The sequence below is a fragment of the Streptomyces sp. NPDC041713 genome (assembly GCF_055591085.1).
This window is the reverse complement of sequence record NZ_JBVIZY010000012.1, coordinates 57,672-112,346: the sequence shown is the minus strand read 5'-3', so window position 1 is coordinate 112,346 and position 54,675 is coordinate 57,672. Positions and strand designations below refer to the sequence as shown.

Here is a 54,675-nt window from a genome sequence, read left to right as displayed (position 1 = left end):
CGGGGCGGGGCCGCAGGCTCGTCGCCAGCCCGGTCGCCGAGCGGGCCGCGGAGGCCGGCATCGAGGTGCTGAAGCCCGCGAAGCCGCGTGACGAGGAGTTCCTGGCCCGGCTGCGCGAGATCGGGCCCGACTGCTGCCCCGTCGTGGCCTACGGCGCGCTGCTGCCCAAGGTCACCCTGGACGTCCCGGCCCGCGGCTGGGTCAACCTGCACTTCTCGCTGCTCCCGGCCTGGCGCGGCGCGGCCCCGGTGCAGCACGCGGTGATGGCGGGCGACGAGATCACCGGCGCCTCCACCTTCCTGATCGAGCAGGGGCTCGACTCCGGGCCGGTGTACGGGACGGTGACGGAGGCGGTCCGCCCCACCGACACCAGCGGCGACCTGCTCACCCGGCTCGCCTTCGCGGGCGCCGGGCTGCTCGTCGCGACCATGGACGGCATCGAGGACGGCAGCCTGCAGGCCGTGCCCCAGCCGGCCGACGGGGTCACCCTCGCGCCGAAGATCAACGTCGAGGACGCCGAGGTGGACTGGGCCGCCCCGGCCCTGCGCGTGGACCGCGTGGTGCGCGGCTGCACGCCCGCCCCCGGCGCCTGGACCGTCTTCCGCGGCGAACGCCTGAAGATCATCCAGGCCGCGCTCGTGCAGGACCGCACCGACCTCGCGCCCGGCGAGCTGTCCGCCGCCAAGAACAACGTGTACGTCGGTTCCGGATCGCACGCCGTCGAGCTGCTCTGGGTCCAGCCGCAGGGCAAGAAGCCGATGCGCGGCGCGGACTGGGCGCGCGGGGTGCGCATCGCCCCCGGCGAGCGGGTGGGCGCCGGCGTCGTAGGCTAGGCGGGTTCGACCCACACCAGCAGCGGAGCACCTTGTGAACGACCAGCCGAACCGGCGTCCCGACAAGCCGGGAGGCAAGCCGGGCAACCCCGGAGGCAAGCCGGGCAAGCCGGGAGGCAAGCCGGCGAAGTCCAAAAAGCCTTACCGCCGCCCGCAGAAGGACCCCGTCCGCTTCCTCGCCTTCGAGGCGCTGCGGGCGGTGGACGAGCGCGACGCGTACGCCAACCTCGTCCTGCCCCCGCTGCTGCGCAAGGCCCGCGAGAAGGACGAGAACTTCGACGCGCGGGACGCGGCGCTCGCCACCGAGCTGGTCTACGGCACGCTGCGCCGCCAGGGCACCTACGACGCCGTCGTCGCGGCCTGCATCGACCGGCCGCTGCGCGAGGTCGACCCGCCGGTCCTCGACGTGCTCAACCTGGGCGTGCACCAGCTGCTCGGCACCCGCATCCCCACGCACGCCGCCGTCTCCGCCTCGGTGGAGCTGGCGCGCGTGGTGCTCGGCGACGGACGGGCCAAGTTCGTCAACGCCGTGCTGCGCAAGGTCTCCCAGGACGACCTCGACACCTGGGTGGAGCGGATCGCGCCCCCGTACGACGAGGACCCCGAGGACCACCTCGCCGTCGTCCACTCGCACCCCCGCTGGGTCGTCTCGGCGCTGTGGGACTCGCTCGGCGGCGGCCGCGCCGGCATCGAGGACCTCCTCGAGGCCGACAACGAACGGCCCGAGGTGACGCTGGTGGCACGCCCCGGCCGCGCCACGGCCGACGAACTCCTCGAATCCGTGGGCGAGGACTCCGCGCTGCCGGGCCGCTGGTCGCCGTACGCGGTGCGGCTCAGCGAGGGCGGGGAGCCGGGCTCCCTGGAGGCCGTGCGCGAGGGCCGCGCGGGCGTGCAGGACGAGGGCAGCCAGCTGGTCGCGCTCGCGCTCGCCAACGCCCCGCTGGAGGGTCCCGACGAGAAGTGGCTCGACGGCTGCGCGGGCCCCGGCGGCAAGGCGGCGCTGCTCGCCGGGCTCGCCGCCCAGCGCGGCGCCACGCTGCTCGCCGCCGAGAAGCAGCCGCACCGGGCGGGACTGGTCGCGCAGGCGCTCGCCGGGAACCCCGGCCCGTATCAGGTGATCACGGCCGACGGCACCCGCCCGCCGTGGCGCCCCGGCACCTTCGACCGCGTCCTGATGGACGTGCCCTGCACGGGACTCGGCGCGTTGCGCCGCCGCCCCGAGGCCCGCTGGCGCCGCCGCCCGCAGGACCTGGAGGGTTTCGGGCCGCTGCAACGGGCGCTGCTGCGCGCGGCGTTGGAGTCGGTGCGGGTCGGCGGCGTGGTCGGCTACGCGACCTGCTCGCCGCACCTGGCCGAGACGCGGGCCGTCGTGGACGACGTCCTCAAGCAGACCGGCGGGACCGAACTCATCGACGCGCGCCCGCTGTTGGCCGGCGTCCCGGCGCTGGGCGACGGCCCCGACGTACAGCTGTGGCCGCATCTGCACGGGACGGACGCGATGTATCTGGCGCTGATCCGTCGGACCGCCTGACGGCCGTCCGACGGCCGGCGGTCAGTCTCGTCAGGGGCGGTCCGGGGCCGGCCGGTGTTCCTCGGGCCGTCGCGCCAGCGCATGCGGCCACCACACCCTCGGGCCCACGTCCAGGAACAGTGACGTGACCAGGATCGACCGTACGACGAACGTGTCGAGCAGGACGCCGAGGGCGACCGCGAAGCCGATCTCGGCGAACGCCACCATCGGGAGCGTGCCGAGCGCCGCGAAGGTGCCCGCGAGGACCAGGCCCGCCGAGGTGGTCACCGCGCCGGTCGCCGCGAGGCCCGTCAGGACGCCCGCGCGCGTGCCCTGGCGGGCCGCCTCCTCGCGGATGCGGGTCGACAGGAAGATGTTGTAGTCGATGCCGAGCGCCACCAGGAAGACGAAGACGAAGAGCGGGAAGTCGGTCGGCTCGCCCGCGTAGTCGAAGAGGTGGCGGAAGGCCAGCGCGCTGAGGCCGAGCGCCGTCGCGAAGGACAGCACCACCGTCGCGATCAGCAGGAGCGGGGCGAGGACCGCCCGCAGCAGGACGCCGAGGATCAGCAGGACCACGAGCAGCACGAGCGGGATGACCAGCTTGTTGTCGTGGGCCGTGGCGTGGTCCATGTCGAGCAGGGCCGCGGTGCCGCCGCCCACCTTTGCGTTCGCGTCGGGCACGGCGTGCACCGTCGCGCGGACCCGTTCCACCGTCCGCTTGGCGGCCGCGCTGTCCGGCGGGTCCGTGGGCGTCGCCTCCAGCAGTACCCGCCCCTCGTGCTCGGCCCTGGTCCCCGGTGGTACGCCGACGCTGCCGGGCTGCACGCCCCGGGTGTCCGCGACGGCCTCGCCGACGCGGTCGCCGCGCGCCCGGTCCGTCACGATCACCAGGGGGTCGCCGGAGCCCGCGGGGAAGTGCCGCGCGAGCACCTCCTGGCCGGTGATCGAGTCCGGCTTGTCGGTGAACGAGTCGGCGTTGCCGAGCCCCTCGGCGCGCAGCTGCAGCAGGCCCAGCGAGAGCAGGGCGAGCACCGCCGCCGTGGTGGCCCAGATCAGCCGCGGGCGGCGGGCGATGCGCCGGCCCGTACGGGCCCACAGGCCGCGCTCGGTCGGCTCGGGGGAGCCCGGGTGGGGGACCAGCGGCCAGAAGAACCACCGGCCGAAGATCACCAGGAGGGCCGGGAAGAGCGTCAGCATCGCGACGAGGCCGACGGCGACGCCGATGGCGGCGACCGGGCCGAGGCCCCGCGTCGAGTTCATCTCGGCGGCCAGCAGCACCAGCATGCTCAGGACGACGGTCGCGCCCGAGGCGAGGACCGCGGGTCCGGCCCGGTGCAGGGCACGGGCCATCGCCTCGTGGCGGTCCTCGTGACGGCGCAGCTCTTCGCGACAGCGAGCGACGAGGAGCAGGGCGTAGTCGGTCCCCGCGCCGAAGACGAGGACGGTGAGGATGCCCGCGCTCTGGCCGTTGACGGTCAGATCGGCGTGCGTGGCGTGCAGATAGACGAGGGCCTGGGCGGTGAAGAGCGCGGTGATCACCGCGAGCAGTGGGGCGAACAGCAGCGTCGGACTGCGGTAGGTGAACAGCAGGATCACCACGACGATGCCCGCCGCCGACAGGAGCAGCGTGGAGTCGATCCCCTCGAACGCCTCGGCGGAGTCGGCGGCGGTGCCGCCCGGCCCGGTGACGTGCACGGCCAGGCCCCCGCCGCCCTCACCCACCCGCTCCCGGACGGCGTCGACGGCGGGACCGATGCGCTCCCAGCCCTCGGCGTCCATGGTGATCGGGACGGACACCTGTGCCGCCTCGGCGCCGGCCTTCTCGTCGTAGAGCGGGCCGCGGGTCTCGGCGCCGCGGATCCCGTGCGCGCGCAGCGCCTTCGCCTCGCGCACGTCCTCGGCGATCCGGGCGCGGTCCGCTCCGGTGAGGCCGCCCTCGCGGGCGTACACCACGATGGCGGGGATCGCCTCGGGCCTGAACTCGGCGGAGATGTCCAGGACTTGGGTCGACTCCGCGGAGCCGGGCAGCCAGGACTCCGCGTCGTTCTCCTGGGCGTCGGCGAGCTTCTGGGCCAGCGGCGCCGCGACGATCAGCACCACCAGCCAGAACAGCACCACCAGCCACTTGGTGCGCCGCCCGCACACCAGCCATGCCACCCCGCGCCGCTTCCGCCGTCGTACGTCCGCCACATCCGCCATGGCTTCCCCCCGCTCGCCGTGCGCGGTGCCGTTGAGCCGTCCAGCATGGCACCCCGGGCGCGGCCGCGGGAGCCGCTGTGCCCAGGCGGTGGACTGCGGTCAGCAACCTGCCTCGGACATGGCAGGCTTGGGGCATGGCCGTGCAGATCAATCCCAGCATCCTGTCCGCGGACTTCGCCCGTCTTGCCGAAGAGGCACAGGCCGTCGAGGGCGCCGACTGGCTCCACGTCGACGTGATGGACAACCACTTCGTCCCGAACCTCACGCTCGGGGTGCCGATCGTAGAGTCCCTCGCCCGTGCGACGGACACGCCGCTGGACTGCCACCTGATGATCGAGGATCCCGATCGCTGGGCCCCGCAGTACGTCGAGGCGGGCGCGGGATCCGTCACCTTCCACGCGGAGGCCGCCGCCGCGCCGGTCCGGCTCGCCCGCGAGATCCGCGCCAAGGGTGCCCGCGCCTCCATGGCGCTGAAGCCGGCGACGCCCATCGAGCCGTACGAGGACCTGCTCCCCGAGCTCGACATGCTGCTGATCATGACAGTCGAGCCCGGCTTCGGCGGCCAGGCCTTCCTGGACATCATGCTGCCCAAGATCCGCCGCACCCGTGACCTGATCGGCAAGCACGGCCTGGAGATGTGGCTGCAGGTCGACGGCGGCGTCTCGGCCGAGACGATCGAACGCTGCGCCGAGGCGGGCGCCGACGTGTTCGTCGCGGGCTCCGCCGTCTACGGCGCCAAGGATCCGGCGGACGCGGTACGTTCATTGCGCACCCAAGCCGAGGCAAAGACGGCGTCAAGCGCCTGGGCGTGCGGCCACTGAGCCAAGGGAACGTGAACGCAGTCCTTCAGGACTGAGCAACAAGGCCGGATCTGCAAGGATGAACGGCGAACCCAGTTTGTGAACAGCAGTGAGGAGAGCGCCGTGTCGGCCATGTCGGCGGGTCGGTCAGCCATGCGGATGGGACCCGCGGAGCTGGTGCAGGCGGCGGCCATGGCCCGCCGCTTCTACCTCGAGGGCAAGTCCAAGATCCAGATCGCCGAGGAGTTCGGCGTCAGCCGCTTCAAGGTGGCCCGGGTCCTGGAGACCGCCCTGGAGCGGGATCTCGTGCGCATCGAGATCCGGGTGCCCGCAGAGCTGGACGCGGAGCGCTCGGACGCGCTGCGCGCCCGCTACGGGCTGCGGCACGCCGTCGTGGTGGAGTCGCCGGCGCCCGCCGACGAGATCGACGAGTCCCCCGACCCGGAGAACCTCGGCGAGGTCGCGGCGGACCTGCTCGGCGAGCTGGTCAACGAGGGCGACGTGCTCGGCCTCGCCTGGGGGCGCTCCACCATCCACATGGCGGCCGCGCTCGACCAGCTGCCGCCGTGCACCGTCGTGCAGCTCACCGGCGTGTACGACGCGGGGACCGCGGAGCGCGGCTCGGTCGAGGCGGTCCGCCGCGCCGCCCAGGTCTCCGGCGGCGAGGCCCATCCCATCTACGCGCCGATGCTGCTGCCCGACCCCGCCACGGCCGCGGCGCTGCGCAACCAGACCGGGATCGCCCGCGCCTTCGAGTACTTCGACAAGGTCACGGTCGCCTGCGTCTCCATCGGCTCCTGGGAGCCGGGCATCTCCACGGTCCACGACATGCTCAGCGACGAGGAGCGGGCGCACTACGCCTCGCTGGGAGTGGCGGCGGAGATGTCGGCCCACCTGTTCGACGCCGAGGGGCGTCGGGTGGGGCGGGACCTGGGGGAGCGGTGCATCACCGTCGAGACGGACCGGCTTCGGCGGATTCCGGAAGTCGTGGCCATCGCGGGCGGGCAGCGGAAGGCCGCGGCGATCGACGCGGTGCTGCGGTCCGGGCTCGTCACCAGTCTGGTGACGGACACGGCAGCCGCCGACCAGCTTCTTGTGGCGGGGCCCACGCCTCGTCCCGCGTTGAACCGGGCCGACCCGGACGGCAGCTGAGTCCCCGCGGGACGGTGGGGGTTGTTCGCGCAGTTCCCCGCGCCCCTTAAGGGGCGCCGTGGCAGGGTCTGAGACATGGTGAACCGGGTTGTTCCCCGCGTGCTGGGGGTGCTGCTGCTCTGTCTCGGTGTCCTGGTGGCCGGGTGCTCCTCGGGTGACACCGGACGGGACGCCCCCGGCTGGGCGCACGGCATGGCCACCGTGCAGGCCGGCCGTCTGCCCGCCGAGGCGCGGCGCACGCTCCAGCGCATCGATGACGGAGGCCCCTTCCCGTACGAGAAGGACGGCACCGTCTTCGGCAACTTCGAGCGGGAACTGCCGCGGCGCGAACGCGGTTACTACCACGAGTACACCGTCCGCACGCCGGGCGAGCGCGACCGCGGGGCCCGGCGGATCGTCACCGGGGGCGGCGGCGAGATCTACTACACCGATGACCACTACGCGTCCTTCAAGGCGGTGCTGAGGTAATGCCCGGTGGAACCGACAGCGGGCCCGGCCCGCTCGCGCCCGTGCTCGATGCCGCACGCGGCGCCGGCTGGACCACCGCGACGCTCTCCCTGGACGGCGTGACGGACAAGGCCGCCTTCATGGAGCGCTGCGCCCGCGGCCTGGGGCTCCCCGACTGGTTCGGGCGCAACTGGGACGCCCTCGCCGACTGCCTCACCGACCTGTCGTGGGCACCCCGCGCGCGGGGGCGGCTGCTCGTCGTCTCCGGGTGGCAGGAGTACGCGCGGGCGGCACCGGAGGAGTGGGGGATCGCGCAGGAGGTGTTCTCGGCGGCCGTCGAGCACTGGCGCGGGGCGGAGACGGGGCTGGAGATCGTGCTCGCGCTCGGGCCCGCCGCCCCGTAGCCGCTCGGCCCCGGCAGTCACGTGACCGCCCGACCGCGTCGACCGTCTCGCCACGGAGCGTCGCGGGCCCTGAACCGAGTGTTCCGCTTCAGTCGTCGGCTTGGACGATTCCACCACCGCCCCCGTCGCCCGCCTGGGTGATCGTCCCAGGCGGCACAACCCCGGCGGCATGGGAGAATGAAGTACGTGCTTTTCCCTCGGCCTAACTGTCCGGGGGCCACCTCTGATCGACTGGGATGAGCAGCACGTGCGCTTCCTCAATGACATCCAGCCTGCGTACGACCTGACGTACGACGACGTCTTCATGGTCCCGAGGCGCTCCGCCGTCGGCTCCCGCCAGGGCGTGGACCTCTCCTCGCCCGACGGCACCGGCACCACGATCCCGCTGGTCGTCGCCAACATGACCGCGATCGCCGGCCGGCGCATGGCCGAGACCGTCGCCCGCCGCGGCGGGATGGTCGTCATCCCCCAGGACATCCCGATCGAGGTCGTCACCGAGGTCGTCTCCTGGGTCAAGACGCGCCACCACGTCCTGGACACCCCGATCGTCCTGGCCCCCACCCAGACCGTCGCCGACGCCCTCGCGCTGCTGCCCAAGCGCGCGCACAACGCCGGCGTCGTCGTCGACGGCGACCAGAAGCCCGTGGGCGTCGTCACCGACACCGACCTGAGCGGCGTGGACCGCTTCACGCAGCTCTCCGAGGTCATGTCCCGCGACCTGCTGCTCCTGGACGCCGACATCGACCCGCGCGACGCGTTCAACAAGCTGGACCACGCCAACCGGCGGTACGCCCCCGCCGTGGACAAGGACGGCCGCCTCGCCGGCATCCTCACCCGCACCGGCGCCCTGCGCGCCACCCTCTACAGCCCCGCCGTCGACGCCAAGGGCGGCCTGCGCATCGCCGCCGCCGTCGGCATCAACGGCGACGTGGCGGGCAAGGCCAAGCAGCTCCTCGACGCGGGCGTCGACACGCTCGTCGTGGACACCGCGCACGGCCACCAGGAGTCGATGATCGCCGCGGTCAAGGCCGTGCGCGGTCTCGACCCGCAGGTCCCGATCGTCGCGGGCAACATCGTCGCCGCCGAGGGCGTGCGCGACCTCATCGAGGCCGGCGCGGACATCATCAAGGTCGGCGTGGGCCCCGGCGCCATGTGCACCACGCGCATGATGACCGGCGTCGGCCGCCCGCAGTTCTCCGCGGTGCTCGAATGCGCCGCCGAGGCCAAGAAGTTCGGCAAGCACGTCTGGGCCGACGGTGGTGTGCGCCACCCGCGCGACGTCGCCATGGCGCTGGCCGCCGGCGCGTCGAACGTCATGATCGGGTCCTGGTTCGCGGGCACGTACGAGTCCCCGGGCGACCTCCAGCAGGACGCCAGCGGCCGCCTCTACAAGGAGTCGTTCGGCATGGCGTCGGCCCGCGCGGTGCGCAACCGCACCAGCGAGGAGTCGGCGTACGACCGCGCCCGCAAGGCGCTCTTCGAGGAGGGCATCTCCACCTCCCGGATGTTCCTCGACCCGACCCGTCCGGGCGTCGAGGACCTGATCGACTCGATCATCGCGGGCGTCCGCTCGTCCTGCACGTACGCGGGCGCGGCCTCCCTGGAGGAGTTCGCCGAGAAGGCGACCGTCGGCGTGCAGAGCGCCGCGGGGTACGCCGAGGGCAAGCCGCTGCACGCCAGCTGGCAGTAATCCCGTCCGGTGGCGCGGATTTTGGCCGCCGCCGCGCAGTTCCCCACGGGGGCTGTGCGGCGGCGGCCACTGTTGTTCGGACCCGTCGTGCGCAACGGACGAAACGGACGGCGCAACGAAGTGACGTGTATGACCGAAGTGCGCAATGATCATCTGGCGTTGCGCAAGGTTGCTGCATTACGGTCGGGAAGGCGCGGACTCTAGAGTCTGCGCTGTACGTGGTGTGGCGGGGACTGCCTGCTCGGTGGTTCCCGTCTCCTAGCGCGGGTGCCATGAGTCCTCGCCGCCCTGACCGGCAGCGATGAAGGAGCCAGCGCGTGCTCGACCAAGGCGCACCCCCGCAGAACCGCCCAAGCCCGCCGGGCGCCCCCGGCCTCGGCAGCCGCCTCATGCGGCGCAAGCCGGTCGAAAGCCTGGTCGCGGAGGGTGGCCACGGCGAGGGTGGCTCACTGCGACGCACCCTCGGCATGTGGCAGCTGACCATGATCAGCATCGGTGCCACGCTCGGCACCGGCATTTTCGTCGTCCTCGGCGAAAGCGTCCCCAAGGCCGGTCCCGCCGTCACGATCTCCTTCGTGATCGCCGGACTCACCGCCCTCTTCTCGGCCCTCTCCTACGCCGAACTGGCGGGCTCCATCCCGGTCGCCGGCTCCTCCTACTCGTACGCGTACGCAACGATGGGCGAACTCATCGCCTGGGTGTGCGGCTGGTGCCTGGTCCTGGAGTACGGCGTGTCGGTCGCCGCGGTCGCGGTCGGCTGGGGCGAGTACCTCAACGAACTGCTCGACGGAACCATCGGCGTCACCATCCCCGACGCGCTCTCCGCGGCGCCCGGTGAGGCGAGCGGCGCCATCATCAACCTGCCGGGCCTCATCGTCGTACTGCTCGCCATGGTCTTCCTGCTCGGCGGCGCCAAGGAGTCGGCGCGCGCCAACACGATCATGGTCGTCGTGAAGATCGTCGCCCTGGTGCTCTTCTGCACCATCGGCTTCATGGGCTTCAAGTCCGGCAACTACTCCGACTTCATGCCGCTCGGCATGGCCGGCGTCAGCGCCGCGGGAGCGAGCCTCTTCTTCTCCTACATCGGCTTCGACGCCGCCTCCACCGCCGGTGAGGAGGCGAAGAACCCGCAGCGCGACCTGCCGCGCGCGATCATGCTCTCGCTGATCATCGTCACGGCGCTCTACGTCCTGGTCGCGGCCGTCGCCGTCGGCGCGTGGAACTGGAAGGACTTCGAGGGTTCCGAGGCCACGCTCGCCGCGATCATGAACGACGTCACCGGGCAGAGCGTGTGGGGCACGATCCTCGCCGCCGGCGCGGTCATCTCCATCGCCTCCGTCGTCCTCACCGTGCTCTACGGCCAGACCCGCGTCCTGTTCGCCATGTCCCGCGACGGCCTGGTCCCCAAGGCGTTCGGCAAGGTCAGCAAGAGCACCGGGACGCCCCGCGTGAACACGGTCATCGTCTCGCTGTTCTGCGGCGCGCTGGCCTCCGTCATCCCGCTCGGCAAGCTCGTCGACGCCACCAGCATCGGCACGCTCTTCGCCTTCGGCCTGGTCAACATCGCGGTGATCGTGCTGCGCCGGACCCGTCCGGACATGCCGCGCACCTTCCGGGTGCCGCTCGGCTTCCTCTTCCCGGTGCTCGGCTTCGGGTTCTGCGCGTACAACATGTTCAGCCTCGACTCCGTCACCTGGGTCGTGTTCGGTGTCTGGATGGCCGTCGGCCTCGTGTTCTACTTCCTGTACGGCATGAGCCGCTCCCGATTGGCCACAGCAGAGAAGTGATCCACCCCCCGTGCGACTGAACGATCTCGACGAACGCATCGTGCACGCCCTCGCCGAGGACGCCCGCCGTTCCTACGCCGACATCGGCCAGCTGGTCGGACTCTCCGCGCCCGCCGTGAAGCGGCGCGTGGACCGGCTGCGGGCCACCGGGGCCATCACCGGGTTCACCGTACGGGTGGACCCGGCGGCCCTGGGGTGGGAGACCGAGGGGTTCATCGAGATCTACTGCCGCAGGAACACCTCGCCGGAGGCGATCCAGCGGGGCCTCGAGCGGTATCCCGAGGTGTCGTCCGCGTCCACCGTCACGGGGGACGCGGACGCGATCGTCCAGGTCTTCGCCGCGGACATGCGGCATTTCGAGCGGGTGCTCGAGCGGATCGCCGGGGAGCCGTTCGTGGAGCGGACGAAGTCCGTGCTGGTGCTTTCGCCGCTCATGCGGAGGTTTTCTTCGGGGTCCCCGACGTAGGCCTTCGGCTGGGTGCGGTTTTTTGCGCCGTTCCCCGCGCCCCTTGGGTGGGTTCGCTTTCCGTTTTGGGTGCGGGGCGTCTTGGGTTTGTCGCGCAGTTCCCCGCGCCCCTGGGGTGGTGGGTTTCGCCCTCCTTTCTCGTGCGGGCCGGTTGTGGCTGGTTGCGCAGTTCCCCGCGCCCCTGGGGTGGTGGTGGGTTTCGCCCTTCCTTTTGGGTGCGGGCCGGCTTGTGGCTGGTCGCGCCGTTCCTCGCGCCCCTGGGGTTCTGGCGCGGCGCGGGTTAGGGGTGGGTCGGGTAGGGGACCTTCCACGGGATTACGTGGTAGTCGCCTGTGCCCGCGCGGACCTTTTCGAAGGGGGCCGCGCTCGCGCACTTCGCCAGGGTGTCGGGCTGGTCGGGGGTGCCGCCGTGGGCCGCCCAGCTGTAGCCGACGCGGTCCTGGCCGCCCGTGTCGTGGACCGTGAAGCCGATCCGCTTGCCCTTGATGTCCGGCATGCCGATGTCGCTGCCGCTGGCGGTGACGACGCCGGTGACCGTGGCCACCTTGCCGCCCGTCACCAGACAGTCGACTCGGCCCTCCGCCCAGGCCCCCTTGCCACCCGGCTCGTCCAGGTGGACGAAGCGGAAGGTGCCGGTCGCCTTCGTCGGGTCCTTCTTGTCCTTCGCCGCCAGGTGCGCGTCGAAGGTGAAGGTCACGTCCTCCGCGGTCTTGCGGTAGAGCTTCGCGCTTCCGGTGAGGGCGGCGGCCTCGGCCTTCGCCGTCTCACGGGGGAGCGGGGGAGTCCCCGCGTCGGCCGCCGCCACCGTCGCCCCTGCGGCTCCTGCGCAGATCAGCAGGGCCATGCCGAGGGCGATGACGCGGCGGTCGGTGATGCGGATGCGTGCGTTGCGGCTCACGGGGAGCCTCCGTCCGGGATGCCGTTCACCCGGTCCTTCCGGGCGGGATCACGGTCTCGCGAGAGGGGGCCCCGGCACGTCGGACCAGGGGAGGTTCCGCCTCCGCCGTGCGGCGGGGAACACCCCCGACCCCCTCAGCCCAGCGGTGGACGCCGCGACGGCGCCGACGCCGTGCCCGCCGCGCAACGAATCGCCGTCCCGGGCGCCGCACGCGCAACAGATCGCCCGGCAGCCCGCAACGGTCACGCCTTGTCGGGGCAAGGCCGCCGACCGTACCGTCATAGCGACCCCGCTTCCCCCTCCGTACGCCTTGAGGATCCGCCATGCCTGCGCTGCGCACCGCCCTGCTCCAGAGCTCCGGGCGGCTCGGGTCCGTCGACGAGAACCTCGCGTCGCTGGACGCAGCCGCCCGACGTGCCGCCGCGGCGGGCGCGGGCCTGCTCGTGGCGCCCGAGCTGTTCCTCACCGGGTACGCGATCGGCGACGACATCGCCCGGCTCGCCGAGCCCGTCGACGGGGCCTCCGCCGAGGCCGCCGCCGAGATCGCCGCGCGCCACGGGGTCGGCGTCGCCTACGGCTACCCGGAGCGCGAGGGCGATCGCGTCTTCAACTCCGTCCAGCTGATCGGCCCGGACGGGGCCACCCTCGCCAACTACCGCAAGACCCACCTCTTCGGCGGCTTCGAGCGCGACGCCTTCACCCCCGGTGAACAGACTGTCGTGCAGGCCGAGTTGGGGGGCATCCGGGTCGGCCTCATGATCTGCTACGACGTGGAGTTCCCGGAGAACGTCCGCGCGCACGCCCTCGCGGGCACCGACCTGCTCGTGGTCCCCACCGCGCAGATGCACCCCTTCCAGTTCGTCGCCGAGTCCGTCGTGCCGGTCCGCGCCTTCGAGAGCCAGATGTACGTCGCGTACGTCAACCGGGTCGGCCCCGAGGGCGAGTTCGAGTTCGTCGGGCTCTCCACGCTCGCCGGGCCCGACGGCGTGGCGCGCGCCCGCGCCGGCCGCGGCGAGGAGCTCGTGTTCGGCGACGTCGACCCCCATTTCCTGGCGGCCTCCCGCGAGAACAACCCCTACCTCCGCGACCGCCGCCCCGGCCTGTACGCGTCCCTCGGCTGACCCCGCCCCAGCCTCCCCGCCCTGTCCTCAGTTCCGTGCAAGGAGTCCGTACCCCATGACGTCCACGGTGCCCACCGCCGTCCAGCACACCGACGCGCAGCCGCCGATCACCATGTTCGGGCCGGACTTCCCCTACGCGTACGACGACTTCCTCGCGCACCCCGCGGGCCTCGGCCAGATACCCGCGACCGAGCACGGCACCGAGGTCGCCGTCATCGGCGGCGGTCTCTCCGGCATCGTCGCCGCGTACGAACTGATGAAGATGGGCCTCAAGCCCGTCGTCTACGAGGCCGACCAGATCGGCGGCCGGCTGCGGACGGTCGGCTTCGAGGGCTGCTCCACCCCTGGTGAAGAAGGAGCCCTCACCGCCGAGATGGGCGCGATGCGCTTCCCGCCGTCCTCCACGGCCCTGCAGCACTACATCGACCTGGTGGGCCTGAAGACCCAGCCGTTCCCCAACCCGCTCGCCGAGTCGACCCCCTCCACGGTCGTCGACCTCAAGGGTGAGTCGCACTACGCCGAGACCGTCGCCGACCTGCCGCAGGTCTACCGCGACGTGGCGAAGGCGTGGGGCGACTGCCTGGAGGAGGGCGCGGACTTCTCCGACATGAACCGCGCCCTGCGCGAGCGCGATGTGCCCAAGATCCGCGAGATCTGGTCCCGGCTCGTCGAGAAGCTCGACAACCAGACCTTCTACGGCTTCCTCTGCGACTCCGCGGCGTTCAAGTCCTTCCGCCACCGCGAGATCTTCGGGCAGGTCGGCTTCGGCACCGGCGGCTGGGACACCGACTTCCCGAACTCCATCCTGGAGATCCTGCGCGTCGTCTACACCGAGGCCGACGACCACCACCGCGGCATCGTCGGCGGCAGCCAGCAGCTGCCGCTTCGGATGTGGGACCGCGAGCCGGAGAAGATCGTGCACTGGGCGCCCGGTACGTCCCTGAGCTCGCTGCACGAGGGCGGCGTGCCGAAGCCCGCCGTGACCCGCCTCGACCGCACCGCGGGCAACCGCGTCACCGTCACGGACTCCTCGGGCGACATCCGCACCTACCAGGCGGCGATCTTCACCGCCCAGTCCTGGATGCTGCTCTCCAAGATCGCCTGTGACGACACGCTCTTCCCCATCGACCACTGGACGGCGATGGAGCGGACCCACTACATGGAGTCCTCCAAGCTCTTCGTGCCGGTCGACAGGCCCTTCTGGCTGGACAAGGACGAGGAGACCGGCCGTGACGTCATGTCGATGACGCTCACCGACCGTATGACGCGCGGGACTTACCTGCTAGACGACGGACCGGACAAGCCCGCCGTCATCTGCCTCTCCTACACCTGGTGCGACGACAGCCTGAAGTGGCTGCCGCTGTCGGCGAACGAGCGTATGGAGGTCATGCTCAAGTCGCTCGGCGAGATCTACCCGAAGGTCGACATCAGGAAGCACATCATCGGCAACCCGGTGACGGTGTCGTGGGAGAACGAGCCGTACTTCATGGGCGCCTTCAAGGCGAACCTGCCGGGCCACTACCGCTACCAGCGGCGGCTGTTCACCCACTTCATGCAGGATCGCCTGCCGGCGGACAAGCGGGGGATCTTCCTCGCCGGGGACGACATCTCCTGGACGGCGGGATGGGCCGAGGGCGCGGTGCAGACCGCGCTGAACGCGGTGTGGGGCGTCATGCACCACTTCGGGGGTGCGACCGATGCGAGCAACCCCGGGCCCGGGGATGTGTACGACGAGATTGCTCCCGTCGAGTTGCCCGAGGACTGACGGCGCCGTTTCGGGTGCGGTGCGTGGGGGACTGTCGGGCCGTTGTGGCTGGTCGCGCAGTTCCCCGCGCCCCTGAGGCCTGCCCCTGCGGGGCGGCCCCAGGTCCTACACCCCCGCCGCCCTCGCCGTCTCGTACACCTCCGCCGCCACGTCCGTCAGCTCCGCCGCGTCCCTCGTGCTGCCCGCCAGTTCGACGAGGATCTCGTCCACGGCACCCGTGGAGGCGTGTGCTTCGAGGTCCTCGACGATCTGGGCGACGTTGCCCCGGAAGGGGGCGCGCGGGTCGCCCTCGTACGCGGTCGGTGTGTACCGGGCGTTGGCCCGCATGACGCTCTGGACCGGCCTCGTGCGGCCTCGCTCGGCGGCCAGTTCCTTGATGTGCTGCGCCTGCTCAGCCAGCTGTTCCGCGCCCGTGCCCACCGGCATCCAGCCGTCGGCGCGGTCCACCAGCCTGCGCAGGGCGCGCGGGCTGTTCGCGGGCAGCAGGATCGGGATGGGCCGGGCCGGTTTGGGGCCGACCTCGGAGGGCGCGATGGTGGTCAGCTCCCCTTCGTACGCCACCGGGTCCGGGCCCCACACCGCGTGGCACACGTCGATCAGCTCGTCCAGGACCTTGCCGCGCCGCTCGAACGGGGCGACCGAGGCCGCCGCGTACTCGTCGTGGGACCAGCCCGTGCCGAGCCCCGCGACCACCCGGCCGCCGCTCGCCGCGTCCAACGTGGCCAGCGAGCGGGCGAGTTGGAAGGGCACGTGCAGCGGCGCGACGAGCACGCTGGTGCCGATGCGGGCGCGTTCGGTGGCCGCGGCGGCGAGCGTCAGGGTGATCAGCGGATCGGCGACCGAGCGGTAGCTGTCGGGCCAGGGGAGGCCCGGGATCCCGTACAGCCCCTGGGTGGCGGGCTCGGGGTAGAGGATCCGCTCGAAGACCCACAGGCTGTCGTAGCCGATGTCCTCGGCGGCCCGGGCCACCGCGGGGACGTCACGGCCGATGTCGTACTGCCTGCCCTGCGGGAGACTCAGTCCGAGTCGGATCGTCATGCCGGTGCTCCTTCGCGTCGGGGACGGTGCGTTCCACGTACAACGATCGTGCGCTTCAACGTACAACCACCGCACGGGAGTTACCCGGAAACCGGCACGGGCCTGGCCGAAACGGCTCCCCCGGATCTGCCGAGGCCCCCGTCAGTCCGGCAGCGGCGTCAGCAGGATCCGCCCCACCAGACCCACCGCCCCGTCGAGCCGCTCCCCGAACTCCGCTGCGACACTCGGCAGATCGCGCAGCGCCCACAGCGCCCGCGCGGAGGCCCACGCGCCGTCCCTGGCGCGCTCCAGGCTCCACGAACCGGCCAGATGCGTCAGCGGGTCGCCGACCTGGAGGAGATCGGGGCCGGGCATCAGCTCTTCGCGGATGCGCTCCTCCAGGGCCACGAGGACGTCGCCCACGCGGTCGAACTCGTCCTCCAGGTCGGCCGGTTCGCAGCCGAGCGACCGGCAGGCGTCCACGAGCGCCAGCGCCAGATCGTGCCCGATGTGCGCGTTGATGCCCGCGAGCGCGAACTGCAGGGGGCGGACGCCGGGATGGCGGCGGTACTGGAACAGCGGGCGCCAGCAGGCCGGCGGGCGGCGCCCGTCGGCCGCCGCGTCGACGGCGGCGAAATAGCGCTCGGCGAAGCAGACGTCCAGGGTCACCGCCGAGCGCGCGTCGGCGAACACGCCGTGCCCCAGGTGCCGGGCGACCTCCTCGGTCACCGCGAGGTAGACGCGGTTGAAGACGGCCACCCCGTCCCGCGGCGGCCAGTCGTCGCCGAGCGCCCGCATCCGTGCCACCACGCCGTCGACCCCGTACGAGGGGGTCCCCCACTCCGCGAACCGCTCCAACTGCGCCATGGGGGCAGGGTCCCAGCCCCGGGCCCGGCGGGACGTCAGCGCACCGGGCGCTTCCCCGAAACGAGGGAACGCCCGGCGATGTCGCGGACAGCGGACCGGCTGCGCAGGGCCGTCGCGACCGCCCCGGTGATCAGGGCGAGGGCCACGAGGAGCGCGCTGAGCCAGAGCGGCGAGCGGTAGCCGAGCCCCGCCGAGATCGCCAGGCCGCCGAGCCACGGACCCACCGCGCCGCCCACGTTGAAGGCGGCCGTGGCGAAGGCGCCGGACAGGTGGGGCGCCTCGGCCGCCGCGTACAGCGCCTGCGAGATGAGCGTGGAGCCGACGCCGAAGGACAGCGCGCCCTGGACCGGGACCAGGACGAGCGCCGCCACCGGGTGGGCGGCGGCCAGCGCGAACAGGGCCCAGCCGGTGAGCAGCGCGAGCGACCCGGCGACCAGGAGCGGTACGGGCCGCGCGTCGGCGACGCGGCCGCTCGCGGTGACGCCCACGAAGGAGCCGAGGCCGAACAGGGCGAGCACTGCGGGCACCCACGCCGAGCCGAGCCCGGTGACGTCGGTGACCAGGGGCGCCAGATAGGTGAACGAGCAGAACGTGGCGCCGTTCACCAGCGCGCCGAGCAGCAGCGTCACCGAGAGGCGCGGGGAGCGCAGTGCCCGCAGCTCACCGAGCACGCCGGATCCCGCGGGGTCCGGGCGTCCGGCGGGCACCGCGCGGGCGACGGCGAACACGGCGGGCAGCGAGATCAGGGCGACGGCCCAGAACGCGGAGCGCCAGCCCCACACCTCGCCGAGCAGCGCCCCCGCGGGCACCCCCGCGACACAGGCGACGGTCACGCCGCCGAGGAGCGTGGACGTGGCGCGGCCCTTGGCGTCGGGCGCCACCAGGTCGGTGGCCGTGACCAGGGCGACGGCGAGGAACCCCGCGTTGGCGAGGGCGCCGGCGATCCGAGCGGCGAGCAGTACCGCGAAGCTCGTGGTGAGCGCGCCGACGACGTGCGCGAGCAGGAAGACGGTGAGGAAGGCGAGCAGGGCGCTCCGGCGGGCGAAGCGGCGGCTCACGGTGGCCATCAGGGGCGCGCCGACGACCATGCCGACGGCGAACGCCGAGGTCAGGTGGCCGGCGGTGGGGATGGACACGCCGAGGTCGCGCGCGATGTCCGGGACCAGGCCGGACAGCATGAACTCGGAGGTGCCTTGCGCGAACACGGCAAGGGCGAGCAGATGGAGGACAACGGGCACAGCGGAACTCCGCAACCATGGTGTGGATCAAGGGATCGGGACACGGTGCGGTGGTCCGGTGGTGACGGTGCCGGGGTCGCGGACGGCCGCAGAGCGGCGGCGGGAACGTCAGCGCGAGCGCACGAGAAGCCACCGGACGACCGGTGGCGGGAGTCTGTCGGACTCGGGGCTGGACATGATGCGCACCTTAGGCAGCGGGCGCGCACCACGTCCAGCGAATTCAGCGCTCCTTGCGGGCGGCGCTCTCGTCGTCGTACGCCGACGTGCCCGAATCCAGCAGCGGTTCCTGGGACTTGAGGTGCGCCGGGGCGAAGGCCCGCAGCACGTGGTAGCCGGTGATGACGACGATCGTGCCGAGCGCGATGCCGCTCAGCTCGAAGTTGTCGCTGATCTTCAGGGAGACGCCGCCGACGCCGATGATGATGCCCGCGGCGGCCGGAACCAGGTTGAGCGGATTGCGCAGGTCGACCTTGGCGTTGATCCAGATCTGGGCGCCGAGCAGGCCGATCATGCCGTACAGGATGACGGTGATGCCGCCGAGCACGCCGCCCGGGATCGCGGCGACGACCGCGCCGAACTTGGGGCAGAGCCCGAAGAGCAGGGCGAAGCAGGCCGCGGCCCAGTAGGCGGCCGTGGAGTAGACCCGGGTCGCGGCCATCACGCCGATGTTCTCGGAGTACGTGGTGTTGGGCGGGCCGCCGACCGCGGTGGAGAGCATGGACGCGGCGCCGTCGGCGGAGATCGCCGTGCCGAGCTTGTCGTCGAGGTTGTCGCCGGTCATCTCGCCGACGGCCTTCACATGACCCGCGTTCTCCGCGACCAGCGCGATGACGACGGGCAGCGCCACGAGGATCGCCGACCACTCGAAGCTCGGCGCGTGGAAGGAGGGCAGGCCGATCCAGTCGGCCTTGCCGACGGCGGACAGGTCAAGCCGCCAGTGGTCGACGACCTTGCCCGAGGCGTCCGCCGAGTGGATCTTTCCGAAGACCTGGTCGAGGAGCCACGAGATCCCGTAGCCGAAGATCAGCCCGAGGAAGATCGCGACGCGCGACCAGAAGCCGCGCAGACACACCACGGCCAGACCGGTGAAGAGCATCACCAGGAGCGCCGTCCACTGGTCCTGCGGCCAGTACGTCGACGCCGTCACCGGCGCGAGGTTGAAGCCGATCAGCATGACGACCGCGCCGGTCACGATCGGAGGCATCGCGGCGTGGATGATCCGCGCCCCGAACTTCTGCACCGCGAGACCGACCAGGAAGAGCGCGGCCCCGACCACGAGGACCGCGCCGGTCACCGTCGCGCTGGAGCCGCCCTGCGCGCGGATGACCGCGGCGACGCCCACGAAGGAGAGCGAGCAGCCCAGGTAGCTGGGTACCCGGCCACGGGTGGCGAGCAGGAAGATGACGGTCGCGACGCCCGACATCATGATGGCCAGATTCGGGTCGAGGCCCATCAGTACGGGGGCCACGAACGATGCGCCGAACATCGCGACCACGTGCTGCGCGCCGAGCCCGAAGGTGCGGGGCCAGGAGAGCCGCTCGTCGGGGCGGACGACGGCGCCCGGGGCTGGGGTACGCCCGTCGCCGTGCAGTTTCCAGCGCACGCCGAGATCCATGGTGAGTGTCGCTTTCTGTGCGCCGAGCCGGGCCGCGCCGCATGGCTGGATGGCCCGAAATGATCGACGCCATGTTAATGCGACGTGAGTACGGCTTCGCTCCCGTGCGGCTTCGCTCCCGCGCGGCGTCAGGTCCGCGGGCCGGGCGCCGCCGTGTCCGCGGGACTGGCCTGCGCGGCCGTGCGGCCGTCCGTGCGCAGCACGCCCGCGAAGACGGTCAGACCGCAGGCGAGCAGCGTCACCAGGCCGAAGGAGACCACCAGGCTCGTCGCGTCCGCCAGCGTGCCGATCGCGGACGGGGCGATCAGACCCGAGGTGTACGTGATGGTGGCGACGCCTGCGATGGCCTGGCTCGGGTTGGGCCCGCTGCGCCCGGCCGCGGCGAAGGCGAGCGGCACCACGACCGCGATGCCGAGACCGAGGAGCGCGAAGCCGGCCATCGCCATCACCGGGTGGGTCGCGAACACCACGAGGAGGCCGCCGAGGACCGCGAGCGCCCCGCCGGCCCGCACCGTGCGCACCGCGCCGAACCGGTTCACCACGGCGTCGCCGGCGAGGCGCGCCACGGCCATGGTGAGCGTGAACCCGGTGGTGCACGCGGCGGCGGCACCGGCCGACGTGTCGAGCACGTCCCGCAGATAGACCGCCGACCAGTCCAGGCTCGCGCCCTCCGCGAAGACCGCGCAGAAGCCGACCGCGCCGATCAGCAGCGCCGCCTTGGGCGGCAGCGAGAACCGCGGCGGCGCCTCCTCCTCGGGCTCCGCCTGCAGATCGAGGACCTGCTGACAGGCGACGAGGCCGAGGGCGGTCAGCGCGACGGCGGCCAGTACGTGGTGCAGCCGGGCGTCGGAGCCCAGGTGCGCGGCGACGGTGCCGGCCGCGGAGCCGATCAGGGCGCCGACGCTCCACATGCCGTGCAGGCCCGACATGATCGATTTCCGCATCAGCGTCTCGGTCTCGACGCCGATCGCGTTCATCGTCACGTCCGACATGCCCGAGGCCGCGCCGTACACGAAGAGGGCCAGGCAGAGCGTGAGCAGGTTGGGCGCGAGCGAGGGCAGGATCAGGGCCGTGGTCCACAGCGCGAGCAGCACGCGCAGCGCGTTGCGGGCGCCGAAGCGGTGGCCGATCCGGCTCGCCAGCGGCATGGCGAGGGAGGCGCCGATCGCCGGGAAGGCGAGGGCGAGACCGAGCGTGCCCGCGCCGACCGAGGCGTGTTCCTGGATCCAGGGCACCCGGGTCGCGAAGGAGCCGGTGACCGCGCCGTGCACGCAGAACACGGCCGCGACGGCCATCCGGGCCCGCCCCAACCGGTGTTTGTCGTAGACCACTTCACTCATGTGCCCGCCCTCCCGAGTGCTGCCCGCTTCGGCGACGTAAACTATCAGGAACCCTGCCTGATAAATAGAAGGTTTCTGTGGGAGGATCCGGCCATGCCTGTCTCGCCTGCCTCGCCGAGTACCGCCCGGGCCATCAACGACCGGCTCGCGCTGGGCCTCCTGCAGAGCGAGGGCCCCCTGACGGCGAACGAGTTGAAGCAGCTCACCGGCCTGTCCCGGCCCTCGGTCGCCGACCTCGTCGAGCGGCTCCAGGGCTCCGGACTCATCACGGTCGTCGGGGAGGCGGGCGCCCGGCGGCGCGGCCCGAACGCCCGGCTCTACGGCATAGTCGCCGACCGCGCCCACCTCGCCGCCCTCGACGTGCGCACCGATGGCGTCTCCGTCGTCGTGACCGATCTGCTGGGCGCGGTGCTCGCCGAGGCCTCCGCCCCCATCGGCGGCGACACCGGCACCGGGCCCGCCGTCGAGCGCGCCGTCGCCCTCGTCGAGCGCGCGGCCCGCGAGGGCGGCGTCCAGCGGCTGCACACCGTCGGCATCGGCGCCCCCGGCCTCATCGACCCCGCCACCGGCGACCTGCACGACACGTCCGCGCTGCCCGCCTGGCACCGCCGCCTCTCCGGCGCCCTCCAGGAACGGCTCGGCGCACGCGTCCTGGTGGAGAACGAGACCAACCTCGCGGCCCGCGCCGAGCGGCGCGACGGTGCCGCGCACGACCGGGACACCTTCGTGCTGCTCTGGCTCGGCGACGGCGTGGGCGCGGCCGTCGTCCTCGACGGCGTGCTGCGCCGTGGTGCCTCCGGGGGCGCCGGCGAGATCGGCTTCCTGCCGGTGCCCGGCACCGCATCCCTGCCGTCCGCCACCGGCTGCGAGGGCGGCTTCCACTCGCTGGCCTGCGCCGCCGCGCTCCGCGAACTCGGCGCGGAACACGGCCTGTTGAAGCCCGACATGACCGCCGCCGAGCTGCTGCGGTACGCGGTGGAGAGCGACGAGAGCGGCTTCCTGGACGCCGTCGCGGACCGGGTCGCGGTCGGCGCGGCCGCGGTGTCCTCGATCCTCGACCCCGGCTGTGTCGTCCTGGGCGGCGAGGTGGGCCGGGCGGGCGGCGCCGCGCTCGCCGACCGGGTCGCGGACCGCGTCACCGCCATGTCGCCCCTGCACACCGAGGTGCGCGCCGGCACCCTCGGTGGCGCCGCGGTGCTGCGGGGCGCGCTGCTCGCCGCACGGGACGCGGCGCAGGACGACGTCTTCGGGCCGCGCCCGGGGCGCTGAGCGCCTGTCTTCGAGACCGGGCGCCCACCGTCCGCCTAGCGTCGTGCGCCCGACCGCACCGCCAGGTACTCCTCGAAGGTGCCCTTGCCCACGGCCCGGTCCGGTGCCAGATGGCCGCCCGCCCGCGCCGCGCGGTAGGTGGCGCCCGCCAGCCGCACCGGCAGCAGCCGGCGCCGCTTGCCGCTCGCCCGCAGATAGGCGCGGGCCAGGTCGGGGAAGGTGCGGACCTCCGGCCCGCCCATGTCGTCGACCCGGCCGGCCGGCTCCGCGCCGGCCAACTCCGCAAGCCGGGCCGCCACTTCGGCGACCTCGATGGGCTGGTCGCTGACCCCGGCGGGCAGCACCATGACGGGCAGCTTCGCCGAGGCCTCCATGATCCGCAAGACCAGATCGTGGAACTGCGTGGTCCGCAGCACCGTCCAGCCGAGCCCGGACTCCTGGATCAGCCGCTCCACGGCGAGCTTCGACTTGTAGTAGCCGAGCGGCACCCGGTCGATGCCGACGATCGAGATGTAGACCAGATGCGCCACCCCGGCGCGGCGCGCCGCCGCGATCAGGTTCCGGGCGGCCTGCTCGTCACCGCCGCGCACGGTGGTCGCGCAGTGCACGACCACGTCGACGCCCGTCAGCGCCGCGTCCAGGCCCGCGCCGTCGCGCAGGTCGACCGCGTAGGGCTGGGTGTGCCGGCTGAGCACCCGCACCTCGTGCCCGTCCGCCCGCAGCCGTCCGGTCACGAGACGGCCGAGGGTGCCGGTGCCGCCGGTCACCAGGATCGTGCTCATCACAAAGCTCCTTCGCCGTGCGGGGCGCCGTCGGCGCGGGCCAACTGACGCTCCACGAACACCAGCTTGTCCGGGTTCACGACCGAACGTACCCCGGTCACCCGCTCGTCGCCGCCCTCGAACGCGGCGATGGCCGTAATCCGCCCCGCCGCGCGCAGCACCAGCGCGGGCGCGCCGTTGACCTCGGCGTACGAGATGTCCGACGCGGCCTTGACCTTGCCCATGACGCCGAGCAGGAACCGCAGCACGTTCTCCCGGCCGAGGATCGGCGTGCGGGTCGCGGCCGCCTTGCCGCCGCCGTCGCCCCACCACGTGACGTCCGTGGCCAGTATCCGCTCCAGACGCGCCACGTCCCCCTCGCGGGCCGCGGCGATGAACGACTCGACGAACCGCCGGCGCAGCTCGTGCCCCGGCTCGAAGCGGGGCCGCGCCTCGGTGACCGCGCGGGCCGCCCTGCGGTACAGCTGGCGGCAGTTGGCCTCGGTCGTGCCGAGGACGCCCGCGATGTCCCGGTGGCTGTACGCGAAGGCCTCCCGCAGCACGTACACCGCGCGCTCCTTGGGGGTGAGGCGCTCCAGGAGGACGAGCAGGGCCATCGACACGGCGTCCCGCTGCTCGGCCGACTCCAGCGGCCCGAGCGTGCCGCCGGAGGTGATCACCGGTTCCGGCAGCCAGGTCCCCACGTACTGCTCGCGCCGGGCGCGGGCCGAGGTCAGCCGGGTCAGGCAGAGGTTGGTGACGGTCTTGGCCAGCCAGGCGGAGGGCAGCGCGATGTCCTCGCGCCGCGTCGCGTTCCAGCGCAGATACGCGTCCTGCACGGCGTCCTCCGCCTCCTGCGCGGAGCCCAGTATCCGGTAGGCCAGGCCGAACATCCGGGGGCGGTGGGTCTCGAACTCCTCGGCCAGTGCCGTCGCGGTGCTCACGCCCTCAGGGTGCCAAATCCCGTGGGCGTGAGCACGCGTGACGTTCAGCAGGCGCCGAGATCCTGCCAGACCCCCCAGCTGCCACCGGTGCCCGGCTCGTCGCCCTTCGTCCACCACTTGGACTTCCAGGTGTGCGCCTTGTGGGAGACGGTGGCGGTGCCGCCGTACTCCGACGCCGCGCTCCAGGCGGGGGCGGTGCAGGTGCCGGGGCCGGGCGGGTCGGTCGGGTCCGGCGGGTCGGTCGGGCCGGTGCCGGTGCCCGGCTCGACGAGGGTGGTGCCGCGCGCCAGGTCACCGGCGAGCGCGTACGTGGTGCCGCCGATGGAGACCGTCCAGTTCCACGGCGTGGACACCGGCAGGTAGTAGTTGAAGGAGAGGTCCACGGAGGCGCCGGGGGCGAGGGACTGCCAGGCGGGCAGCTTCAGCGAGACCCGGTGGAAGTCGCCCTTGAGCCCGCCGGCGTTGCTGCCGGTGTGGTCGCTGCTGATCACCTTCGTGCCGAAGCCGGACTGGTCGGAGGCGTTGCCGGGGGCGGTCGTCGCGTAGTCGAACTGGAACTCGGTGCCGCCTGGCAGCGCCGTCTTCGTGTTGTTGGTGATCTTCAGCTTCGGCGTGATCGGGTAGTTGGAGTCGCCGAGCTTGAAGTCGCCGAACTCCACGCCGATGTCGACCGCCTTGGTGGGCAGCTCCTTGTCGGCGACCTTGGCGCCGTACGGCTTGGCGGACTTGAACTTGTCGTACATCAGCGAGGTGAGCGTGGAGCCCATCTCGTACTGGCCCTTGCCGGCGTTCCACCGGTAGTCGCCGGCCATCTCCCAGATCATCGTGCCGCCGACGCCCCGGTCGACCACGTAGTCGGCCTTCTTCGCCACCGACTCCTCGTCCTCCGTGGAGAGGAAGACCTTCTTGTCGGCGTTCCACAGCCACGGCGCGACCAGCGAGGAGCTGTACTTGCGGGCGTACGTGCCGGTCAGCTTGGTGTCGGCGGGGAAGCCGTACTTCGTGACGTAGTCGCCGACGATGCCCTTCTCCAGGTTCTTGGCGTGCCACATCGGGTTGGAGCCCGCCGGGGACTCCTTGCCGTTGTCGTCCTTGTCGTGCCAGAGGTTGTCGATGCCGACGGCGCCGTCACCGCACTTGGTCAGGCCGGATCCGGCCGGACAACTGGTGGCGGGCGCCCTGCCCCAGAGCCCGTCGGTGCCGCCCTGCACGTTCTTGAAGCCCCGCGTGTAGTACGGCAGGCCGATGTTGATGCGCCCGGCCGGCATCGAGCCGCGGAAGTAGTGGTAGGCCCAGTCGGTGTTGAGGTATCCGATACCGCCGTACTGCTGGCTGCCGTACACGTTCGCCGCGGCGAGCTCGGCGTCCTTGCCGTCGTCGAAGAGCGAGGCGTTGGGGCCCACGTACTCGTTCCAGGCGCCGTGCAGGTCGTACGACATGATGTTGACGTAGTCCAGGTACTTCTGGACCTGGAAGGTCTCCATGCCGCGCAGCAGATAGCCGGAGGAGGGGGCCGCCACGGTCAGCATGTAGTGCTTGCCGTCGGCCGCGCCCGCCCGGTCGAGCTTCTGGCGCAGGGACTTCATGAGCGCCGCGTAGCCCTTGACCAGGCCCGCCCGGCGGGCGTTGGAGAGGGAGTAGTCGAGCGGGTTGCCCGCGTCCTTCATGGAGGTCGGGTACTCGTAGTCGATGTCGACGCCGTTGAAGCCGTACTTCTTGATGAAGGCGACCGCGGAGTCGGCGAAGGTGTCGATGCCCGCCTGGTTCACCGAGCCGTCGGCGTGGGTGGCCATCGAGTAGAAGCCGCCGGAGTTCACGCGCTTGCCGTCGTCGTCGAAGTAGCCGCCTGTCTCGGCCCAACCGCCCACGGAGATCAGCGTCTTGACGTTCGGGTGCTGCTTCTTGAACTTGTTGAGCAGGTTGAAGTGGCCCTTGTAGGGCAGCGCCGGATCCATCTCGGCGCCCGCGACGCCCGGCCAGGTCATCCCGGTGGCGGCGTTCTTCTCGCCGTCGGCGCCGACCGAGACCTTGTTGTCCTTGTCGACGTGCGCGAAGGCGTAGTTGACGTGGGTGACCTTGTCCCACGGGATGTCCGGGGCGAGGTAGGCGGGCTCGCCGTTCTTGCCGGTGCGCCAGCCGGTGAAGTAGCCGATGACGCGCCGCTGGTGGTCGGCGCCCATCTTCTCGCGGCCGTCGCTGTCGTAGACGGAGCAGTAGGGGACGTCGACGCCGGGCGTCTGATAGAGCCCGTCGGGGCGGCAGGACGCGTCGGCGGCGGCGTGCGAGACGCCGCCGCCGGAGACCAGGCCGAGCAGCAGCCCGGCGACGGCGGTGCCGGCGGCGAACAGCGTGGGTCTCGCGCGGGTGGGGGACGGCAAGGCGGGCCTCCTGAGCGGTGCGGAACACGGGACGGGGCGGAACAACACGACCGGGGACAAGGTGAATCGTTCTGGGGCCCCGGTGTGCGCACACCGTCGGCTCCGGCTCCTCTGAGGTGACGCAGAGATTAAGAGGACTAGACCAGTGCGTCAATAGGTCCGGACCAATGTGGTCGGAGATGGTTGAACGCGTGACGTGTGATGGTTGAACGGGCGCAGTTGTGAGCCAGGCCACAGCCGGTCGCCCGTATGGCCCCCGATCAGGCGTGGCACACTGGCCTCGTACCAGAAGCAGCGCACTCCGGGGTCGGTGTAATTCCGAACCGGCGGTTACAGTCCGCGACCCGGCCGCCTCCAGCGGCCGGTTGACCAGGTGAAATTCCTGGACCGACGGTGAAAGTCCGGATGGGAGGCAGTGCGCGGCGGGCGGGCATCTTTGCGCGCTGCCGTCATGACTCGTTCCTGGCATTCCCGGGGACGGTTCCCGGGATTTCCGGGAACAGGTGTCGATCCGGCGCAGGCGTCGCAGCCGATGTCGTCGTCCGTTCGTTCTGTCGTCATCGACAGGCCCCGGAGTCCGTGCCCGAAGAGGCAGGAGGACCCGGTGGCCACCGCCGCAGCCGAAGCAGCCGCGATGCAGCGTGCCGTCACGCTCGCCGCGCACGGACTCGGCTCCACCAGCCCCAACCCCGTCGTCGGCTGCGTCGTCCTCGACGCAGCGGGCGAACCCGTGGGCGAGGGCTGGCACCAGCGCGCGGGCGGCCCGCACGCCGAAGTGAACGCCCTGCGCGCCGCCGGTGAGCGGGCCCGCGGCGGCACCGCCCTCGTCACCCTCGAACCCTGCAACCACACCGGCCGCACCGGCCCCTGCGCGCAGGCCCTCATCGACGCCGGGATCGCCCGCGTCGTCTACGCGGTCGCCGACCCCAACCCCACCGCCACCGGTGGCGCGCAGACCCTGCGCGCGGCCGGGATCGCCGTGGAACAGGGGCTCCTGGAGGAGGCGGCCGCCGAGGGCAACGCCGCCTGGCTGACCTCCGTACGGCTCGGCCGCCCCCACGTCACCTGGAAGTACGCCGCCACGCTCGACGGCCGCACCGCCGCCGCCGACGGCACCAGCCGCTGGATCACCTCCGCCGAGGCCCGCGCCGACGTGCACCGGCTGCGCGCCGAGTGCGACGCCGTCGTCGTCGGCTCCGGCACCCAGCGCGCCGACGACCCGCACCTCGCCGTGCGCGGTGTCGACGGCGCCGAAACAGCCGTCGTCCAGCCGCTGCGGGTCGTCGTCGACACCAGCGGCACCGCCGTCGCGCCCGGCGCCCGCGTCCTGGACGGCGCCGCGCCCACGCTGATCGCCGTCGCCGACGACGTGACGCCCGCGTACGAAGGCGTGGAGACCGTCCGGCTGCCGCGCGCCGAGGGCGGGTTGGACGTGCGGGCCCTCCTCGCCGCGCTCCAGGCGCGCGGCGTGCGCTCCGTCCTCCTCGAAGGCGGTCCGACGCTCGCCGGTGCCTTCGTCGCCGCCGGCGCCGTCGACCGCGTCGTCGGCTACCTCGCCCCCGCCCTGCTCGGCGCGGGCCCCGCCGCCCTGACCGGCGGCGGAATCACGACCATCACCGATGCGTTGCGGCTCGACGTGCGCGAGACCGTCCGCATCGGCCCCGACCTGCGCATCACCGCGACCCTCGTAGCGAAGGAGCACTGACGTGTTCACCGGAATCGTCGAAGAGCTGGGCGAGATCACCGCCGTCGAGAACCTCCCCGACGCCTCCCGCTTCCGGCTGCGCGGCCCCGTGGTGACCGAGGGCGCGCGGCACGGCGACTCCATCGCCGTCAACGGCGTCTGTCTGACGGTCGTGGAGCACGAGGGCGAGGAGTTCACCGCCGACGTGATGGCGGAGACCCTGAACCGCTCCAGCCTCGGCGCGCTCGCCGTCGGCTCGCGCGTCAACCTGGAGCGCCCCACCGCCGTCGGCGCCCGCCTCGGCGGCCACATCGTGCAGGGCCACGTGGATGGGACCGGCGAGATCGTCGAGCGCAAGCCCTCCGAGAACTGGGAGATCGTCAAGATCTCGCTCCCCGCCGGGCTGTCCCGCTACGTCGTCGAGAAGGGCTCCATCACCGTGGACGGCGTCAGTCTCACCGTCGTCGACGCAGGACCCGACTTCTTCACCATCAGCCTGATCCCCACGACCCTCGCGCTGACCACGCTCGGCATCAAGCAGCCCGGCGACCCGGTCAACCTCGAGGTCGACGTCATCGCCAAGTACGTCGAGCGCCTGCTCGGCGACCGCGCGCAGGTCCCGGCCCGGGAGGTCACCCAGTGAACTGGCTCAACGCCGAGGCCTTCACCGCCTTCGACCAGCACATCCTCTGGTCCGACATGATCGGCAACACCGTCGGTCTGCTCGCCCTCGCGCTCGGCTGGCGGCGCTCCATATGGACCTGGCCCGCCCAGTTCCTCTCCGGCGTCATCCTCGTCGCCGCGTACGCCTCCGCGCAGCTGTCCGGCGGCGTCGGCAAGCAGCTGCTCGTCATCGGCGTGGCGGTGTGGGGCTGGCGGCAGTGGACCCGCGGCAGGCAGCAGGCGCAGGACGGCTCCATCGCCATCCGGTTCGCCACCTGGAAGGAGCGCGGACTGCTGCTCGGCGCCACCGCCGTGGGCACCCTCGCGGTCGGCGCGCTGTTCAGCGCCGTCCCCTCGCTCTCCTGGAACCCCTGGCCGGACGCCTACATCTTCGTCGGCACGCTCGCCGCGATGGTCGCCCAGGCCCGCGGGCTCGTCGAGTTCTGGTTCGCCTGGCTGCTCGTCGACGTGGTCGGCGTACCGCTCGCCTTCGACAGCGGTCTCGCCTTCTCCGGACTCGTGTACGTCGTCTATCTCGCCCTCGTCCTCTGGGGCCTGCGCGACTGGTGGCTGCGCTCCCGCGCGGCGGCCTCCCGCCCCGTCATGGAAGGAGCCCCGGCATGAGCGCGGCACCGATCTGGTACAGCACCGAAGGCCCCGAAGACCTCTCCCTCGACCCGGTCGAGAAGGCCGTCGCCGACATCGCGGCGGGCCGCCCCGTCGTGGTCGTCGACGACGAGGACCGCGAGAACGAGGGCGACCTCGTCGTCGCCGCCGAGAAGGCCACCCCCGAGATCGTCGCGTTCATGATGAGCGAGTGCCGTGGCCTGATCTGCGCGCCGATGGAGCCCCTCGAACTCGACCGGCTCCGCCTCCCGCAGATGGTCGAGCACAACACCGAGTCGATGAGCACGGCCTTCACCGTCTCCGTCGACGCCTCCGGCGCGCACGGCGTGAGCACCGGCATCTCCGCCGCCGACCGCGCCACCACCCTGCGCCTGCTGGCCTCGGGCGAGGCCGTCGCGGACGACTTCGTGCGCCCCGGCCACGTCTTCCCGCTGCGCGCCAAGCCCGGCGGCGTCCTGGTGCGCAACGGCCACACCGAGGCCGCCGTCGACCTCGCCCGGCTCGCCGGGCTGCGCCCCGCCGGGGCCATCGTGGAGATCGCGGGCGAGGACGGGAAGATGCTCCGCCTGCCCGAGCTGATCCCCTTCGCCCGCAAACACGGCCTGACGATCATCTCCATCGAGGACCTGATCGCCTACCGCCGCTCCGCCGAGCCCACCGTCCGCCGCGAGGCCGAGGTCCGCCTGCCGACCGCCTTCGGCGACTTCACCGCGTACGGCTACCGCTCCACCGTCGACGGCGTCGAGCACGTCGCCCTCGTCCACGGCGACATCGGCGACGGCGAGGACGTCCTGGCCCGGCTGCACTCCGAGTGCCTGACCGGTGACGTCTTCCACTCGCTGCGCTGCGACTGCGGCCCGCAGCTGGAGGCGTCCATGCGGCGCATCACCGCCGAGGGGCGCGGCGTCGTGGTCTACCTGCGCGGCCACGAGGGACGCGGCATCGGCCTGCTCTCCAAGCTGCGCGCGTACGAGCTCCAGGAGCGCGGCAGCGACACCCTCGACGCCAACCTGGAGCTCGGCCTGCCCGCCGACTCCCGGGACTACGGCGCGGGCGCGCAGATCCTGCGCGACCTCGGGGTACGCGGCGTACGGCTGATGACCAACAACCCCGACAAGACCGACGCGGTCCTGCGGCACGGCCTGAAGGTCACCGGGCGCGAGCCCATGCCCGTCGAGGCCGGCGAACACAATCTTCGGTACCTGCGCACCAAGCGGGACCGGATGGGGCACGACCTGCCCTGGCTGGACACCCCCGAGGTGTCCGCCTGCGGCAACCAGTAACACCGAACACGGTCAGAGGATCTGAAGGAGAAGCACGTGAGCGGCAAGGGTGCACCCGAACTGAGCGTCAAGAACTGCGGCGACCTCCGGGTCGCGGTGATCGCCGCGCAGTGGCACGAGAAGGTCATGGACGGGCTCGTCGACGGGGCCTTGCGCGCCCTGACCGAACTGGGCATCAGCGAGCCGACCGTCCTGCGCGTGCCCGGCAGCTTCGAGCTGCCCGTCGTCGCCAAGGTCCTCGCGGGCCGCGGCTACGACGCGATCGTCGCGCTCGGCGTCGTCATCCGCGGCGGCACCCCGCACTTCGAGTACGTGTGCCAGGGCGTCACCCAGGGCCTCACCCAGGTCTCCGTCGACACCGGCGTCCCCATCGGCTTCGGCGTGCTGACCTGCGACACCGAGGACCAGGCCCTGGACCGTGCGGGCATCGAGGGATCGCGCGAGGACAAGGGCCACGAGGCCGTCACCGCGGCCGTGGCCACCGCCACCACGCTGCGCACCGTCTCCGAACCCTGGCGCTGAGGGGGACCGTCCGGCCGCGTAGAGTGGCGACCATCATGTCCAAGAAGACTTTCGAGGAGCTCTTCTCCGAGCTCCGGCACAAGGCCGTCAACGGCGACCCCGCGACCTCCCGTACCGCCGAGCTGGTCGACAAGGGCGTCCATGCCATCGGCAAGAAGGTCGTCGAGGAGGCCGCCGAGGTCTGGATGGCCGCCGAGTACGAGGGCAAGGAAGCCGCCGCCGAGGAGATCTCGCAGCTCCTGTACCACGTGCAGGTGATGATGGTCGCCCGCGGCATCTCCCTCGACGACGTCTACGCCCACCTCTGAGCCGTACCGTCCCCCGCCACGTTCAACCCACCCTTCACGCAAAGGAATCCCGCCTCATGCTGCGCATCGCCGTCCCCAACAAGGGTTCACTGTCCGGACCTGCGTCGGCGATGCTCCATGAGGCCGGATACCAGCAGCGCAAGGAGTCCAAGGAACTCGTCCTCGTCGACCCCGAGAACGAGGTCGAGTTCTTCTACCTGCGGCCCAAGGACATCGCGATCTACGTCGCGACCGGCCGCCTCGACATCGGCATCACCGGCCAGGACCTGCTGATCGACTCCGGCGCCGACGCCGAGACGATCCTGCCCCTCGGCTTCGCCCGCTCCACCTTCCGCTTCGCCGCGAAGCCGGGCACCGCGAACTCCATCAAGGACCTGTCCGGCAAGACCGTCGCGACGTCCTACGAGGGCATCGTCGCCAAGCACCTCGCCGAGCAGGGCGTCGACGCCGCCGTCGTCCACCTGGACGGCGCCGTGGAGACCGCCATCGAGCTGGGCGTCGCCCAGGTCATCGCGGACGTCGTGGAGACCGGCACGTCGCTGCGCAACGCGGGCCTGGAGGTCTTCGGCGAGCCGATCATGAAGTCCGAGGCGGTCGTCATCCGGCGCACCGGCGCGGACGGCGACGAGCCGAAGGTGCAGCAGTTCCTGCGCCGCCTGCAGGGCGTCCTGGTCGCCAGGTCGTACGTGATGATGGACTACGACTGTCGCGCCGAGCACTTGGAGCGGGCCGTCGCGCTCACCCCCGGCCTGGAGTCGCCGACGATCTCCCCGCTGCACAACGAGGGCTGGGTCGCCGTGCGCTCCATGGTCCCCGCCAAGGAGGCCCAGCGCGTCATGGACGACCTGTACGCCCTCGGCGCCCGGGCCATCCTGACCACGGCCATCCACGCCTGCCGCCTCTGACCCGGCCGGAGCACCCACCTCATGTCCGACGTCCCCGCCCCGCCCGCCCTGCCGGTCACCTTCCGGCCCACGCGGACCCGGGCCGTCCTGCTCACCGCGGGCGCGGCGATCTTCGTGGTGATCACGGCGATCGCGTTCCTGCTGCCCGTGCTCAGCCCGGGGGAGCGGGCCAGCTTCGTCTTCACCGGCGCCCTGCTCTTCGCCGTCCTTGCGCTGCTCAGCAGGCCCAAGGTGGTCGCCGACGAGTCCGGCGTGACCGTCGTCAACATCGCGACGAGCCGCCGCCTGGAGTGGGCCGAGATCGTCCAGGTCAACCTCCGCCCCGGCGACCCCTGGGTCTTCCTGAACCTCAGCGACGGCACCAGCCTCCCTGCTCTCGGCATCCAGCCCGGCATCGCCAAGCAGCAGGCGATCGCCGACGCCCGTGCCCTGCGCGCGCTCGCGGACGCCCGTACGGCTCGCGAGAACTAGGGCCTGGACGTTCCGCGCCCGGTCTTGATTAATCTGGTGACGGGGCAGCGCACGGTGCGCCGCCCCGCCCCTGACGGGCCCGCCCGGCTCCCAGGGGCCCCTGCTATCCGAGGAGTGACTCCCTCCGGCGATGGACGGATCGTCCTGTAGTACCTGCGCCGCCCCCTCCCGACACCACGGGACCGGCACGACCGGGGAGGCGGCGGCATGACAGTGCCCCTGCTGCTTCTCGGGGCGGCATTCCTGCTGATTCTCGCCAACGGCTTCTTCGTGGCGGCCGAGTTCGGCCTCGTCACCGTCGAGCGGCCGGACGCGGAGAAGGCCGCGGCCGACGGCGACCGACGGGCCCGTACGGTCGTCAGCGCCCTCAAGGAGCTGTCCTTCCAGCTCTCCGGCACCCAGCTCGGCATCACCATCACCTCGCTCGTCGTCGGCATGCTCGCCGAACCGGCCCTCGCGCAGCTGCTCGCGGGCCCGTTCACGGCGGCCGGCGTCCCCGAGGGCGGTGTCGGCGGTGTCTCCGTGGTCGTCGGCATGCTGCTCGCCTCCGCCGTGCAGATGGTGGTCGGCGAGCTCGTGCCCAAGAACTGGGCGGTGTCGAGGCCCTTGCAGGTCGCGCGGTTCGTCGCGGGACCGCAGCACGCCTTCGCGCGGCTCTTCCGGCCGGTGATCTCGCTCCTGAACACTGTGGCCAACCGGCTGGTGCGCGCCCTCGGCGTCGAACCCGCCGAGGAGCTCGACTCCGCCCGCACCCCGGGCGAACTGGTCTCCCTGGCCCGGCACTCGGCCCGGGCCGGTGCCCTGGAGCAGGACACCGCCGACCTGTTCGTGCGCACCCTCTCGCTCGGCGAGCTGACCGCGCAGCACGTCATGACGCCGCGCGTGAAGGTCAGTGCCCTGGCGTCCTCGGCGACCGCCGAGGACGTGGTGAACCTGACCCGCGCCACCGGGCTGTCCCGCTTCCCCGTCTACGCCGAGTCCATCGACGAGGTCGACGGCATGGTGCACCTCAAGGACGCCCTCGCGGTCGCCGCCCACGAGCGGCTCAGGACACCCGTGCGGCGCATCGCGCGCTCTCCGCTGCTCGTCCCGGAGACCCTGCCCGTGCAGCCCCTCCTGGAGCGGCTGCGCAGCGAGCAGCCGATCGCCGTCGTCGTCGACGAGTACGGCGGCACGGCGGGCGTCGTCACCCTGGAGGACATCGTCGAGGAACTCGTCGGCGAGGTACGCGACGAGCACGACGGGCTCGATCTGCCCGAGCTCTGCGCGGCGCCCGCCGAGGACGGCGCGTCCGCGTGGGACGCCGACGGCAGCTGCCGGGTCGACACGCTGCGGCGGATCGGACTCGACGCGCCCGAGGGCCCGTACGAGACCGTGGCCGGCCTCGTCGCCGATCTGCTCGGCCGCATCCCGGCCCCCGGCGACCGGACCGAACTCCCGGGCTGGCGGCTCTCGGTGCGCCAGGTCGGGCACTACCGCGCGGAGCGGGTGCGGCTCGTCCGCCTCCAGGAAACCGGCGTGACCGCCCCGGCCGGTGCGGAGGCGCTGCGATGACTCTGCTGCAACTCCTCTTCGCCGTCCTGCTCGTGCTCGCCAACGGCTTCTTCGTGGGCGCCGAGTTCGCGCTCGTGTCGGTGCGCCGCAGCCAGATCGAGCCGCTCGGCACCAAGCGGTCCCGCCAGGTCCTGTACGGCCTGGAACACCTGCCGCAGATGATGGCCGCCGCCCAGTTCGGCATCACCGTCTGCTCGTTGACGCTCGGCGCCGTCGCCGAGCCGACCGTCGCCCACCTCCTGGAGCCGGTCTTCGAGGCGGCGCGGCTGCCCGAGGGCATGATCCATCCGCTCGGCTATGTGATCGCGCTCGCCTCCGTGGTCTCGCTCCACCTCGTGATCGGCGAGATGGTCCCGAAGAACCTCGCGATGGCGGCCCCCGAGAAGACCGCCCTCTGGTTCAGCCCGGGTCTCGTCGCCTTCGCGCGGCTGTGCCGTCCGGTGACCGTGGCGCTCGGGGCGTGTGCCCGGCTCGTCCTGCGGCTGTTCCGGGTGGAGCCCAAGGACGAGGTCGAGGCGGTGTTCACCAGCGTGCAGCTGGGCCGTCTCGTCGAGGACTCCGGTCAGGCCGGCCTGCTCGACCCGGTCGAGCAGGAGCGCCTGGAGGACGCCCTGGAACTGGGCTCGCGCCCGGTCACCGACGTCCTGCTCGACCGGGCCTCCCTGGTGACCGTGGGCCCCTCGGTCACCCCGGCCCGGGTCGTCGAGCTCACCGGCCGCACCGGCTACTCCCGCTTCCCGGTCAGCGCGGAGAACGGCGCCTTCATGGGCTACCTCCACGTCAAGGACGTCCTGGACCTGGAGGACACCGACCGCGCCGTGCCGCAGCAGGTGTGGCGGCCGATGACCACGCTGCGGGCCGAGCTGCCGCTGGACGACGCCCTGACGGTGATGCGGCGCGCCGCGACCCATCTGGCGCAGGTCGCCGACGCGTCGGGCAAGGTGCTCGGCCTGGTCGCCCTGGAGGATGTCCTGGAGCTCCTGGTCGGCGAGGTGCGCGACCCGGCGCACCGGGTCACGGTGCAGCGGACGCCGCCGGAGGAGAGCAGGGACGTCGCGCTCGCGGCCGGTCCCGCACGCTGATCCGCGCGGCCGCGCCGGTCCGCGGGAGCCCCGGGGGTGTCAGACCCCCGGGGCGTCCTGCGGGCCCCGGCCGGAGAGCACTTCGCCGTACGCCTGCATCAGGTCGGGCAGCCGCAGGGTCGACAGGTCGTCGCGGCCGGGCTCGCCGGGATAGCCGGAGAGCCGCAGGTCCCGGTAGGCGCAGCTCTTCTCGTACAGCGTGCGCAGGAAGCGGCCGTTGCCGAGCTCGTCGATCCAGGCCTGGTCGACGACGTGCCCGCTGATGGAGCGCAGCTCCTCGAGCGCCTCCTCGTCCCACACGTCGCCGTTGTCGGCGGCCAGCACCTCGCCGATGGCGGTGAGTTCGAGCGGGCGGTACGAGGGGAAGTCGACGCGGGTCGTGAAGCGCGAGGAGAGCCCGGGGTTGGCGGCGAGCAGCCGGTCCATGCCCTCGGGGTAGCCGGCGAGGATCACGACGAGGTGGTCGCGGTTGTCCTCGGCGCGCTTGAGGAGGACCTGCAGGGCCTCGTCGCCGTACGCGTCGCCCTTGCCGTACCCGGAGTTGGAGAGCGAGTAGGCCTCGTCGACGAAGAGGACGCCGCCGATGGCCGAGTCGATCAGTTCGTTGGCCTTCACGGCGGTCTGGCCGAGGTACTCGCCGACCAGGTCGGCGCGTTGGGCCTCCACCAGGTGGTCGCCGCCGAGCAGGCCGAGCGCGTAGAAGACCCGGCCCAGGATGCGGGCGACGGTGGTCTTGCCGGTGCCCGAGGGGCCGGAGAAGACGAAGTGCCGTTTCGGCGGTTGTACGGGCAGACCCTGCGCGGCCCGCAGGCGCGCCATGTTCAGCTGTGCGGAGAGCGCCTTGACCTGGCGTTTCACCGGTTCCATGCCGACCATGCCCTCCAGCTCGGAGAGCGCGGCCTCCAGGAGCGCGGGGTCGGTGGGGCCCGGCGGCAGCTGCACGGGGCCCGGCCTGATCGGGATGATCGCCTTCTCGCGTACGGCGTCCGTCTCGGCGGGGCCGGATCCGGAGGGACCGGTGGAACCAGGGGCGCCGGGGGAGCCGGTGCCGCCAGGACCGGTGGGCGTCGACGGCAGGTCGGGGCCGGTGACCTTCACGTCACGCCCCTCGGTGCCGAACAGCGTGTCGATGCCGTCGGGGCCGTCGAGCAGGTCCTGGCCGGCCCCGGTCAGACTGATCGCGGCGGCGAGGTCGGCCGCCTCGTCGTACCCGTCGCCCTCGGCGATCGCCGCGAGCCGTGCCGAGGTGTCCATGAAGGAGGCGTCGACCCGGTGCACCGCGCGGTACAGCGGCAGGGCGGCGGCCGAGCGTCCGGTGCCCTCGTGCGCGCGGGCCAGCCAGTAGCGCAGCTCCTTGCGCTGGGGCTGTTCGCTGCGGCAGCGCATCAGGGCGGCGGACAGCAGCGGCTCGGCCTGGCCGTACGTCTCCAGGCGCACCCGTGCCATGCCGCCGAAGAGCCCCGCCTCGATGCCCAGCATCGGGTCGTCGATCAGCGGGTCGGTGTGCCGCACCAACTGTTCCCAGTCCTTGACCAGATAGGAGCGGCAGGCGTGCAGGAAGCGCACCTGTGGGTCGGCGTCGACCGGCGGCAGGCCCGCCAACGCCCGGTCGAGTTCGGGGACATGGCGGCCGTCGAGCCAGTGCGAGGCGTGCGCGAGCAGCAGGTCGCGGGTGCTCTCCAGGACGGGCTGCACCCACCAGCCCAGCCAGTACCAGGAGTTGAGGGCGCGCGCGTGCCGGGTGCGCTGTTCGCCGAAGCGGTCCCGGTGCTGGAACATCCGCAGCAGCGCGGTCGTCGTGTCGATGCGCAGCGCGTGCAGGCCGAGCCAGCCGTCGGCCATCCCGGGGTCCATCCGGACCGCCGTGCGGAACTCCTCCTCCGCCTGCGGATAGGCGCCCATCGTGTAGGCGTCGACGCCCCGCAGCCAGGCGAGGTCGGCCGGGGCGGGTGAGCCCACCGCGTCGAAGTCCATCAGGTCCCCCACAAACCGTGCCCCCGTTTGCGTACCGCCGGACTTGGTGCCCGCCGGCGTCTGCGCTGAACCACTGCACCGAACCACTGCGCCGAACCATTGCGCTGAACACTGCGCCGAACCGCTGTGCTGGTGACGGGAGTTGACTCGATGCGCAGAGCATCCGTCCGAAAAGGCGCACCGATAGGCATCGTACCTGCGGAGGAGCGGTCGGCCGTAGGGTGCGGCGCCGGTGGATCGGCCGGAAAGGGCCGACGGCGGGGCGGAGGGGAGCGGACCGATGGTGACCGAACGTGAGCGAACGGCGGCCGGCAGCGGTCGGAAATCGGACGCCGTGGGCAGAACGAAGCCCCCGATCACGGGGGAACAACCGGGGGCTTCGTGTCTGCGGGCGGTCCGAAAGACCGCACATTCAGAACGTAAGTCCTGTAAGGGCCCTCGGTCAAGCAGAGTTGAGGCACTCGCCCAAACTCGCGAGATCAACTGGGAGCGCTCTTACGGGGGTTCAGCGGACCGCCGACGGCCCCTCACTCTGCGTGACGCCCTGGAGGCCCGCAGGCGCCCCACCGGGCCCGGTCAACACCTCGTATCCCTCCGGGCACTGCCGTACCAAAAGGTGCGCGAACGGTCGTGAGGGGTCCTCGGCGAAGTGCCGGCGCTCCGCGGGTTCCCAGCCGTCCCAGAAGTCGCGCTGGACCGCCCCGTCCCGGCGGCGCCCCCGCTGCCACGCCTCCTCCTGCGGCACGTCCATCCACAGCACCGCGGCGAGGTGCGGGCGCAGCGCCCCGCGGCCCGCCCCGACGCCCTCGACGATCACGACGGGCGCGGCCGGCAGGGGTGTGTCGGCGGGGCCGAAGCGCCGCTCGTGCCAGTCGTACGTCGCGTAGAGCGCCGTCTCGCCCCGGGAGAGCGGCTCGACGACCTGCCGCCGCAGCCGCTCCGTCCAGGCGAACAGCTCGGTGTGGCTCGCGATGTCGTCGAGCCGCAGGACGGGCGCGCCGCCGAGCGCCCCGGCGAGGCGCCGGGCGAACGTGGACTTGCCCGAGCCGGCGTGCCCGTCCACGGCGATCAGCCGGACGGGGCCGCAGGAGGGCGGCAGCCTGCGCAGCGCGTCGGCGAGGCGGGGGAGCGGCGGGTGCGGGTGCTGTCCGGTCATCACGGGCAAGGGTACGACCGCGCGAGCCCGGCGACGGCAGAGCGGCGGAAGGATGTGTTCCGCGCGCCGCCGCAGGTCATGCCATTGGTTGAGGCCAATATTGGTGGGCGCGGCAGTGCCCGGAGCGCTGGCAGAAGTCGGCCGGGAACCGCCATAGTTGGCCCACTTCCGTGCACCTGACCCGACCTTCCGGATCCCGCCGGAAACCACGTCGACTGGGGGTCCCCTCATGGACCGAGCTGGCAGAGCAGGCAAGACAGACCGAGCGGCCGCGACAGACCGAGCAGCCCAAGCGCACCACCGAGCAGACCGAGCGGACGACATGTCCCGCAGAACCGTCCTCGCCACGGCCGCCGCCGTGGCCGCCCTCGCGGCGACCGCCGCTCCCGCCCTGGCCGCCGGAGCCACCGGGGTCCCCGGGGCCGCACCCGACCGGGGCCGCGCCCCGCGCGCGGACCGCCTCGTGGACAACCGCTTCTGGGTCACGGGCAAGGACTGGCACACCGGCACCGCCGAGGGCACCGCCCCCGTCACCGCGGGCCGTCCCGGCCTGCGGATCGCGCGGCCCGCCGGCCGCACCGACTACACCGACCCGCACACCGGCAGGACCGCCACCTGGGAGTACGCGCGCTGGACATCGCCCGTCCACCGCTCCACCGTCCCCGCGACGGAGGTCATCGCGTCCTGGAACGCGGCCACCCCGGCGGGCACCTGGCTCCAGGTCGAGCTGCGCGGCACGTACGCGGACGGGACGAAGACGCCCTGGTACGTGATGGGGCGCTGGACCGCGGGCGACGACAAGGAGACCGACATCCGGCGGACCTCGGTCGACGACCAGACCGACGGCAAGTCCACGGTCTGGACGGACACGCTCTCCCTGGACGACGCGGACGCGGGGCCGCGCGTCGTCTCGTACCAGCTGCGCCTGACCCTGTACCGCAAGCCGGGCGCCAAGGCGACGCCCACGGTGTGGCGGCTCGGCGCGATGGCCTCGGCGGTGCCCGACCGCTTCACGGTCCCCGCGTCGAAGCCGGGCCTCGCCAAGGAGCTCGCGGTGCCGCGCTACTCGCAGGAGATCCACGCGGGGCAGTACCCGGAGTACGACAACGGCGGCGAGGCCTGGTGCAGCCCCACGTCCTCGCAGATGATCATCGAGTACTGGGGGCGCGAGCCGACCGCCGAGCAGCTGGCCTGGGTCGACCCCTCGTACGCCGACCCGCAGGTGTGCCACGCGGCCCGCTTCACGTTCGACTACCAGTACAACGGCTGCGGCAACTGGCCCTTCAACGCGGCGTACGCGGCGACGTACCGGGACATGCAGGGCGTGGTGACCCGGCTCGCCTCGCTCACCGAGCTGGAGTCGCTGATCGCCGCGGGCATCCCGGCCATAACGTCCCAGTCGTTCCTCAAGGAGGAGCTGACCGGTGCGGGTTATGGAACGGCGGGCCACCTGATGACGGTCATCGGCTTCACGGCGGACGGCGACGTGATCGCCAACGACCCGGCGTCGCCGAGCGACGCGGCGGTGCGCCGCGTCTACAAGCGCCGTGAGTTCGAGAACATCTGGCTCCGCACGAAGCGCTACAACGCCTCGGGCAAGGTGGTGTCGGGCACGGGCGGCGTCTGCTACCTCTACTTCCCGACGAAGCTGTCCGCGCGGCAGCGTGCCGCGCTGGCCGGGGTCGGGATCGGCTGAGCCGTCCGGGAGCGGGCGCCCGCGGCACGGGCGCCCGCCCCACCGCTCACGCGCCTGTCGTACCTGTCACGCGCGTCACCCGCGCGAAGTCACCGGCGGGCGGTGTCCGTGCTCAGGGGCGGCGGCTGGTGGGGCCGGGTCGGGCCCGGCCGGTACCGCATCATCACGAACTGGGCGGCGATCTCCGGGAGCGGGCTCGCGGCGGTCGCGACCACCCAGCCGGGACCGTCCACGGCGTGGTTGATCTGGCGCACCGCGCCGTCGGGGTGTAGCGCGTGCGAGCGCGCCGTCGCCAGGTAGATGGGCCCGGCGACGGGGTCGTGGCGGACGTCGTGGGCCAGGTCGACGAGGGCGGGGTCGGCCGGGTGGGCGGTGACGGCCCGCCTGACCGCGGGGCAGGCGCCGCGCGCCCAGTCCTCGGCCCAGTTCAGGAGCGTCTCCTCGCGGGCGCGGGCTTCGAGCAGCATCCACCGCATGATGTTGGTGGGCGGCCGCCGGTCGGGGAAGAGGGACCGGAACTCGGCGTTGCACGCCATGACGTCCCAGTGCTTGTCGACGATGTAGGCCATCGCGCCGGTGACCCCTTCGACGACGGTCCGCCAGGCCGCCTGCACCGGCGCCCAGCCGTCCCAGCCCTCCGTGTCCGGCCGCACTTGTCCGTGCACTCGCCCGCGCCCTTCGTCCGTGCCCCACGCGGCGCCGTCGGCGGATCGGCGTCACTGCGACAGCGTAATGAGGGGCGCCGGGCCGTGCGGCGAGGTTCCGGCGGGACTCGACCGGGGCAGAAGCGGATCCTGACCTTCCGGGGGACAACACGCGCATGATGCGCACGGCGCCCGGAGGTACCGCGTTCTACGGTCACGTCACACCTGAACTACGAATGCGGGATTCCTATGGATGTGCAGCAACCCCCGGCCCTGTCGGAACTGAGCGATCTGCAGCGCCGCGGCCGTGCGTGCGTCGCGTGCGGGGTGGCGCTCGACAACGCCACCGCGGTCGATCTCGGCAGCCGGCCGGACGCGGCCGTCGACCATCGCGCCGACGTGTTCCCGCGGTCCTGCCCGTCGTGCGCGGCCGGAGGCGTGACGTGACGCGTGCCACCGCCGCCGAGAGGCAGGGGAAGCTTCTCGACCACCTCGACCAGTGCGGTGCCTGCCGGCGCCTCCAGTACTGCCCCAAGGGCAGGCTGCTGCGACAGCAGGTACGGGAGGCCCGTGATGCTCTGCGCCCGCTGTGACCGGCCGATCCTTCCGGGGCAGCCGTACAGCACCCACGCCATCCATGGCGCGTCGGCGGCCGGAGCCCTGGTCCGGCTGCACGTGGTCTGCCCGCGCTTCGCGGCGCGGCGATGAGGTCCGGCCGAGGCGGTCCCCGGGTCGGGGGTCGCGGGCATACGTGTGCCCGCCCTCCCCGGAAGGAGGACGGGCACACGCCGGGTCAGCGGTCGTCGCGGTCCCGCAGCGAGTCGCGCATGCCCTCGGCCTTGTCCCGCATGTCGTCCGCGGCGCCCTTGGCCTTGCCCTTGGCCTGATCGGTCTTGCCCTCGGCGGCCATCCGGTCGTTGCCGGACGCCTTGCCCATCATTTCCTTGGCCTTGCCCTTTGCCTTGTCCATGGCGTTGTCGCCCATGACGGCTCCTCTGGTCGGGGTTGCCCCCACGCTAAGAGGTGCGACGAAAGAGCGCATTTCGGGCGCGAGCGCCGCCCGGATCACGTCGCCGGGTCCACCACCCAGTCCGGGTGCCCCGGCATCGGCGGGGTCTTCGTGCCGTACAGCCACGGGTGCAGGAAGCCCTCCAGGTCCTCGCCCGCGACCTTCGAGGCCAGCTCGACGAAGTCCTGTGTGCTCGCCGTGCGCCCCTTGAAGCCGGACACCCAGGCGCGCTCGATCCGCTGGAACGCCGCGTCGCCGACCTGCTCGCGCAGCGCGTACAGGACCAGGGCCGAGCCGTCGTAACGCATGCGCTTGAAGAGGTTCGGCTCGGTGGGCTCGGCCGGGGCGCCGTAGTCCTTGCGCCACTGGTCGTGGGCTTGGTAGGCGGTCTTCATGGCCGCCTCGAAGCTGTCCCCGCCGTGCTGCTCGGAGTACTCCCGCTCGTAGAAGCGGGCGTGCCCCTCGCTCAGCCACAGGTCGGACCAGCTCTTGAGGGCCACGCTGTCGCCGAACCACTGGTGGGTCAGCTCGTGCACCATGTTCCGCTCGGCGTCCACCCGCGTGCCGAGCAGGTCCGCCTTCGGGATGAGCGAGAGGGTCTGCGTCTCCAGGGCCACGGCGAGGTCGGTGTCGCCGACCAGGAGGCCGTAGCGGTTAAAGGGGTAGGGACCGAGCTTCTCCTGCAGCCACGCGAGGTGGTCCGACGTGAGCTTGCGGTACGCGGCCGTCGGCTCGACCAGGTCGTCCGGGACGACGTCGCGCAGCGGGAGGCCGCCCGGCCCCTTGCCGTCGACCATCCGGAACTTGCCGATCGCCAGCTGCACCAGCTGTGTGGAGAGCGGCTGTTCGGAGTCGTACGTCCAGCGCACCCGGCCGTCGGGGCGCTCGGTGCGCGAGGTGAGCCGGCCGTTGGCGACGGCCGTCCGGTCGCCCGGCGTCGTGATGCGGAAGGTGATGGGCGCGCGCCGGCTCGGGTGGTCGTCGGCCGGGAAGATCAACCGGGCGCCGTTCGGCTGGGGGTAGACCACCGTGCCGTCCGGCGTGGGGATCCAGCCGTAGTCCTCGATCGCGTCGTCGCGGTGCCGGGTCTGCGTCGGATCGGCGGTGTACGTGACCTTGACCGTGAAGGAACTGCCGTTCGCTATCGGGGACTTGGGCGTGACCGTCAGTTCGTCACCGGCGCGCGAGGCGTCCGCCGCCGAGCCGTTCACGGTGACGGTGTGCAGCGTGTTGCCGCCGAAGTCCAGATTGAAGCGGGACAGCGCCTGCGTGGAGCGTGCCTTGATCGTCGTGGTCGCCTCGAACGGGGTCTTCGGCGCCTGCCAGTCGAAGTCCAGGTAGTAACGGTCCACCCGGTACCCGCCGTTCCCGTCCAGCGGGAACATCGGGTCGCCGAGGCCGGGCGCGCCGGGCGACGGCTTCTCGGCGGGTGCGGGGGCGGCCTGCGAGACGGGTGCGGTGAGGGCGGCCGCCGCGGTGATCGCGGCCGCGAGGGCGAGCCGGCCTCTGCGGTGCGGGCGGGGCGTCGTCCTGTTCGTGCTCATCGGGAACCTCTCGGTCGTACGGTGCGCGGGCGAACGGACGGGAGCGGCACCCGCCGTCCGTGGTTAGACGCGCGGCACCACGTCCGAGTTGTGGCGTGACCAACGTCTCTCCCGCGACGAGGCGATGCGGTGGCAAGGTGGAAGAGGTCCCGCGGGGGGAGTCACCGCCGAGGACCGCGTGGGGGAACGCCCTGCCAGCCGAACGTCAGTGAGACAGACATGACCGCGACCTCCGCCACCGCAGTCCGCGCGACCGCCCGCACCGGCGGCCCCAAGGACGACGCGCCGAAGATCCTCGAGCACCTCGCCGGCTGGGCCCTCGTCGTCGTCCTCGCGATGCTCGTCACCCAGACCGGTCTGCTGTGACGTCGCTCTCCTGCGCGTCGAGCCCGGCCCGCCAGTGCCGGCCGGGCACGCCCACCAGGCCGTAGAGCCACCGCACCGGCGAGCGCCCGTGCAGCAGGACCACGCCGGCCGTCGCCGCGAACAGCGGGAGGCCGAGCCACCCGCCGACGAGGCGCACCAGCACACTCGCGAAGAGCGCGCCCACGAACGGCAGCCCGTACACCCCGGCCGCCGCGATGACGATGCCGAGGAGCCGCGGCACCTTGCGGTCCTCGTCGGCGCCCGGCAGCGACCAGCCCTCCATCAGCCAACCGATCTCGGTGATCAGCATGGTGCCGATCACCGCGGCCCCGAAAAGCAGCAGCGCGAGGAACGTCCCGGACGTCACGAAGTCCAGTACGTGGTTGACGACGCTGTCCTTCGGCCAGTAGGCGAAGTCGCCCGCGCCGGGGGAGAGGAAGCGCTCGTACCCGCTGCCGTCCCAGCCGTGGATCAACGTCCCGAACAGCAGGAAGTACCCGCCGACACACTGCAGGTACGCCCAGTAGCCGGCGCCCACGAGCACCAGTGCCTGCGCCACGAGGAACCCGAGGATCGCGGCCACCGGGATCCCGCCCGCGTAGAGGAGCACGAACCCCGCCCACACGTCCGCATGGCCGCCGGCCACGTGCATGGTCGCCCAGGACGGGTTCTGCCACAGCAGGAAGAGCCCCGTCGGCACCATCAGGACGGCGGCGAAGAGCGCGGTGAGGGAGAGGTAGGGGTTGGCGGCGCGGCTGCGGGTGCGCGGGCCCTCGCCCGCGTTGATCCGCTCCCACACCTGCAGCTGCCGCCCGGCCGACACGGCGAACGTCGCGCCGATCGCGTACGCCCAGAAGAGCGCGGCCTGGATCTGGATCATGCCGGACCCCTCATGGCGCGGCCTTCAGCGAGAGTCCGCCCGCCACGATCGAGTCGGAGGTGACCAGGGCCTGTTCGGCGCTCACGTCGGTCATGAAGACGAAGGGCGGCACGACGGGCGGCACCGGCAGCTTGTCGGGCGTGAAGGTGAGGCAGAGGACGCCCTCCAGGCACCCCTTGAACTTGGTCAAATAGAGCGTGACGTCGCCGCTGAGGTCCAACGTGTCGGCGCCCAGGGCGAGTTCCTCGCTGCCGTCCCGCGTCGTGAGCGCGTAGTCGGTGAGCGAGGCGGCCCGCATCCGCAGCACCATGACCTTCAGCGGCCCGTCCGCGGTCGGGATCTCCCGGACGCCCGCCAGCAGGAAGCCCTGCGGCGCGAAGAGCGTCGTGGTGACGGTCGGCGGCACCCGCGCCGCCACGACCGCGTCCGAGGGGGCCGCCCGCGCCGGACTCCCGTGCGCCACGAGCCCGGCGACCATCGCCACCGGCAGCAGCACGCCGAGCGTCCGCGTGCCCTGCCCGTCCCGGACCCTGGGGCGCGCCGGATCCTCCTCGGCGTCCTGGGGCACCGGCGTCCAGCCGAACCCCATGGCGCTGCCCGCGATCCCGAGCAGCATGCCGACCAGGAACCCGCCGAGGTTGGTGGCCGCGAACGAGATCACCGACAGGATCAGGGCGTTGACGCTCACGTAGTGGTGCGTGTGCGGCAGCAGCCACAGGAAGAGCCCCGCCACCACCAGCGCGATCCCGATGCCGAGCGCCGCGATCCCGCCGAGTCCCAGGCTGACGAGCACGGTGAGCGGCGAGAGCGGGATCAGGAGCATCTCGGCGCCGCCGAGCATCAGCAGCAGCCCGCCCCAGAACGGCCGGGTCCGCCGCCATCTGCGGACCACCCGGCGCTGCTCGGGCCAGGGCAGCCGCCGGTCGAGCGGACCGCCGCCGTCCCTGCCGAAGGGGCGGACGCCGCGGCGTCCGCCGCCGGTCAGAAGCACTTCTTGCCGCCGAGGCTGACGTCGACCCGCATGCCCTTGAGCCGGAAGTTGCCGCCGGTCGCCGACCACGCGTGCGACCGCACACCGGCCACCTCGATGTCCCCGGCCTGCAGCCCGAACTTGCCCTTCTCGCCCTTCACCCCGGGCACCTCGTCGAGCGTCGAGGCGTCCCGGCCGATCTCGGCGGTGCCGAAGCGGGCGTCGCCCACCAGGTCCTCGCCGTCGATGATCAGGTTGCTCGCGGTGACCTTGCCCGCGTCGCCGCCCGCGGTCAGTTTGAACACGACGGTCCCGACGGGGGTCTTCACCTCGGCGGCCTGGCAGATGTCGGAGAGGCTCGCGTCACCGATCCCGAGGAGCGCCACCGGGTGCCCCTTGCCGTCGATGTCGCGGTCCGTCTGGACGTACGAGGACAGGCCCTCGCTGGTCAGTTTGCCGGACGAGACCTGGAAGCTGGTGCCGGAGACGGCGAAGGACGCGGCGAGCGCGCCCTCGGCCATCACGGAGGCCATCACACCGACGGCCAGGACGGCCGGCAGAGCCACCACGGCCGTCTTCTTCCAGGAGGTCCTGCCCTCGCGTAACGCGGTGCGTGCTGCGCCCACTGTCTTCCTCCCGTACGTCGTTCCGCGTCGTCAAAGCGTGCGTAAGGGGAGTGCGTGAAGTGCCGTCGTGAGCCCGGCCGGCAGGAGGCACTGGTCTGCCATACTGCGGACATCCCGAGGCAGTTGGAGACTAGGGCCGAAATTGAATAATAGTCAACAGCGCGGTACCGACCGCTCCGCGGCGCGCCGCGGCGAACTCATCACCATCGGCCGGAAGCTGTTCGCCGACACGTCCTACGACGCCCTGTCGATGGACGACATCGCGAAGCAGGCGGGCGTCGCCAAAGGGCTGATCTACTACTACTTCAAGTCCAAGCGCGGCTACTACCTCGCGATCATCGAGGACTCCGTCGCCGATCTGGTGGCCCGCGCGGGACGGCACGACGACCTGCCGCCCGTGCAGCGGGTGCAGCACACCATCGACGGCTATCTGCGCTACGCCGAGCACCACCAGGCGGCCTACCGCACGATCATCAGCGGCGGCGTCGGCTTCGACGCCGAGGTGCACGCCATACGGGACGGGGTGCGCGAGGCGCTGATCACGGCGATCGCCGAAGGCGCGTACGGCCAGGGGGACATACCGCGACTGGCGCGCACCGCGCTGCTCGGCTGGCTGTGCAGCGTGGAGGGCATCACGCTCGACTGGATCGGCCACCACGAGCTGACACGCGAGACGGTCTGCGCGCTCCTGGTGCGCACCCTCGGGGACACGCTGCGGGTCATCGAGGACTTCGAGCCGTCCTACCCGGCGCCCGTGCGCCCCTGAGCGGTCGCACGGGAACGGGGCGGGAACCGGCCGGTTCCCGCCCCATGTCCCGTGTGGGTCAGGTCAGTTGATGGCCTTGATCAGCTCACCGTTCGACGTGTCCCCGCTCAACTCCCAGAAGAAGGTGCCGCCGAGGCCCTGCTGGTTCTTGTAGTTCATCTTCCCCGCGATGGTCGCCGGGGTGTCGTAGCTCCACCAGTTGTTGCCGCAGTGCGCGTACGCGGTCCCGCCGACCGTGCCGTTGGCCGGGCACTTGGTCTTGAGCACCTTGTAGTCGTCGATGCCCTGCTCGTACTTGCCCGCGGCGGGGCCGGTCGCGGTGCCGCCGGGCTCCTTCTGCGTGACGCCCGTCCAGCCGCGGCCGTAGAAGCCGATGCCGAGCAGCAGCTTCTGGGCCGGGATGCCGAGCCCCTTCAGCTTCTTGATGGTGGCGTCGGAGTTCCAGGACGCCTTCGGGATGCCGTTGTACGCGGTCAGCGGCGAGTGCGGGGCGGTCGGGCCCTTCGCGTCCCAGGCGCCGAAGTAGTCGTACGTCATCGGGTTGTACCAGTCGACGTACTGGGCGGCGCCCGCGTAGTCCGCGGCGTCGATCTTGCCGCCCGCCTCGGCGTCCGCCGGTATCGCCGCGGTCACCAGGTTCTTGGAGCCGAACTTCGAACGGACCGCGGACATCAGGTTCTTGTACGCGGCGCGCCCGCTGGTGTCGCAGGTCAGACCGCAGGCGTTGGGGTACTCCCAGTCGATGTCGATGCCGTCGAAGACATCGGCCCACTTGGAGTTCTCGACCAGGTCGTAGCAGGACTGCGCGAAGGCGGCCGGGTTCTTCGCCGCCTCGGTGAAGCCGCCCGACCAGGTCCAACCGCCGAAGGACCAGAGGACCTTGAGGTTCGGGTGCTTCTTCTTCAGCTTGCGCAGCTGGTTGAAGTTGCCGCGCAGGGGCTGGTCCCAGGTGTCCGCGACGCCGTCCACGGACTGGTCCGCGGTGTAGGCCTTGTCGGTCGCCGCGTAGGCGTCGCCCATCGTGCACTTGCCGCCCTGGACGTTGCCGAAGGCGTAGTTGATGTGCGTGAGCTTGGCGGCCGAGCCGGATGTCTCGACGTTCTTGACGTGGTAATTCCGGTCGTAGACGCCCCATTCGGTGAAGTAGCCGACGACCTTGGAGCCGGCGGCGGCCTTCGTCGCGGGGGCCGCGTCCTGCTCGGCGGCGGCGCTGCCCGCGCCGGCCAGCAGACCGGCGCCGAGGGCGGCGCAACAGGTGGTGGCCAGGAGCGCCCGGAAGGGGGTGCGGGAGGTGTGCGGTCTGAGCATCGTGTCTCCTCGTGGGGGGAAACAGGGCGGGGGAGGTGCTGCTGTGGACCTGTGACACTTGGCATGAACGCGTTAAGACGTTCGGGGGAACAGTAGGAGGACTAGACCAGTGCGGTCAATGGTTCGTACCAATCGGGCCGCCATCGCCGATCTTCGGCTATCTTTCGAGTAAGCGGTCGTTAACTAGTGACGGGCTGCCGCCGATCGGGCATACTCAACGCGCCACAGCCGCTGGTCAGCTGCTTCCGTGACCCGGAAGGAGACCCTGGCTGGGCATCGTTTCCCGGCGGCGCCGCCCCACCCAGCGCGGGCGTCCGCCGCAGCCCCACAGGGAGGAGAGCGTCATGCCCGACCACATCACGCAGTCGGTGGAGCGGCAGCTGCCCACGGATGAGGCCAGGGATCTGCTCTCGCTGGTCCGGGACATCGCCCAGCGCGAGATCGCCCCGAAGGCGGCCGAGGAGGAGGACGCGGGACGCTTCCCGCGCGAGGTCTTCACCCTGCTCTCCGAGTCGGGCCTGCTCGGACTGCCCTACGACGCGGAGTTCGGCGGCGGCGACCAGCCGTACGAGGTGTATCTGCAGGTCCTCGAAGAGCTCGCCGCGGCCCGTCTGACCGTCGGTCTCGGCGTCAGCGTGCACTCCCTGTCCTGCCACGCGCTCGCGAACTACGGCACCAAACAGCAGCAGAGCGACCATCTGTCCGCCATGCTCGGCGGCGGCCTCCTCGGCGCGTACTGCCTCTCCGAGCCCTCCTCCGGGTCGGACGCGGCGTCGCTGCGCACCAAGGCCGTCAGGGACGGCGACGACTGGGTCATCTCCGGCACCAAGGCGTGGATCACGCACGGCGGCATCGCCGACTTCTACACGGTGATGGCCAGGACCGGCGGTGAGGGCGCCCGCGGTGTCACGGCCTTCCTGGTGCCGGGGGACGCGGAGGGCCTGAGCGCCGCGGCGCCGGAGAAGAAGATGGGCATGAAGGGCTCGCCCACCGCCCAGGTCCACTTCGACGGCGTGCGCGTGCCGGACTCCCGGCGCGTCGGCGACGAGGGGCAGGGCTTCGCCATCGCGCTCTCCGCGCTCGACTCGGGGCGGCTCGGCATCGCGGCCTGTGCGATCGGCGTGGCCCAGGCGGCGCTCGACGAGGCGGCCGGGTACGCCGCGCAGCGCCGGCAGTTCGGCAAGCCCATCGCGGACTTCCAGGGGCTGCGCTTCATGCTCGCGGACATGGCGACGCAGATCGAGGCGGGACGGGCGCTCTATCTGGCCGCGGCCCGGCTCCGTGACGCGGGACGGCCGTTCGCCAAGCAGGCGGCCATGGCCAAGCTGCTGTGCACGGACGCCGCGATGAAGGTGACGACGGACGCCGTGCAGATCCTCGGCGGGTACGGCTACACCGTGGACTTCCCCGCGGAGCGCCTCATGCGCGAGGCCAAGGTGCTGCAGATCGTCGAGGGCACCAATCAGATCCAGCGCATGGTCATCGCACGTCACCTCGTGGGTCCCGAGTCGCGCTGAACTGACCGCGGTGCACCGGCGGCGCCACGAGCCGCACCCACTCCGGGTCGTGGCGGCCGGGCAGCGTGCGGCCGCGGTCGGCCCAGTGGCGCAGCAGCGCGCCGTAGATCGGCGGATCCTGGAAGTGCGGCTGCTGGTAGGGCTGGTAGGGCTGATACGGCTGGTGGGGCGGCTGGCTCACGTGCTGGTAGGCCGGCTGCTGGTGCGGCGGGGGCTGGTACGAGGGGGCCGGGCGCGGCGACGGGTGGGCCGCCGTGTGCTGCGGCTGGTGTGACGCCTGGTGGGGAGCCTGGTGCTGCGGCTGGTACTGCGGGGGTTCCTGAGGCCGCTGGGGAACCGATTCTGCGGGGGCGGACAACGCCACCAGGGTCCGTCGTCGACGGCCGGTGGGCAGCTGCGCCGGGCCCATGTCGGTACCCGTGTCCGTGGGGGTCATGCAAACCCAACGCCGCGGGCCGCCCGGAAGTCACCGCCCCGGGGAATCGAGCATCCGTGCGTCGGTGTGTCCGTGCGTCGATGTGTCCGTGCGTCCGGCGACGGCCCGCGCGCACGGCTCGGCCCGACGCGCGTCTGGCTCCGGCCCGGGAACTGACGTACCGTCAACTCCGCGCCGGAGGGCCCCACCACCTCCCGCACCCTGAACTGCCGTGTGACCAGGGAGGTTTGACGTGGCAGACGACCGTCCGGTCCCGCTCGACGAATACCCCGTGCACCAGGTCCCGCTCTCCATGAAGCATGTCGCGACCGGCGACCGCAACGCCTACGACCGGTGCATCTTCCACCTCTTCGACCACCGGGGCCGCGCCCTGCTCATCCTCGGCCTCGGCGTGTACCCCAACACCGGCATCATCGACGCCTACGCCACCCTGCGCACCGGGGACACGCTCCACGCCGTACGCGCCAGTGACGCCCTCGGCGAGGACCGGATGAGCCTCCGCGTCGGTCCGCTGCGCATCACCGTCGACGAGCCGCTGCACCGCATCCGGCTGCAGTGCGCGGCCGACCCCGACGACCCCGCGTCGCTCTCCTACGACCTCACCTGGACCGCCGACTTCCCCGCCCTGTGGGAGCCGCACCACATCCAGCGGCGCGGCGACCGGCTCACCCTCGAAGGGCGCCGCTTCGTGCAGGCCGGACGGCCCTCCGGGGTCATCAGGGCAGGCGGCGAGGAAACGGTCGTGGCGCCGGAGGAGTGGACCGCGACGCGCGACCGCAGCTGGGGTGTGCGGCCCATCCCCGGCGAGGAACGCGGGCTCCTGGAGGAGGAGTTCGCCACCGAGGGCTTCCACTGGATCTGGTGCCCGGTGCGTTTCGAGGACCGCTTCCTCATGGTCATCGCGCAGGAGGACGCGGACGGCTACCGCACCCTGAACGACGCCACCCTCGTCCGCCACGGCGTGCGCGACCGCCAACTCGGCTGGCCGCGGGCCGACATCACCTACCGCTCCGGCACCCGCCACCCCGAACGCGCCGTCATCCACCTCACCGACCCCGACGGCAAGGGCCCGATGGAGCTCGGCGTGGAGGTGCTCGCCTCGCTGCCGCTGGCCGTGGGCGCCGGTTATCCGCCGGCCGACGACTGGCAGCACGGCACCTGGCGTGGCCGCGACTGGACCGACCGGCGCACCTACGACCTGTCGGACCCCGCGGCCCACCCTCTCGCCGCGTACGGAGTCATCGACCACGCCGCCCGCTTCACTCTCGACGGGCAGACGGGGTACGGCATCTTCGAGCACGGCAGCTTCGGCCGCCACGACCCGAGCGGCTTCACCGGATTCGACTCCATGGCGCCCTGAGGGCCCGGCCGGAGGCCGGAGGAAGGAGTACGGAAGATGGCAACGGCACCCCGCCCCCGCACCACCACGCGCGAACCGGAGGAGCTCGCCCGCCGCCTCACCGCCTGGCTCGGCACCCGATTGCCCGGCGCCGAGGCGGTCGACGTGAGCGTGCCCGCATCCAACGGCATGTCCAGCGAGACCCTGCTCTGCACCGTGGCACACCCCGAAACGCCGGTCAGGGCCTGCGTGTTGCGCGTGGCGGCCGACCCGGCGGCGTACACGATCTTCCCCGTCTACGACATGCCGCGCCAGTACCGCACGATGCGGCTCGTCGCCGAGCACACCGATCTGCCGGTGCCGCGCGTGCTGTGGCTGGAGGAGGACCCGGGCCCGCTCGGCGCCCCGTTCTTCGTCATGGAACGGGTCGAGGGCCGCGTCCCGCCGGACGTCATGCCCTATACGTACGAGGGCAATTGGCTGCACGCGGCGACCGACGCCGAACGCGCCCGTCTGGAGGCGGCGTCGGTCGGGGTCGTCGCCCGGCTGCACGACCAAGTGCCGCCCGCCGCAGCCGAGTTCCTCGCCTTGCCGGGCGAGGGCAGCCCCTTGCGGCGGCACGTGGACGCCCAACGCGCCTACTACGCATGGGCGGTGAGCGGAGTGCGCCGCTCACCCCTCATCGAGAGCGCCTTCGACCGCCTGGAGGAGCTGTGGCCCCGCACCGAGGGAGCCCCCGTCCTCAACTGGGGTGACGCCCGCATCGGGAACATCATCTACGACGGCTTCGAGCCCGCCGCCGTCCTCGACTGGGAGATGGCCTCCCTCGCCCCGCGCGAGGTCGACCTCGGCTGGCTGGTCTATCTGCACCGCTTCTTCCAGGACCTGACGGTGAGTTTCGGCCAGCCCGGGCTGCCGGACTTCCTGCGCAGGGACCGCGTCGAGGAGGCGTACGCCCGGCTCACCGGGCACACACCGCGCGACATGGAGTTCTACACGCTGTACGCGGCGCTGCGGCACGCGATCGTCATGCTCCGCGTCGCCTACCGCCAGGTCCACTTCGGCGAGGCCGAGGTGCCCGGGACCGAGGAGGCTGCGGACGCACTGATCCTGCACCACGGCAGTCTGACCGCCATGGTGCAGGGCAGTTACTGGTGATCCTGATCCGGAGGCCGGCGCGGCGGCTGTCGTCGTGTCGGCCGCGGCCGGTGCGTCAGGCCGCTCGCCGGTCCTGTCCCGGCACCCGCCTGGGGCGCGAGCCCGGTCCGTTCACGTGCGAGAACGGCTGCGTCCGCCAGTCGAGTCCCTGAGGGAGCGTCAACAGCAGGGCGGTGTCCTGCTCCTGAGCCTCCATCGACTCGTCGGCGGGCGTGGCGTCGGTGGCCGCCCGGCCGGTGCCGGCGCAGACCGTCAGCCCGAACGGGTTCCACGGAGTGGGGCACAGCGCGTGCTCCGGCAGGACGTCCTCGTCCGCGAGGAGCGCGATGGGCTGCCCGCAGTCGGGGCAGTTCACCCGGTACATCTCAAAGGTGTCGTAGGAGTCGAGAAAGGCGTCAGCCGGTTCGACGCCCTCCGGCTCGGGCTCGGCGGCGGGCTGCTGCTTGGCACGGGCAGACCGGCCGGAGCGCTTCACATTCTGCATGGGATTCTCCCCCTCGGGTGGGCCGACAAGGCGCTGCGGCCTCGACCACAGCAAGCACTTCCCGTCCCGTCGTGGAGGTAATCGTTGCATCCCTTCGGACACGGCTGCGGGACTGTGGTATTCGTCACATGCCGAGTGGAGTTGCCTGGTCGCGGGGAGGCGAGAGGGCCGGTCGCACGGAGGCCCGCCGGGGCGCGCGAAACCCGCCGATGCGTGGGCCCGTTCGCGCGCTCAGGTATCCGAGGGGATCAAGAGCCCTGTAGGTTCGCCGCATGGAGGAGCTGGACCGACAGATCGTGCAGCTGCTCGTCAAGGACGGGCGGATGAGCTACACCGACCTGGGCAAGGCCACGGGCCTGTCCACGTCGGCCGTGCACCAGCGGGTGCGCCGCCTGGAGCAGCGGGGCGTCATCCGCGGCTATGCCGCGGTCGTCGACCCCGAGGCGGTCGGGCTGCCGCTCACCGCGTTCATCTCGGTGAAGCCGTTCGACCCCAGCGCCCCCGACGACATCGCCGAACGGCTCGCGGGCGTCCCGGAGATCGAGGCGTGCCACAGCGTCGCCGGCGACGAGAACTACATCCTCAAGGTGCGCGTCGCCACCCCGCTGGAGCTGGAGCACCTGCTGAGCCGGCTGCGCGCCCTCGCCGGCGTCTCCACCCGCACCACCGTCGTCCTCTCCACTCCGTACGAGGCGCGGCCGCCCCAGGTGTGACCCCCGCGTCGGCCGCCCGCCGACAGGGGCGAGACTGGTCCCATGAGCCAGAGCACCGCCCCCGGGAAGACCCCGCAGGATCCGCCGAGCCACCGCACCGTGCTGCTGCGCGGCGGCGACATCCACAGCCCCGCCGACCCGTTCGCGACCGCGATGGTCGTCGAACGCGGCCATGTCGCCTGGGTCGGCTCCGAGGGCGCGGCGGACGCCTTCACCGACGGCGTCGACGAGATCGTCGACCTGGAAGGGGCACTGGTCACCCCGGCGTTCACGGACGCCCACGTGCACACGACGGCCACCGGCCTCGCGCTGACCGGCCTCGACCTGACCGGGGCCCGTTCCCTCGCCGACGCGCTCGTTCTCGTCCGCGAACACGCACACGCGCGCCCGCACGACACCGTCCTGCTGGGGCACGGCTGGGACGCCTCCCGCTGGGCCGACGGCCGCCCGCCCACGCGCGCCGAGCTCGACGAGGCGACCGGCGGCCGT

At 72.1% G+C, this 54,675-nt stretch carries 53 protein-coding genes and 1 riboswitch (2 of these 54 running past the window's edge); of the genes, 32 read left to right on the top strand and 21 right to left on the bottom strand.

Annotated elements, in window-relative coordinates; all coding sequences use genetic code 11:
• Positions 1-833: the 3' portion of a methionyl-tRNA formyltransferase gene (gene fmt / locus ACZ6CV_RS30190; protein WP_469254114.1), read on the top strand. It extends 112 nt beyond the left edge of the window; 833 of the gene's 945 nt are visible here — the last part of the coding sequence; its start codon lies beyond the left edge, outside the window; its stop codon occupies positions 831-833.
• Positions 834-867: 34 nt separating this feature from the next.
• A complete protein-coding gene (locus ACZ6CV_RS30185; RefSeq protein ID WP_469254112.1) occupies positions 868-2,364 on the top strand; it encodes an RsmB/NOP family class I SAM-dependent RNA methyltransferase in 1,497 nt (498 codons plus the stop codon).
• Between the two features lie 30 nt (positions 2,365-2,394).
• On the opposite strand, the gene ACZ6CV_RS30180 is transcribed toward ACZ6CV_RS30185, so the two are convergent.
• On the bottom strand, positions 2,395-4,542 hold the full coding sequence (locus ACZ6CV_RS30180) for an MMPL family transporter (protein ID WP_469254110.1): 2,148 nt from the start codon (positions 4,540-4,542) through the stop codon (positions 2,395-2,397).
• A gap of 134 nt (positions 4,543-4,676) precedes the next feature.
• On the opposite strand from ACZ6CV_RS30180, the gene rpe reads away from it, so the two are divergent.
• The 7 genes from rpe (at position 4,677) to ACZ6CV_RS30145 (ending at position 11,288) form a co-directional block, all read left to right on the top strand.
• Entirely contained in the window at positions 4,677-5,363 is a 687-nt protein-coding gene (rpe, locus tag ACZ6CV_RS30175; RefSeq protein WP_358713822.1) for a ribulose-phosphate 3-epimerase, read from the top strand.
• Between the two features lie 78 nt (positions 5,364-5,441).
• Positions 5,442-6,494: a sugar-binding transcriptional regulator gene (locus ACZ6CV_RS30170; RefSeq protein ID WP_355818917.1), complete on the top strand. Its 1,053-nt coding sequence runs from the start codon at positions 5,442-5,444 to the stop codon at positions 6,492-6,494.
• Between the two features lie 75 nt (positions 6,495-6,569).
• Positions 6,570-6,962, top strand: coding sequence for a guanyl-specific ribonuclease (locus ACZ6CV_RS30165; protein ID WP_469254108.1), 393 nt, complete (start codon positions 6,570-6,572; stop codon positions 6,960-6,962).
• Positions 6,962-7,345, top strand: a complete 384-nt coding sequence (locus ACZ6CV_RS30160; protein ID WP_469254106.1) for a barstar family protein — start codon at positions 6,962-6,964, stop codon at positions 7,343-7,345. Before ACZ6CV_RS30165 ends, ACZ6CV_RS30160 begins: the two co-directional genes overlap by 1 nt.
• 247 nt (positions 7,346-7,592) lie before the next feature.
• Entirely contained in the window at positions 7,593-9,035 is a 1,443-nt protein-coding gene (locus ACZ6CV_RS30155) for a GuaB1 family IMP dehydrogenase-related protein (protein ID WP_362371690.1), read from the top strand.
• Between the two features lie 317 nt (positions 9,036-9,352).
• Positions 9,353-10,822, top strand: a complete 1,470-nt coding sequence (locus ACZ6CV_RS30150; protein WP_469254105.1) for an amino acid permease — start codon at positions 9,353-9,355, stop codon at positions 10,820-10,822.
• Between the two features lie 10 nt (positions 10,823-10,832).
• Positions 10,833-11,288, top strand: coding sequence for an Lrp/AsnC family transcriptional regulator (locus tag ACZ6CV_RS30145; RefSeq protein WP_355818903.1), 456 nt, complete (start codon positions 10,833-10,835; stop codon positions 11,286-11,288).
• 280 nt (positions 11,289-11,568) lie between these two features.
• On the opposite strand, the gene ACZ6CV_RS30140 is transcribed toward ACZ6CV_RS30145, so the two are convergent.
• Positions 11,569-12,132, bottom strand: a complete 564-nt coding sequence (locus ACZ6CV_RS30140; RefSeq protein ID WP_469254208.1) for a Repetin — start codon at positions 12,130-12,132, stop codon at positions 11,569-11,571.
• Positions 12,133-12,509: 377 nt separating this feature from the next.
• Here ACZ6CV_RS30140 and ACZ6CV_RS30135 point away from each other — a divergent pair, with 377 nt between their 5' ends.
• Both ACZ6CV_RS30135 and ACZ6CV_RS30130 read left to right on the top strand, forming a co-directional pair.
• Positions 12,510-13,307, top strand: coding sequence for a carbon-nitrogen hydrolase family protein (locus ACZ6CV_RS30135; protein ID WP_469254104.1), 798 nt, complete (start codon positions 12,510-12,512; stop codon positions 13,305-13,307).
• 55 nt (positions 13,308-13,362) lie between these two features.
• The gene (locus tag ACZ6CV_RS30130; RefSeq protein WP_469254102.1) at positions 13,363-15,072 is read left to right on the top strand and encodes a flavin monoamine oxidase family protein; all 1,710 of its coding nucleotides are present in this window, start codon (positions 13,363-13,365) and stop codon (positions 15,070-15,072) included.
• Positions 15,073-15,177: 105 nt separating this feature from the next.
• Here the strand turns inward: ACZ6CV_RS30130 and ACZ6CV_RS30125 are convergent, their stop codons facing one another.
• The 5 genes from ACZ6CV_RS30125 to ACZ6CV_RS30105 form a co-directional block, all read right to left on the bottom strand.
• Positions 15,178-16,110 (bottom strand): LLM class F420-dependent oxidoreductase, encoded by a 933-nt coding sequence (locus ACZ6CV_RS30125; RefSeq protein ID WP_469254100.1) that lies wholly within the window; start codon positions 16,108-16,110, stop codon positions 15,178-15,180.
• 141 nt (positions 16,111-16,251) lie between these two features.
• Positions 16,252-16,956 carry a DUF5995 family protein gene (locus ACZ6CV_RS30120; protein WP_469254099.1) on the bottom strand — a complete coding sequence of 235 codons (705 nt, stop codon included), beginning with the start codon at positions 16,954-16,956 and terminating at the stop codon, positions 16,252-16,254.
• A gap of 35 nt (positions 16,957-16,991) precedes the next feature.
• Complete coding sequence (locus ACZ6CV_RS30115; RefSeq protein ID WP_469254097.1) at positions 16,992-18,194, bottom strand: Cmx/CmrA family chloramphenicol efflux MFS transporter; 1,203 nt, start codon at positions 18,192-18,194, stop codon at positions 16,992-16,994.
• Positions 18,195-18,414: 220 nt separating this feature from the next.
• Positions 18,415-19,809, bottom strand: a complete 1,395-nt coding sequence (locus tag ACZ6CV_RS30110) for a uracil-xanthine permease family protein (protein ID WP_469254095.1) — start codon at positions 19,807-19,809, stop codon at positions 18,415-18,417.
• A gap of 128 nt (positions 19,810-19,937) precedes the next feature.
• A complete protein-coding gene (locus tag ACZ6CV_RS30105) occupies positions 19,938-21,149 on the bottom strand; it encodes an MFS transporter (RefSeq protein WP_469254093.1) in 1,212 nt (403 codons plus the stop codon).
• Positions 21,150-21,242: 93 nt separating this feature from the next.
• Here ACZ6CV_RS30105 and ACZ6CV_RS30100 point away from each other — a divergent pair, with 93 nt between their 5' ends.
• Positions 21,243-22,418 (top strand): ROK family transcriptional regulator, encoded by a 1,176-nt coding sequence (locus ACZ6CV_RS30100; protein WP_469254091.1) that lies wholly within the window; start codon positions 21,243-21,245, stop codon positions 22,416-22,418.
• Positions 22,419-22,453: 35 nt separating this feature from the next.
• On the opposite strand, the gene ACZ6CV_RS30095 is transcribed toward ACZ6CV_RS30100, so the two are convergent.
• From ACZ6CV_RS30095 to ACZ6CV_RS30085, 3 genes are read right to left on the bottom strand one after another with little or no spacing between them, the layout of a single operon-like run.
• Positions 22,454-23,200, bottom strand: a complete 747-nt coding sequence (locus ACZ6CV_RS30095) for an SDR family oxidoreductase (RefSeq protein WP_469254089.1) — start codon at positions 23,198-23,200, stop codon at positions 22,454-22,456.
• Positions 23,200-24,123 (bottom strand): RNA polymerase sigma-70 factor, encoded by a 924-nt coding sequence (locus tag ACZ6CV_RS30090; RefSeq protein ID WP_469254088.1) that lies wholly within the window; start codon positions 24,121-24,123, stop codon positions 23,200-23,202. Before ACZ6CV_RS30090 ends, ACZ6CV_RS30095 begins: the two co-directional genes overlap by 1 nt.
• 44 nt (positions 24,124-24,167) lie before the next feature.
• Entirely contained in the window at positions 24,168-26,501 is a 2,334-nt protein-coding gene (locus ACZ6CV_RS30085) for a chitinase C-terminal domain-containing protein (protein ID WP_469254086.1), read from the bottom strand.
• 292 nt (positions 26,502-26,793) lie between these two features.
• A riboswitch (FMN riboswitch) is annotated at positions 26,794-26,924 on the top strand.
• A 211-nt stretch (positions 26,925-27,135) separates the two neighbouring features.
• Here ACZ6CV_RS30085 and ribD point away from each other — a divergent pair.
• The 10 genes from ribD to ACZ6CV_RS30035 all read left to right on the top strand — a co-directional run bounded on the left by ribD (position 27,136) and on the right by ACZ6CV_RS30035 (position 35,600).
• Positions 27,136-28,206, top strand: coding sequence for a bifunctional diaminohydroxyphosphoribosylaminopyrimidine deaminase/5-amino-6-(5-phosphoribosylamino)uracil reductase RibD (gene ribD, locus ACZ6CV_RS30080; protein WP_469254206.1), 1,071 nt, complete (start codon positions 27,136-27,138; stop codon positions 28,204-28,206).
• A 1-nt stretch (position 28,207) separates the two neighbouring features.
• On the top strand, positions 28,208-28,828 hold the full coding sequence (locus ACZ6CV_RS30075) for a riboflavin synthase (protein ID WP_469254085.1): 621 nt from the start codon (positions 28,208-28,210) through the stop codon (positions 28,826-28,828).
• 56 nt (positions 28,829-28,884) lie between these two features.
• The gene (locus ACZ6CV_RS30070; RefSeq protein ID WP_362371961.1) at positions 28,885-29,472 is read left to right on the top strand and encodes a nicotinamide mononucleotide transporter family protein; all 588 of its coding nucleotides are present in this window, start codon (positions 28,885-28,887) and stop codon (positions 29,470-29,472) included.
• The gene (locus ACZ6CV_RS30065) at positions 29,469-30,758 is read left to right on the top strand and encodes a bifunctional 3,4-dihydroxy-2-butanone-4-phosphate synthase/GTP cyclohydrolase II (RefSeq protein WP_469254084.1); all 1,290 of its coding nucleotides are present in this window, start codon (positions 29,469-29,471) and stop codon (positions 30,756-30,758) included. The genes ACZ6CV_RS30070 and ACZ6CV_RS30065 overlap by 4 nt, the downstream gene beginning before the upstream one ends.
• A 36-nt stretch (positions 30,759-30,794) precedes the next feature.
• A complete protein-coding gene (gene ribH, locus ACZ6CV_RS30060; protein WP_355819387.1) occupies positions 30,795-31,280 on the top strand; it encodes a 6,7-dimethyl-8-ribityllumazine synthase in 486 nt (161 codons plus the stop codon).
• Positions 31,281-31,315: 35 nt separating this feature from the next.
• Complete coding sequence (locus ACZ6CV_RS30055; RefSeq protein ID WP_355819390.1) at positions 31,316-31,588, top strand: phosphoribosyl-ATP diphosphatase; 273 nt, start codon at positions 31,316-31,318, stop codon at positions 31,586-31,588.
• Between the two features lie 56 nt (positions 31,589-31,644).
• Complete coding sequence (gene hisG / locus ACZ6CV_RS30050; RefSeq protein ID WP_469254082.1) at positions 31,645-32,493, top strand: ATP phosphoribosyltransferase; 849 nt, start codon at positions 31,645-31,647, stop codon at positions 32,491-32,493.
• A gap of 21 nt (positions 32,494-32,514) precedes the next feature.
• On the top strand, positions 32,515-32,964 hold the full coding sequence (locus tag ACZ6CV_RS30045; protein WP_469254081.1) for a PH domain-containing protein: 450 nt from the start codon (positions 32,515-32,517) through the stop codon (positions 32,962-32,964).
• Between the two features lie 207 nt (positions 32,965-33,171).
• A complete protein-coding gene (locus ACZ6CV_RS30040) occupies positions 33,172-34,518 on the top strand; it encodes a hemolysin family protein (protein WP_469254079.1) in 1,347 nt (448 codons plus the stop codon).
• A complete protein-coding gene (locus ACZ6CV_RS30035) occupies positions 34,515-35,600 on the top strand; it encodes a hemolysin family protein (protein ID WP_469254077.1) in 1,086 nt (361 codons plus the stop codon). Before ACZ6CV_RS30040 ends, ACZ6CV_RS30035 begins: the two co-directional genes overlap by 4 nt.
• A 39-nt stretch (positions 35,601-35,639) precedes the next feature.
• Here the strand turns inward: ACZ6CV_RS30035 and ACZ6CV_RS30030 are convergent, their stop codons facing one another.
• Together ACZ6CV_RS30030 and ACZ6CV_RS30025 are read right to left on the bottom strand one after the other, a co-directional pair.
• Entirely contained in the window at positions 35,640-37,574 is a 1,935-nt protein-coding gene (locus ACZ6CV_RS30030; protein ID WP_469254075.1) for an AAA family ATPase, read from the bottom strand.
• A 505-nt stretch (positions 37,575-38,079) separates the two neighbouring features.
• Complete coding sequence (locus tag ACZ6CV_RS30025) at positions 38,080-38,730, bottom strand: uridine kinase family protein (RefSeq protein WP_469254073.1); 651 nt, start codon at positions 38,728-38,730, stop codon at positions 38,080-38,082.
• Positions 38,731-39,052: 322 nt separating this feature from the next.
• Here ACZ6CV_RS30025 and ACZ6CV_RS30020 point away from each other — a divergent pair, with 322 nt between their 5' ends.
• The gene (locus ACZ6CV_RS30020; RefSeq protein ID WP_469254072.1) at positions 39,053-40,426 is read left to right on the top strand and encodes a peptidase C39 family protein; all 1,374 of its coding nucleotides are present in this window, start codon (positions 39,053-39,055) and stop codon (positions 40,424-40,426) included.
• Between the two features lie 89 nt (positions 40,427-40,515).
• On the opposite strand, the gene ACZ6CV_RS30015 is transcribed toward ACZ6CV_RS30020, so the two are convergent.
• Positions 40,516-41,091 (bottom strand): MmyB family transcriptional regulator, encoded by a 576-nt coding sequence (locus tag ACZ6CV_RS30015; protein ID WP_469254070.1) that lies wholly within the window; start codon positions 41,089-41,091, stop codon positions 40,516-40,518.
• 228 nt (positions 41,092-41,319) lie between these two features.
• Between ACZ6CV_RS30015 and ACZ6CV_RS30010 the strand changes: the two genes are divergently transcribed.
• Both ACZ6CV_RS30010 and ACZ6CV_RS30005 read left to right on the top strand, forming a co-directional pair.
• On the top strand, positions 41,320-41,517 hold the full coding sequence (locus ACZ6CV_RS30010) for a hypothetical protein (protein WP_469254069.1): 198 nt from the start codon (positions 41,320-41,322) through the stop codon (positions 41,515-41,517).
• A complete protein-coding gene (locus tag ACZ6CV_RS30005) occupies positions 41,514-41,663 on the top strand; it encodes a hypothetical protein (RefSeq protein WP_469254067.1) in 150 nt (49 codons plus the stop codon). The genes ACZ6CV_RS30010 and ACZ6CV_RS30005 overlap by 4 nt, the downstream gene beginning before the upstream one ends.
• A 200-nt stretch (positions 41,664-41,863) precedes the next feature.
• Here ACZ6CV_RS30005 and ACZ6CV_RS30000 read toward each other — a convergent pair whose 3' ends face one another.
• Both ACZ6CV_RS30000 and ACZ6CV_RS29995 read right to left on the bottom strand, forming a co-directional pair.
• Positions 41,864-42,055, bottom strand: coding sequence for a CsbD family protein (locus ACZ6CV_RS30000; RefSeq protein ID WP_362371753.1), 192 nt, complete (start codon positions 42,053-42,055; stop codon positions 41,864-41,866).
• Positions 42,056-42,135: 80 nt separating this feature from the next.
• A complete protein-coding gene (locus ACZ6CV_RS29995; protein ID WP_469254065.1) occupies positions 42,136-43,623 on the bottom strand; it encodes a M1 family metallopeptidase in 1,488 nt (495 codons plus the stop codon).
• Between the two features lie 219 nt (positions 43,624-43,842).
• Between ACZ6CV_RS29995 and ACZ6CV_RS29990 the strand changes: the two genes are divergently transcribed.
• Positions 43,843-43,989 carry an SCO1431 family membrane protein gene (locus ACZ6CV_RS29990; RefSeq protein WP_355819425.1) on the top strand — a complete coding sequence of 49 codons (147 nt, stop codon included), beginning with the start codon at positions 43,843-43,845 and terminating at the stop codon, positions 43,987-43,989.
• Here ACZ6CV_RS29990 and ACZ6CV_RS29985 read toward each other — a convergent pair.
• From ACZ6CV_RS29985 to ACZ6CV_RS29975, 3 genes are read right to left on the bottom strand one after another with little or no spacing between them, the layout of a single operon-like run.
• On the bottom strand, positions 43,967-44,869 hold the full coding sequence (locus ACZ6CV_RS29985) for a hypothetical protein (RefSeq protein WP_469254063.1): 903 nt from the start codon (positions 44,867-44,869) through the stop codon (positions 43,967-43,969). The two genes, ACZ6CV_RS29990 and ACZ6CV_RS29985, sit on opposite strands and share 23 nt — an antisense overlap.
• Positions 44,870-44,879: 10 nt before the next feature.
• Positions 44,880-45,860, bottom strand: a complete 981-nt coding sequence (locus ACZ6CV_RS29980) for a DUF6114 domain-containing protein (RefSeq protein WP_469254061.1) — start codon at positions 45,858-45,860, stop codon at positions 44,880-44,882.
• Positions 45,851-46,372, bottom strand: a complete 522-nt coding sequence (locus tag ACZ6CV_RS29975; RefSeq protein ID WP_469254204.1) for a DUF6230 family protein — start codon at positions 46,370-46,372, stop codon at positions 45,851-45,853. Before ACZ6CV_RS29975 ends, ACZ6CV_RS29980 begins: the two co-directional genes overlap by 10 nt.
• A gap of 235 nt (positions 46,373-46,607) precedes the next feature.
• On the opposite strand from ACZ6CV_RS29975, the gene ACZ6CV_RS29970 reads away from it, so the two are divergent.
• On the top strand, positions 46,608-47,231 hold the full coding sequence (locus ACZ6CV_RS29970; protein WP_362371765.1) for a TetR/AcrR family transcriptional regulator: 624 nt from the start codon (positions 46,608-46,610) through the stop codon (positions 47,229-47,231).
• Between the two features lie 63 nt (positions 47,232-47,294).
• Here ACZ6CV_RS29970 and ACZ6CV_RS29965 read toward each other — a convergent pair whose 3' ends face one another.
• A complete protein-coding gene (locus ACZ6CV_RS29965; RefSeq protein ID WP_469254059.1) occupies positions 47,295-48,539 on the bottom strand; it encodes a glycoside hydrolase family 18 protein in 1,245 nt (414 codons plus the stop codon).
• A 344-nt stretch (positions 48,540-48,883) separates the two neighbouring features.
• Here ACZ6CV_RS29965 and ACZ6CV_RS29960 point away from each other — a divergent pair, with 344 nt between their 5' ends.
• Positions 48,884-50,056, top strand: a complete 1,173-nt coding sequence (locus ACZ6CV_RS29960; protein ID WP_469254058.1) for an acyl-CoA dehydrogenase family protein — start codon at positions 48,884-48,886, stop codon at positions 50,054-50,056.
• Here ACZ6CV_RS29960 and ACZ6CV_RS29955 read toward each other — a convergent pair.
• Entirely contained in the window at positions 50,019-50,492 is a 474-nt protein-coding gene (locus tag ACZ6CV_RS29955) for a hypothetical protein (RefSeq protein ID WP_469254057.1), read from the bottom strand. The two genes, ACZ6CV_RS29960 and ACZ6CV_RS29955, sit on opposite strands and share 38 nt — an antisense overlap.
• Before the next feature lie 232 nt (positions 50,493-50,724).
• On the opposite strand from ACZ6CV_RS29955, the gene ACZ6CV_RS29950 reads away from it, so the two are divergent.
• Together ACZ6CV_RS29950 and ACZ6CV_RS29945 are read left to right on the top strand one after the other, a co-directional pair.
• A complete protein-coding gene (locus ACZ6CV_RS29950) occupies positions 50,725-51,852 on the top strand; it encodes an Rv3169 family protein (protein ID WP_469254055.1) in 1,128 nt (375 codons plus the stop codon).
• A 36-nt stretch (positions 51,853-51,888) separates the two neighbouring features.
• Positions 51,889-52,989, top strand: coding sequence for a phosphotransferase family protein (locus tag ACZ6CV_RS29945; RefSeq protein WP_469254053.1), 1,101 nt, complete (start codon positions 51,889-51,891; stop codon positions 52,987-52,989).
• Between the two features lie 55 nt (positions 52,990-53,044).
• Here ACZ6CV_RS29945 and ACZ6CV_RS29940 read toward each other — a convergent pair whose 3' ends face one another.
• Complete coding sequence (locus tag ACZ6CV_RS29940; RefSeq protein ID WP_469254052.1) at positions 53,045-53,473, bottom strand: hypothetical protein; 429 nt, start codon at positions 53,471-53,473, stop codon at positions 53,045-53,047.
• A gap of 272 nt (positions 53,474-53,745) precedes the next feature.
• On the opposite strand from ACZ6CV_RS29940, the gene ACZ6CV_RS29935 reads away from it, so the two are divergent.
• Entirely contained in the window at positions 53,746-54,186 is a 441-nt protein-coding gene (locus tag ACZ6CV_RS29935) for an Lrp/AsnC family transcriptional regulator (protein ID WP_030789227.1), read from the top strand.
• 42 nt (positions 54,187-54,228) lie between these two features.
• Positions 54,229-54,675, top strand: the start of a protein-coding gene (locus ACZ6CV_RS29930) for an amidohydrolase (RefSeq protein ID WP_469254049.1). Its footprint extends 1,197 nt past the window's final position; 447 of the gene's 1,644 nt are visible here — the first part of the coding sequence; its start codon is at positions 54,229-54,231; its stop codon lies off the right edge, out of view.

What these genes read in the sequence shown, in the direction of transcription:
- ACZ6CV_RS30180 (WP_469254110.1), bottom strand. Translation starts at nt 4,542, where the DNA reads ATGGCGGATGTGGCGGACGTACGACGGCGGAAGCGGCGCGGGGTGGCA.
- rpe (WP_358713822.1), top strand. Translation starts at nt 4,677, where the DNA reads ATGGCCGTGCAGATCAATCCCAGCATCCTGTCCGCGGACTTCGCCCGT.
- ACZ6CV_RS30165 (WP_469254108.1), top strand. Translation starts at nt 6,570, where the DNA reads ATGGTGAACCGGGTTGTTCCCCGCGTGCTGGGGGTGCTGCTGCTCTGT.
- ACZ6CV_RS30160 (WP_469254106.1), top strand. Translation starts at nt 6,962, where the DNA reads ATGCCCGGTGGAACCGACAGCGGGCCCGGCCCGCTCGCGCCCGTGCTC.
- ACZ6CV_RS30140 (WP_469254208.1), bottom strand. Translation starts at nt 12,132, where the DNA reads ATGGCCCTGCTGATCTGCGCAGGAGCCGCAGGGGCGACGGTGGCGGCG.
- ACZ6CV_RS30135 (WP_469254104.1), top strand. Translation starts at nt 12,510, where the DNA reads ATGCCTGCGCTGCGCACCGCCCTGCTCCAGAGCTCCGGGCGGCTCGGG.
- ACZ6CV_RS30130 (WP_469254102.1), top strand. Translation starts at nt 13,363, where the DNA reads ATGACGTCCACGGTGCCCACCGCCGTCCAGCACACCGACGCGCAGCCG.
- ACZ6CV_RS30125 (WP_469254100.1), bottom strand. Translation starts at nt 16,110, where the DNA reads ATGACGATCCGACTCGGACTGAGTCTCCCGCAGGGCAGGCAGTACGAC.
- ACZ6CV_RS30120 (WP_469254099.1), bottom strand. Translation starts at nt 16,956, where the DNA reads ATGGCGCAGTTGGAGCGGTTCGCGGAGTGGGGGACCCCCTCGTACGGG.
- ACZ6CV_RS30110 (WP_469254095.1), bottom strand. Translation starts at nt 19,809, where the DNA reads ATGGATCTCGGCGTGCGCTGGAAACTGCACGGCGACGGGCGTACCCCA.
- ACZ6CV_RS30105 (WP_469254093.1), bottom strand. Translation starts at nt 21,149, where the DNA reads ATGAGTGAAGTGGTCTACGACAAACACCGGTTGGGGCGGGCCCGGATG.
- ACZ6CV_RS30100 (WP_469254091.1), top strand. Translation starts at nt 21,243, where the DNA reads ATGCCTGTCTCGCCTGCCTCGCCGAGTACCGCCCGGGCCATCAACGAC.
- ACZ6CV_RS30095 (WP_469254089.1), bottom strand. Translation starts at nt 23,200, where the DNA reads ATGAGCACGATCCTGGTGACCGGCGGCACCGGCACCCTCGGCCGTCTC.
- ribD (WP_469254206.1), top strand. Translation starts at nt 27,136, where the DNA reads ATGCAGCGTGCCGTCACGCTCGCCGCGCACGGACTCGGCTCCACCAGC.
- ACZ6CV_RS30070 (WP_362371961.1), top strand. Translation starts at nt 28,885, where the DNA reads ATGATCGGCAACACCGTCGGTCTGCTCGCCCTCGCGCTCGGCTGGCGG.
- ACZ6CV_RS30065 (WP_469254084.1), top strand. Translation starts at nt 29,469, where the DNA reads ATGAGCGCGGCACCGATCTGGTACAGCACCGAAGGCCCCGAAGACCTC.
- ACZ6CV_RS30055 (WP_355819390.1), top strand. Translation starts at nt 31,316, where the DNA reads ATGTCCAAGAAGACTTTCGAGGAGCTCTTCTCCGAGCTCCGGCACAAG.
- hisG (WP_469254082.1), top strand. Translation starts at nt 31,645, where the DNA reads ATGCTGCGCATCGCCGTCCCCAACAAGGGTTCACTGTCCGGACCTGCG.
- ACZ6CV_RS30045 (WP_469254081.1), top strand. Translation starts at nt 32,515, where the DNA reads ATGTCCGACGTCCCCGCCCCGCCCGCCCTGCCGGTCACCTTCCGGCCC.
- ACZ6CV_RS30040 (WP_469254079.1), top strand. Translation starts at nt 33,172, where the DNA reads ATGACAGTGCCCCTGCTGCTTCTCGGGGCGGCATTCCTGCTGATTCTC.
- ACZ6CV_RS30035 (WP_469254077.1), top strand. Translation starts at nt 34,515, where the DNA reads ATGACTCTGCTGCAACTCCTCTTCGCCGTCCTGCTCGTGCTCGCCAAC.
- ACZ6CV_RS30030 (WP_469254075.1), bottom strand. Translation starts at nt 37,574, where the DNA reads ATGGACTTCGACGCGGTGGGCTCACCCGCCCCGGCCGACCTCGCCTGG.
- ACZ6CV_RS30025 (WP_469254073.1), bottom strand. Translation starts at nt 38,730, where the DNA reads ATGACCGGACAGCACCCGCACCCGCCGCTCCCCCGCCTCGCCGACGCG.
- ACZ6CV_RS30020 (WP_469254072.1), top strand. Translation starts at nt 39,053, where the DNA reads ATGTCCCGCAGAACCGTCCTCGCCACGGCCGCCGCCGTGGCCGCCCTC.
- ACZ6CV_RS30010 (WP_469254069.1), top strand. Translation starts at nt 41,320, where the DNA reads ATGGATGTGCAGCAACCCCCGGCCCTGTCGGAACTGAGCGATCTGCAG.
- ACZ6CV_RS30000 (WP_362371753.1), bottom strand. Translation starts at nt 42,055, where the DNA reads ATGGGCGACAACGCCATGGACAAGGCAAAGGGCAAGGCCAAGGAAATG.
- ACZ6CV_RS29995 (WP_469254065.1), bottom strand. Translation starts at nt 43,623, where the DNA reads ATGAGCACGAACAGGACGACGCCCCGCCCGCACCGCAGAGGCCGGCTC.
- ACZ6CV_RS29990 (WP_355819425.1), top strand. Translation starts at nt 43,843, where the DNA reads ATGACCGCGACCTCCGCCACCGCAGTCCGCGCGACCGCCCGCACCGGC.
- ACZ6CV_RS29985 (WP_469254063.1), bottom strand. Translation starts at nt 44,869, where the DNA reads ATGATCCAGATCCAGGCCGCGCTCTTCTGGGCGTACGCGATCGGCGCG.
- ACZ6CV_RS29975 (WP_469254204.1), bottom strand. Translation starts at nt 46,372, where the DNA reads ATGGCCTCCGTGATGGCCGAGGGCGCGCTCGCCGCGTCCTTCGCCGTC.
- ACZ6CV_RS29965 (WP_469254059.1), bottom strand. Translation starts at nt 48,539, where the DNA reads ATGCTCAGACCGCACACCTCCCGCACCCCCTTCCGGGCGCTCCTGGCC.
- ACZ6CV_RS29960 (WP_469254058.1), top strand. Translation starts at nt 48,884, where the DNA reads ATGCCCGACCACATCACGCAGTCGGTGGAGCGGCAGCTGCCCACGGAT.
- ACZ6CV_RS29955 (WP_469254057.1), bottom strand. Translation starts at nt 50,492, where the DNA reads ATGACCCCCACGGACACGGGTACCGACATGGGCCCGGCGCAGCTGCCC.
- ACZ6CV_RS29945 (WP_469254053.1), top strand. Translation starts at nt 51,889, where the DNA reads ATGGCAACGGCACCCCGCCCCCGCACCACCACGCGCGAACCGGAGGAG.
- ACZ6CV_RS29940 (WP_469254052.1), bottom strand. Translation starts at nt 53,473, where the DNA reads ATGCAGAATGTGAAGCGCTCCGGCCGGTCTGCCCGTGCCAAGCAGCAG.
- ACZ6CV_RS29935 (WP_030789227.1), top strand. Translation starts at nt 53,746, where the DNA reads ATGGAGGAGCTGGACCGACAGATCGTGCAGCTGCTCGTCAAGGACGGG.